General features: G+C 75.2%; 37 protein-coding genes. 12 read left to right on the top strand and 25 right to left on the bottom strand.

The genetic code is table 11. The annotated features are described in order from the left end of the window. The first annotated feature begins 44 nt into the window (after positions 1-44). Positions 45-161, top strand: coding sequence for a class III lanthipeptide (locus tag ACIQBJ_RS07345; RefSeq protein WP_400705024.1), 117 nt, complete (start codon positions 45-47; stop codon positions 159-161). Between the two features lie 134 nt (positions 162-295). Continuing rightward, positions 296-1,621, top strand: a complete 1,326-nt coding sequence (locus ACIQBJ_RS07340) for an MFS transporter (RefSeq protein ID WP_400705021.1) — start codon at positions 296-298, stop codon at positions 1,619-1,621. Between the two features lie 7 nt (positions 1,622-1,628). Here ACIQBJ_RS07340 and ACIQBJ_RS07335 read toward each other — a convergent pair whose 3' ends face one another. Continuing rightward, positions 1,629-2,987 (bottom strand): serine hydrolase domain-containing protein, encoded by a 1,359-nt coding sequence (locus ACIQBJ_RS07335; protein ID WP_400705018.1) that lies wholly within the window; start codon positions 2,985-2,987, stop codon positions 1,629-1,631. Between the two features lie 149 nt (positions 2,988-3,136). Here ACIQBJ_RS07335 and ACIQBJ_RS07330 point away from each other — a divergent pair, with 149 nt between their 5' ends. Continuing rightward, the gene (locus ACIQBJ_RS07330) at positions 3,137-3,703 is read left to right on the top strand and encodes a hypothetical protein (protein ID WP_400705015.1); all 567 of its coding nucleotides are present in this window, start codon (positions 3,137-3,139) and stop codon (positions 3,701-3,703) included. Positions 3,704-3,750: 47 nt separating this feature from the next. Here the strand turns inward: ACIQBJ_RS07330 and ACIQBJ_RS07325 are convergent, their stop codons facing one another. Then, positions 3,751-4,200 carry a group III truncated hemoglobin gene (locus ACIQBJ_RS07325; RefSeq protein ID WP_400705012.1) on the bottom strand — a complete coding sequence of 150 codons (450 nt, stop codon included), beginning with the start codon at positions 4,198-4,200 and terminating at the stop codon, positions 3,751-3,753. A 108-nt stretch (positions 4,201-4,308) separates the two neighbouring features. On the opposite strand from ACIQBJ_RS07325, the gene ACIQBJ_RS07320 reads away from it, so the two are divergent. Continuing rightward, a complete protein-coding gene (locus tag ACIQBJ_RS07320; RefSeq protein WP_400705009.1) occupies positions 4,309-5,298 on the top strand; it encodes an aldo/keto reductase in 990 nt (329 codons plus the stop codon). 49 nt (positions 5,299-5,347) lie between these two features. On the opposite strand, the gene ACIQBJ_RS07315 is transcribed toward ACIQBJ_RS07320, so the two are convergent. From ACIQBJ_RS07315 to ACIQBJ_RS07290, 6 genes are read right to left on the bottom strand one after another with little or no spacing between them, the layout of a single operon-like run. Further along, positions 5,348-6,418, bottom strand: coding sequence for an LLM class flavin-dependent oxidoreductase (locus ACIQBJ_RS07315; protein ID WP_400705006.1), 1,071 nt, complete (start codon positions 6,416-6,418; stop codon positions 5,348-5,350). A gap of 5 nt (positions 6,419-6,423) precedes the next feature. Further along, on the bottom strand, positions 6,424-7,338 hold the full coding sequence (locus tag ACIQBJ_RS07310; RefSeq protein WP_400705003.1) for an ABC transporter substrate-binding protein: 915 nt from the start codon (positions 7,336-7,338) through the stop codon (positions 6,424-6,426). 26 nt (positions 7,339-7,364) lie between these two features. Continuing rightward, positions 7,365-8,093 carry an ABC transporter ATP-binding protein gene (locus ACIQBJ_RS07305; RefSeq protein WP_400705000.1) on the bottom strand — a complete coding sequence of 243 codons (729 nt, stop codon included), beginning with the start codon at positions 8,091-8,093 and terminating at the stop codon, positions 7,365-7,367. Next, complete coding sequence (locus tag ACIQBJ_RS07300) at positions 8,090-8,956, bottom strand: ABC transporter permease (protein ID WP_400704997.1); 867 nt, start codon at positions 8,954-8,956, stop codon at positions 8,090-8,092. The genes ACIQBJ_RS07305 and ACIQBJ_RS07300 overlap by 4 nt, the downstream gene beginning before the upstream one ends. Further along, positions 8,953-9,981: an NrtA/SsuA/CpmA family ABC transporter substrate-binding protein gene (locus ACIQBJ_RS07295; protein ID WP_400704994.1), complete on the bottom strand. Its 1,029-nt coding sequence runs from the start codon at positions 9,979-9,981 to the stop codon at positions 8,953-8,955. The genes ACIQBJ_RS07300 and ACIQBJ_RS07295 overlap by 4 nt, the downstream gene beginning before the upstream one ends. A gap of 29 nt (positions 9,982-10,010) precedes the next feature. Further along, on the bottom strand, positions 10,011-11,021 hold the full coding sequence (locus ACIQBJ_RS07290; protein WP_400704991.1) for an ABC transporter substrate-binding protein: 1,011 nt from the start codon (positions 11,019-11,021) through the stop codon (positions 10,011-10,013). A gap of 367 nt (positions 11,022-11,388) precedes the next feature. Here ACIQBJ_RS07290 and ACIQBJ_RS07285 point away from each other — a divergent pair, with 367 nt between their 5' ends. Further along, positions 11,389-12,162, top strand: coding sequence for an IclR family transcriptional regulator (locus ACIQBJ_RS07285; protein WP_400704988.1), 774 nt, complete (start codon positions 11,389-11,391; stop codon positions 12,160-12,162). Positions 12,163-12,238: 76 nt separating this feature from the next. Here the strand turns inward: ACIQBJ_RS07285 and ACIQBJ_RS07280 are convergent, their stop codons facing one another. From ACIQBJ_RS07280 to ACIQBJ_RS07260, 5 genes are all read right to left on the bottom strand, one after another. Then, positions 12,239-12,898, bottom strand: a complete 660-nt coding sequence (locus ACIQBJ_RS07280) for a winged helix-turn-helix domain-containing protein (RefSeq protein WP_400704985.1) — start codon at positions 12,896-12,898, stop codon at positions 12,239-12,241. A 543-nt stretch (positions 12,899-13,441) separates the two neighbouring features. Continuing rightward, positions 13,442-14,086, bottom strand: a complete 645-nt coding sequence (locus ACIQBJ_RS07275) for a GTP-binding protein (protein WP_400704982.1) — start codon at positions 14,084-14,086, stop codon at positions 13,442-13,444. Next, complete coding sequence (locus tag ACIQBJ_RS07270) at positions 14,067-14,594, bottom strand: DUF742 domain-containing protein (RefSeq protein ID WP_400704979.1); 528 nt, start codon at positions 14,592-14,594, stop codon at positions 14,067-14,069. The genes ACIQBJ_RS07275 and ACIQBJ_RS07270 overlap by 20 nt, the downstream gene beginning before the upstream one ends. 7 nt (positions 14,595-14,601) lie before the next feature. Then, positions 14,602-15,018 carry a roadblock/LC7 domain-containing protein gene (locus ACIQBJ_RS07265; protein ID WP_400704976.1) on the bottom strand — a complete coding sequence of 139 codons (417 nt, stop codon included), beginning with the start codon at positions 15,016-15,018 and terminating at the stop codon, positions 14,602-14,604. Then, on the bottom strand, positions 15,015-17,837 hold the full coding sequence (locus tag ACIQBJ_RS07260; protein WP_400704973.1) for a nitrate- and nitrite sensing domain-containing protein: 2,823 nt from the start codon (positions 17,835-17,837) through the stop codon (positions 15,015-15,017). Before ACIQBJ_RS07260 ends, ACIQBJ_RS07265 begins: the two co-directional genes overlap by 4 nt. A 362-nt stretch (positions 17,838-18,199) precedes the next feature. Between ACIQBJ_RS07260 and ACIQBJ_RS07255 the strand changes: the two genes are divergently transcribed. Both ACIQBJ_RS07255 and ACIQBJ_RS07250 read left to right on the top strand, forming a co-directional pair. Then, positions 18,200-20,020 (top strand): AMP-dependent synthetase/ligase, encoded by a 1,821-nt coding sequence (locus ACIQBJ_RS07255; RefSeq protein ID WP_400704970.1) that lies wholly within the window; start codon positions 18,200-18,202, stop codon positions 20,018-20,020. Between the two features lie 140 nt (positions 20,021-20,160). Next, positions 20,161-21,312, top strand: coding sequence for a polysaccharide deacetylase family protein (locus tag ACIQBJ_RS07250; RefSeq protein WP_400704967.1), 1,152 nt, complete (start codon positions 20,161-20,163; stop codon positions 21,310-21,312). A gap of 81 nt (positions 21,313-21,393) precedes the next feature. Here the strand turns inward: ACIQBJ_RS07250 and ACIQBJ_RS07245 are convergent, their stop codons facing one another. The 3 genes from ACIQBJ_RS07245 to ACIQBJ_RS07235 form a co-directional block, all read right to left on the bottom strand. Beyond that, on the bottom strand, positions 21,394-22,191 hold the full coding sequence (locus tag ACIQBJ_RS07245) for an SGNH/GDSL hydrolase family protein (protein WP_400704964.1): 798 nt from the start codon (positions 22,189-22,191) through the stop codon (positions 21,394-21,396). Positions 22,192-22,502: 311 nt separating this feature from the next. Next, positions 22,503-23,015 carry an isochorismatase family protein gene (locus ACIQBJ_RS07240; RefSeq protein WP_400704961.1) on the bottom strand — a complete coding sequence of 171 codons (513 nt, stop codon included), beginning with the start codon at positions 23,013-23,015 and terminating at the stop codon, positions 22,503-22,505. A 107-nt stretch (positions 23,016-23,122) separates the two neighbouring features. Then, entirely contained in the window at positions 23,123-23,716 is a 594-nt protein-coding gene (locus ACIQBJ_RS07235; protein ID WP_400704958.1) for a hypothetical protein, read from the bottom strand. 508 nt (positions 23,717-24,224) lie between these two features. Between ACIQBJ_RS07235 and ACIQBJ_RS07230 the strand changes: the two genes are divergently transcribed. Both ACIQBJ_RS07230 and ACIQBJ_RS07225 read left to right on the top strand, forming a co-directional pair. Continuing rightward, positions 24,225-25,397: an exonuclease SbcCD subunit D gene (locus ACIQBJ_RS07230; RefSeq protein ID WP_400704955.1), complete on the top strand. Its 1,173-nt coding sequence runs from the start codon at positions 24,225-24,227 to the stop codon at positions 25,395-25,397. 52 nt (positions 25,398-25,449) lie between these two features. Next, entirely contained in the window at positions 25,450-28,527 is a 3,078-nt protein-coding gene (locus tag ACIQBJ_RS07225; RefSeq protein WP_400704952.1) for an AAA family ATPase, read from the top strand. A gap of 167 nt (positions 28,528-28,694) precedes the next feature. Here ACIQBJ_RS07225 and ACIQBJ_RS07220 read toward each other — a convergent pair whose 3' ends face one another. The 5 genes from ACIQBJ_RS07220 to ACIQBJ_RS07200 form a co-directional block, all read right to left on the bottom strand. Beyond that, entirely contained in the window at positions 28,695-29,483 is a 789-nt protein-coding gene (locus ACIQBJ_RS07220) for an alpha/beta fold hydrolase (protein WP_400704949.1), read from the bottom strand. A 16-nt stretch (positions 29,484-29,499) separates the two neighbouring features. Then, the gene (locus ACIQBJ_RS07215) at positions 29,500-29,748 is read right to left on the bottom strand and encodes a hypothetical protein (protein WP_400705834.1); all 249 of its coding nucleotides are present in this window, start codon (positions 29,746-29,748) and stop codon (positions 29,500-29,502) included. Positions 29,749-29,901: 153 nt separating this feature from the next. Further along, positions 29,902-30,324, bottom strand: a complete 423-nt coding sequence (locus ACIQBJ_RS07210) for a secondary thiamine-phosphate synthase enzyme YjbQ (RefSeq protein ID WP_400704946.1) — start codon at positions 30,322-30,324, stop codon at positions 29,902-29,904. A gap of 229 nt (positions 30,325-30,553) precedes the next feature. Then, positions 30,554-30,829 (bottom strand): hypothetical protein, encoded by a 276-nt coding sequence (locus ACIQBJ_RS07205; RefSeq protein ID WP_400704940.1) that lies wholly within the window; start codon positions 30,827-30,829, stop codon positions 30,554-30,556. Positions 30,830-31,100: 271 nt separating this feature from the next. After that, the gene (locus ACIQBJ_RS07200; protein WP_400704937.1) at positions 31,101-32,003 is read right to left on the bottom strand and encodes a hypothetical protein; all 903 of its coding nucleotides are present in this window, start codon (positions 32,001-32,003) and stop codon (positions 31,101-31,103) included. 544 nt (positions 32,004-32,547) lie between these two features. Here ACIQBJ_RS07200 and ACIQBJ_RS07195 point away from each other — a divergent pair. From ACIQBJ_RS07195 to ACIQBJ_RS07185, 3 genes are all read left to right on the top strand, one after another. Then, positions 32,548-33,588 carry a glycosyltransferase family 2 protein gene (locus ACIQBJ_RS07195; protein WP_400704934.1) on the top strand — a complete coding sequence of 347 codons (1,041 nt, stop codon included), beginning with the start codon at positions 32,548-32,550 and terminating at the stop codon, positions 33,586-33,588. A 264-nt stretch (positions 33,589-33,852) separates the two neighbouring features. Next, complete coding sequence (locus ACIQBJ_RS07190) at positions 33,853-34,524, top strand: lysophospholipid acyltransferase family protein (RefSeq protein ID WP_400704931.1); 672 nt, start codon at positions 33,853-33,855, stop codon at positions 34,522-34,524. A 92-nt stretch (positions 34,525-34,616) separates the two neighbouring features. Then, positions 34,617-35,327 carry an NADPH-dependent F420 reductase gene (locus ACIQBJ_RS07185; RefSeq protein WP_400704929.1) on the top strand — a complete coding sequence of 237 codons (711 nt, stop codon included), beginning with the start codon at positions 34,617-34,619 and terminating at the stop codon, positions 35,325-35,327. Positions 35,328-35,334: 7 nt separating this feature from the next. Here the strand turns inward: ACIQBJ_RS07185 and ACIQBJ_RS07180 are convergent, their stop codons facing one another. The 4 genes from ACIQBJ_RS07180 to ACIQBJ_RS07165 form a co-directional block, all read right to left on the bottom strand. Then, a complete protein-coding gene (locus ACIQBJ_RS07180) occupies positions 35,335-37,137 on the bottom strand; it encodes an ABC transporter ATP-binding protein (protein WP_400704926.1) in 1,803 nt (600 codons plus the stop codon). A 111-nt stretch (positions 37,138-37,248) separates the two neighbouring features. Next, on the bottom strand, positions 37,249-38,844 hold the full coding sequence (locus ACIQBJ_RS07175) for a glycerol-3-phosphate dehydrogenase/oxidase (protein WP_400704923.1): 1,596 nt from the start codon (positions 38,842-38,844) through the stop codon (positions 37,249-37,251). Positions 38,845-38,999: 155 nt separating this feature from the next. Beyond that, positions 39,000-40,517, bottom strand: coding sequence for a glycerol kinase GlpK (gene glpK, locus ACIQBJ_RS07170; protein WP_400704920.1), 1,518 nt, complete (start codon positions 40,515-40,517; stop codon positions 39,000-39,002). A 64-nt stretch (positions 40,518-40,581) separates the two neighbouring features. Then, the gene (locus tag ACIQBJ_RS07165; RefSeq protein ID WP_400704917.1) at positions 40,582-41,301 is read right to left on the bottom strand and encodes an MIP/aquaporin family protein; all 720 of its coding nucleotides are present in this window, start codon (positions 41,299-41,301) and stop codon (positions 40,582-40,584) included. Between the last annotated feature and the right edge of the window lie 362 nt (positions 41,302-41,663).

The following is a 41,663-nucleotide window of genomic DNA, read 5'->3' as shown; positions in this document are numbered from 1 at the left end:
CCCGCCCACCCCCGCAACTCCCCACCCACCGAAGGAGAACCGCCATGTCCGAGATCCTCAAGCTGCAGAACCTCTCCGTCGCCGACACCGACGAGGGCGAGCTCAACGACTGGAGCACCATCTCCAACTACTGCCACAGCGTGGACGAGGAGAACCTCTGAGCACGGCCCGCCCACGACCTGCCGCGCCCTGACCCCCGTAGGGCGCGACCGGGTCCACCCGAGGCGGCCGGCACCCACTCCGGTGCCGGCCGCCTCGGCCGTTCCGTCCCCAGTTCCGGCCCGGGAGGACCGCCGTGTCAGACACCCCGAACGCCCCGACCGTCCCGCTCCACCGCAACCCCGACTACCGGCGCCTGTGGCTCGCCCACGCGCTGTCCGCGTTCGGCTCGCAGGCGACCTACCTCGCGCTCCCGCTGGTCCTGCTGGCCTCGACGCACTCGATCACCGACTTCGGCGTGGTGACCTTCGCCGAGATCGTCTCCTCGCTCTTCGCCAGCTTCCCCGCCGGCGTGCTGGTCGACCGGCTGCGCCGCCGCACGGTGCTGCTGGTCTGCGACCTGGCCCGGGCCGCGACGGTCGGGCTGTTCGCGGTGGCGGTGCTCGCCGACCGGGTGAGCCTGCCGCTCGCGGTGGTCGTCGCGGTCGTCAACAGCGTGCTGAGCGCGCCGTTCGGGCCCGCCGCCTCGGCCGCGCTGCGGCACGTGGTGCCGCGCTCGCAGCTGACCACGGCCGTCTCGCTGGCGCAGGCCCGCTCGGCCGTCGCCACCCTGGGCGGCCCGCTGCTGGGGGCCGCGCTGTACGCCGTCACGCCGGTGCTGCCGTTCCTGGTCGACGCGGCCTCGTTCGCCGCCTCGGCGCTGTGTGTGCTCACGGTCCGGCTGCCGCCGGAGGCCCCGAAGGACCCGAAGGCCGCGGGCGGCGCCGGAAGGGCCGCGCGCAAGCCGTTCGTGAAGGACCTGACGACCGGTCTGGTGGAGGTGCGGCGCAGCCCGTTCCTGCGGTACACGCTGGTCAACGGGGCGCTGGTGAACTTCGTGTTCAGCGGCATCGTGGTGGTGCTGGTCGCGCAGGGCGCCGAGGCGGCGTCCGGCGGCAGCTACCACAACGGCCTGATCATCGCGATGTCCGGCGCGGGCAACCTGGTGGGCGCGCTGTTCTCGGCCCGGGCCGGCCGCACCCTGGCGCCCCGGACGCTGGTCCTCGCGGTGTGCTGGAGCACCGCCCTGCTGACGCCGTTCCTGGCGCTGGGCGGCGGCACCCTGCTGCCGGCGGTGCTGATCGGCCTGTGCAGCCTGGCCACCCCGGCCGCGAACGCGGTGATCTCCGCGGCCCGGCTGCACTCGGTGCCCGACCACCTGCTCGGCCGGGTGCAGACGGCGTGCGGCATCGCCCCGGCGCTGTTCGTGCCGTTCGGGCCGCTGGCCAGCGGCGTCCTGCTGGACCACTTCGCCGCGTCCACGGTGCTGCTGCTGAATGCGGGCGTCCTGCTGGTGCTGGCCGGGTACAGCACGCTCAGCGGCGGCCTGCGCCGCATCCCGGACCTGCGCGAGCCCGCCGGAGCGCCCGTGCCCGCCGCGCCGCGCCAGGCGCAGGCGCGGGCGAAGCCGGTCGGGGCCTGACGGGGCGTCAGGGGCGGCCGCGCCAGCCCTCCGGGTCGGTGCCGCCCGGGGTGGGGCCGGGTGCCGGGTAGGGCTCGCGGGTGAGGACGAGGGTGCCGACCTCCAGGTACGGGGCGGCGCCGTCCGGGGGCCGGACCACCCGGAGCGTCTCGCCGTGCCAGGAGCCGTCGTGCCCGGTCCACGTCCCGTCCGGCTGCGGGTGCAGCAGGTCGGGGCCGCCGCCGTGGGGCGCGAGTTCGAGCCGCCGCCCGGCGCGCAGGCCGAGCGTGAACGGGACCGGCCCCCAGTACCAGCGGCCGGTGAGGGCGAGCAGGTCGGGGTCGGCGTCCGGCATCGGCCGCCAGGGCTCCGGGAACCGGGGCTCGTGCCGTTCGACGGTGGCGAGCAGGTCGTGGACCAGGCTGTCGATGCCGCCGGGGAAGGAGCCGGAGTCGGCGAGCGCGACGGCCGCCAGCCCGGCGCCGGGGGCGACGAACAGCCCGGCCCGGAAGCCCGGCACCGACCCGGTGTGGCCGAACAGGTCGAGCCCGTGCGCGGAGCCGAGGTCCAGCCCGAGGCCGTAGCCCGCCGAGCCCGCGGTGGCGGGCTGCCGCATCTCCCGGACGGTGGCGGCGTCGAGCACGCCCGGCTCGCCCTCCGTCAGGAACCGGGCCCAGCGCAGCAGGTCCCCGGCCGTCGACCAGTACTGGCCGGCCGGGGCGAGCAGCCCGCTGTCCTCGGCCGGTTCGCGCTGCAGCACGTCGGCGTGCGGGTGGACGGCCCAGCCCTCGGCGGCGGGGGCCTGCGCCGTCCGGCCGGTCCGGTCCATGCCGAGCGGGTGCAGCAGTTCCGCCCGCAGCACCTCGTCCCAGGGGGCCCGGCGGATGCGGGCGGCCAGTGCGCCGAGCAGCGCGTAGCCGACGTTCGAGTAGTGGTGCACCGCGCCCGGCGGGTGCCGCAGCGGCGGCTCCTGGAACAGGTCGGCGAGCGCGGGCCGGAGCCGGCCGGGGGTGCGGGAGGCCCACGGGCCGGGCGGCTCGGACGTCAGGCCGGAGGTGTGCAGGAGCAGTTGGCGCGGCGTCACGGCCGCGACCTCGGGCGGGAGCCCGTCCAGGTGGGCGCCGATCGGCCCGTCCAGCGCGAGCGCGCCCTCGTCCCGCAGCCGGAGCACCAGTGCGGCGGTGAAGGTCTTGGTGATCGACCCGATCCGGAACTGCGTCCGCAGCGGGTCGAAGCGCCCGTCGGCCGCGCCGCGCACCCCCGACCAGACCTGCTCGCCGCCCCGGGCGAGGGCCGCGACCAGGGTCGGCACCCGGGCCTCGGCCTGGGCGGTGGCCAGCCGGTGGTCGAGGGTGCGACGCGTGGCGGGGAGCAGCTCGGAGTCCATGACGACCAGTCAACCACCGCGCCCGGCAAGGCATCCAACGCTTTTCCCGACCGGTTCGACCTGGGGTGATGCGCGACCGGGCCCCGGCTGGCACCCTGGGGCAGTCGTCGGGAACGTGCGGGCCCGCGGCCCGGGTGAGGGGGCGGTTGATGGCGACGGGTCGGACCTGGCTGTGGCGGACGGCGGCGGCGGTGTGCGCGCTGGCCGCGATCGGCCTGGTGGTGCTGATGCTGCTGGACCCGGACGGCGCGGACCGGACCGCGAGCGTCGTCGGGACGACCGTGCTGCTGATCGGCACCGCCTTCTCGCTGTGGCGGGCCGCCGCCACCCCCGCCACCTCCGCCCCGGAGCCGGGGCGGAGCGTGCGGGCCGACGGGGCGGGGTCGACCGCGGTGGGCGGCGACATGACGGGCAACGCGGTCGGGGACCGCAGCACGGTCGGCGGCTCCCCCTCCTCCGCGCCCGCGCCCGGTGCCACCACCGTCGGGGGCAGCCTGACCGTCCGGGCCGAGAACGGCGGCATCGCGGTGGGCGGCGACATGACGGGCAACGCCCTCGGTGCCGGCAGCCGGGTCGCCTCCGGCCCGCTCCCCGCCCCCGGCCCCGCCCCGGTCAGCATCGGCGGCGACCTCGACGTCCGGGCCGAGAACGGCGGGACGGCGGTCGGCGGCACCATGTCCGGCAACGCCCTCGGCGAGGACAGCGGGACCGGGTGACGGCACCCGGCCCGACCCGCCCGGCCGGGGTGTCGGTGGCCGGGCTGTCAGTGGCCGGAGGCGAGGCGGACGGCGGAGAGGGGGACGAAGCCGCCGGTGCCGCCGCCGGTGTCCCCGGCGTCGAGGCGGCGGAGCATCGCGGCGGCGATCCGCTGGGACCGGTCCTTGGCCCGTTCGGTGACGGGCCCGGCGTGGCGGCCGTCGAGGGTGGCGCGCCAGAGCTGGACCCAGCGGCCGAAGTGGGCGGCGGTGAGCGGGGCGACGGCGTGCAGGGCGGCGTGCGGGGCGAGCGCGTTGCCGCGGTAGGCGGCGGTGCGCAGCAGGGCGCTCTCCCAGAAGTCGGTGATCCGGGGGAGGTGGGCCTCCAGGTCGAGGCGGGCGACCTCGGTGAAGAACGGGCCGATCAGCGGGTCGGCGAAGGCGGCGCGGTAGAAGCGGCGCAGGGCGCGTTCCAGGTCGTCCCGGGTGGTGATGTCGGGCAGTGCCTCGGTGTCCACGGTGCCGGTCCTCCCTGCTGGTGGGCGCCCCGCCAGGGTACGTCCCGGTGGCTGGGACGGGGAGGGCCGTTGGTCCCGTTCGGGGCGCTCACCTGGCAGGATGCTGGCATGAGCTTCCTCGCCGCGGACGACCGCTACGCCTCGATGACCTTCCGCCGCGCCGGGCGCAGCGGTGTGCAGCTGCCCGCCGTCTCGCTCGGCCTGTGGCACAACTTCGGTGACACCCAGCCGCTGGAGGTGCAGCGGGCGGTGCTGCGCCGGGCCTTCGACCGGGGGGTGACGCACTTCGACCTGGCGAACAACTACGGTCCGCCGTACGGCAGCGCGGAGCGCAACTTCGGGTACCTGTTCGCGCAGGACTTCCGGCCGTACCGGGACGAGCTGTTCATCGCCTCGAAGGCGGGCTGGGACATGTGGCCGGGCCCGTACGGGGACGGCGGCAGCCGCAAGTACCTGCTGGCGAGCCTGGACCAGTCGCTGGAGCGGATGGGCCTGGACTACGTCGACGTCTTCTACTCGCACCGGTGGGACCCGACGACTCCGCTGGAGGAGACGATGGGCGCGCTGGACACGGCGGTGCGGTCGGGCCGGGCGCTGTACGCGGCGATCTCGAACTACCCGGCGGAGCAGCACCGGGAGGCGGTGGCGATCCTGCGCGAGCTGGGCACGCCGTGCCTGCTGAACCAGGCCAGCTACTCGATCCTGAACCGGGAGCCGGAGGACGGGCTGCTGGACGCGGTGGGCGAGACGCAGACCGCGCTGATCGCGTACTCGCCGCTGGCGCAGGGCCTGCTGACGGACCGCTACCTGTCGGGGGACGTGCCGGCGGGGTCGCGGATGTCGGTGGGCCACTTCCTGAAGGAGGAGGCGCTGACGGGGGCGAAGCTGGAGCAGCTGCGCGGGCTGGCGAAGGTCGCGGAGGGCCGCGGGCAGAGCCTGGCGCAGCTGGCGCTGTCCTGGGTGCTGCGGGACGAGCGGGTGGTGTCGGTGATCATCGGCGCGTCGAGCGTCAAGCAGCTGGACCAGAACCTGGACGCGCTGGCGGCCGGTCCGCTGACCGCCGGGGAGCTGGCGGAGATCGACCGGCTGAGCCGGTAGGACGCCGGGCGGGCGGGCGGCCGACGGGGGTACGGCCGCCCGCCCGGGCTCAGGGGTGCAGCTTCGGCAGGACGGTCTCGGCGACCCGGTACGCCTCCTCCAGCAGCGGGTTGCCGGACAGGATGAAGGTGTCGACGCCCAGTTCCTGGAACTCCCGGAGCCGTTCGACGACCTGGTCGGTGGAGCCGACCACGGCGGTGCCGGGTCCGGGGCGGAACAGGCTCATGCCGGGCCACAGGTTGGGGTGGCTCTCCAGTTCCCGGGCGTGTGCCGGGACGCGGCCGCCGTGCTGGCGGAACTGGCGCTGCCAGCCGATGCCGTCCTCGCCCCGGTGGCCGCCGAGCTGGCGGGCGTAGGTGGCCTCGCTGGTGACGTCGAGCAGGCGGTCGGCGGCGGCCCAGGCCTGTTCCTCGGTGTCGCGGACGATCAGGTGCAGGCGCAGGCCGAGCCGCAGGGTGCGGCCGTGCGCGGCGGCGCGTTCGCGGACGCGTTCCAGCTTCTCCTTGAGCAGGTGCGGGGGTTCGCCCCAGGTGAGGTAGACGTCGACGTGTTCGGCGGCGACCTCGATGCCGGCCGCGGAGGAGCCGCCGAACCAGAGCGGGATGTGGCCCTCGCGCAGCGGCGGGAGGTCGCGGAGCGAGGCCCCGGCGTTCTTCAGGTGGTAGAACTCGCCTTCGTGGTCGAAGACTTCGCCGCTGGTGAGGCGCTTGACCAGGTTCCAGTACTCGGCGGACAGCCGGTAGCGGTCGTCGTGCTCGACGTGCAGGCCGTACTCGCGCAGTTGCGGCGTCGACCCGTTGACCACGTTGAAGCGGAGCCGGCCGGGGCCGTGCAGGTGCTCGAAGGAGAGCGCCATCTTGGCGAGCAGGGTGGGCGCGACCAGGCCGGGGTGGACGGCGAGCAGGGGCTGGAAGCCGGGGCCGGTGGCGGCGGCGAGCGCGGAGCCGAGCGTCCACACGTCGTACTGGTCGGTGGCGAGCAGCGCGCCGGTGTAGCCGAGTCGTTCGACGGTGGCGGCGAGGTGCTGGAGGTAGCCGAGGTCGACGGGGCGGCGGCCTTCGGGCTCCCACGGGTAGTGGCCCTCGCGGGGGATCAGGTACCAGAGGACTTCGGTGGCCATCGTGCTCAGACCTCCCGGACGGCGGCGGCGCGGGAGACGGCGGCGGCGACGGGCTGCTCCAGCGCGGGCAGGTGGGCGTCGGCGACGGTGACGGCCCGGTCGATGAAGCCGACCCGGTGGAAGATGTCGGCGGCCTCCTGCTGTTCGGCGACGAACTCGGCGGTGGCGGGCTCCAGTCGCCAGGGCAGCGCGGTGAGCGCGGTGTGCCAGTCGGCGGCCTCGCCGCCCTGGTCCTCGGCGGCGAGGGCGGCGGCCTCGGCGGGGTGGGCGGCGGCCCAGTGGTCGGCGCGCTGCAGGGCGGTGACGATGGCGGCGACGATCTCGGGCCGCCGGACGGCGAGTTCGCGGCGGGCGAAGAACACCGAGCGGTCGGTGATGACGTCGCCGGTGCGGACCAGTTCGCGGAAGCCGCCTTCCCGGCGGGCGGCGGCGAGTTCGGCGCCCTGGGCGATCCAGCCGGCGATCCGGCCGTCCCGCAGCCGCTCGGCCTCGTCGCCGGCCGGGCGTTCGGCGGTGATGTCGTCGCGGTAGGAGAGTCCGTGCTGGTGCAGGGACTTGGCGAGCAGGTGGGTCTGCCAGGAGCCGATGCCGAGCACCACGGTGCCGCCCTTGAGGTCGGCGACCGACCGCACCGGTCCGTCGGCGGCGACCAGCAGCGCGCCGTGGTCGGGGCGGGGCGCGGAGACGGCGGTGTAGACGATGTCGTGCCCGGCGGCCTGCGCGGTGATCGGCGGGGTGGAGCCGGTGCCGCCGAAGTCGATGGTGCCGTCGGCCAGGTAGGGGCCGGTCCTGGTGCCGTCGGTGTAGTGGTGGAACTCGGCGCTCTCGCCGAGCGGCGCCAACTCCTGCTGGAGGTAGTCGAGTCGGGCCAGGTGGTAGAGGGACGGGTTGGAGCGGTGGACGCCGACGACGACGGTCATGGTGGGCTCTCTTTCCTGAGTGGGGGTCAGCTGGCGTGCTGGGGTGCGGAGTTCTGGTGCACGCCGAGGTCGGCGAGCAGGCGGCGGCGGAGTGCCGCGAAGTCGGGGTCGGCGGGGTCGCGGGGGCGTTCGACGGCGACGGTCTCGTCCCGGACGAGCGCGCCGTCGCGCAGCACGGCCACCCGGTCGGCGAGCCGGATCGCCTCGTCCACGTCGTGGGTGACCAGCAGGACGGCGGGCCGGTGCTTGCGGCACAGTTCGCCGACCAGGTCCTGCATGCGCAGCCGGGTGAGCGCGTCCAGGGCGGCGAACGGCTCGTCCAGCAGCAGGAGTTCGGGTTCCCGGACGAGGGCCCGGGCGAGTGCGGCGCGCTGTGCCTCGCCGCCGGAGAGGGTGCCGGGCCAGGCGTCGGCGTGGCCGGCCAGGCCGACCTCGGCGAGGGCCCGGCGGCCGGTCTCCCGGGTGGCGGCGCCGCGCGGCAGGCCGACGGTGACGTTGCCGAGGACGCGCTTGGACGGGATCAGCCGGGGTTCCTGGAACACCACGGTGCGGGACGGCGGGACGAGGACGGTGCCGCCGTCGGCCCGGTCGAGCGCGCCGAGGATGCGCAGCAGGGTGGTCTTGCCGGTGCCGGAGGCGCCGAGCAGGGCGAGGAACTCGCCGCGGGCGATGTCCAGGTCGATGCCGTCGAGGACGGCGCGGGTGCCGAACACCCGGCGCAGGCCGCGGAGGTGGACGGCGGGGGTGCTGCTCATCGTCCGGCCACCTGCCGTCCGGTGACGGGCCGCCAGGGCATCAGGACGCGTTCCAGGACGCGCACCGCGCCGTCGGCGGCCAGGCCGAGCAGGCCGTAGATCAGGATGCAGACGGCGAGCACGTCGGTGCGCGAGAAGTTCTGCGCCTGGGCCATCAGGTAGCCGATCCCCTCGGTGGAGTTGATCTCCTCGGCGGCGATCAGCGCGATCACGCTGAGCGTCATCGACAGCCGCAGGCCGGAGAGCAGCGCGGGCAGCGCGCCGGGCAGCACCACCTCGCGGACGACCGCCCACCGGGAGAGGCCGAAGCTGCGCATCGCCTCGACGAGTTTGCGGTCGGTGTTGCGGACGCCGCCGGACGCGGAGACGTACATCGGGAAGGAGGTGGCCACGCCGATCAGCGCGATCTTCGCCGTCTCGGTGATGCCGAACCAGACCATGAACAGCGGTACCAGGGCCAGGAACGGGACGGTCCGCAGGACCTGGACGGCGGAGTCGAGCAGTTCCTCGCCGAGCCGGAAGAAGCCGGTGACCACGCCGAGCACCAGTCCGGCGCCGGCCCCGAACAGCAGGCCGAGGGCGGCCCGGGTCAGCGAGGTGGAGAGCGCGTCGGCAAGCTGGCCGTTGCCCCACAACTCCCCCACCGCGTCCAGTACTTGGCCGGGCGAGGCGAGCACGTCGGGGGTGAGCGCCCCGGTGGCGGAGGAGAGCTGCCAGGCGGCGAGCAGCGCGAGCGGGCCGAGGGTGCGCAGCGCGAGCGAGACCCCGCGCGGCCGGACGGCGGCGGCCCGGGCCCGGGGGGCGACCAGCCCGGCGGCCCGGGCGGCCTCCGTGGCCGCCGCCTCCGCTGTCGCGGTCGTCACTTCGCCCCTCCCGCCAGGGAGTCGATGTCGATCAGGTAGGGCTTGACGTCGACCTGCGACTTGGTGACGCCCTGGTCGGCGTAGAACTTGGCGACCACGGCGAACCGGGCGGTGTCGGCGTCGGTGATCGGCGCGTCGACGGCGCGCTGCCGGCCGAAGTCGACGGCGATCTCCTTCTCGGCGGGGGTGACGGCGGTCGGGCCGGCGTCGGTGAAGACGTTGAGGTAGGCGGCGGGGTCGGCCTTCTCCTTGGCGCCGTTCTCGTGCAGGTAGCCGTAGAACGCCTTGACCACCTCGGGGTGCTGCTCGGCGAACTTCGAACGCACCGCCCACACGGCGTAGTTGTCGCTGCCGACGGCCTTGCCGTTGGCCAGGAAGCGGGCGTCGGCGTTGGCCAGGGCGGGGATCGAGAAGGTGCCCCAGGTGGCCCAGGCGTCGACCTGGCCGGAGTTGAAGACGCCGGAGGTCTGGTCGGCCCGCAGGTAGACCCGCTCCACCTTGTCGACGGGGATGCCGTTCTTCTCCAGGGCCTTGAGCAGCAGGTACTCGGAGGTGCCGCCCTGCGAGACGGCGACCTTCTTCCCGACCAGGTCCTTGACCTCCTTGATCGGCGAGCCGTTCTTCACCAGGATGCCTTCGCCGGCCTCGTCGGGCGCGGTCTGCGAGAACAGCTTGAAGCCGGGCTTCTGGGCCAGCGCGGCGACGGCCGAGGTGATCGAGCCCTGGGCGACGTCGAGCTGGTCGGCGTTCAGGGCCTGCGCGGCGGGGGCGAACGGCCCGGCGCTGCCGGTCCACACCACCTTGGCGTGCGCGGCGGCCAGCGCCCGGTCGAGCGAGCCGTCCTTCTTGCCCTTGGCGAGGAAGCCGGAGTTGCCGGGGTCGGGGACTCTGAGCACCACCTCGGCGCCGCCCTTGCCGTCGGCGGAGGCCGCGGTGTCCTTCGCGGACGAGCCGCAGGCGGTCAGGGCGAGGACGGACCCGGCGAGGGCGGCGGTGGTGGCGGCGATCCGGACGGCGGTGCGCATGGCGGTCTCCAGGGTGGTTCGGTGGAAGGTCAGTTGCGGCGGTCGAGCAGGGCGCGGGCGGCGGCCAGCGGGGCCGGGTCGGCCCAGTCGTGGACGTCCACCCGGTCGGCCAGGAAGCCCTGTCCGGCCAGGAAGCGCTCCTGCCGGGCGAGCAGGTCGAGGCGGTCCGCGGACAGGTCGGGGTGCAGGGTGCGGTGGCCGCCGGCGGCGTAGGCGCCGGCCACGCCCTCCGGTCCGGCGCCGGTCTCGGCGCCGAGGATCCGGGCCGTCTCGGCGGGCCGGTCGGCCGCCCAGTCCGCGGCGCGCAGCAGCACGGCCAGGAAGCGCACCACCAACTCGGGTTGTTCGTCGAGCAGTTGCTGGTGGACGGTGATCGGGCGCGGGGTGCCGTTGTTGACCCGGTGGCGGCGGTCCGGCAGCGTGTCCAGTTCCACGGCGGGGACCGCACCGTACCGGCGGGCGGCCTCCACCGCCAGGGCGCCCTTGACGTACACGGCGTCGACCGATCCGTCCCGCAGGGCGGCGAGTTCGGCCTCCCACTGGCCGCCGCCGGGGGCGGCCTCGACGTCCACCCAGGCGGCGTCGTCCGGGGCGAGTCCGGCGGAGGCCAGCGCGCCGCGGTGGCCGGCCAGGGCCATCGCCCGCCAGAAGTCGATCGCGATCGGGTGCCGGGGCAGTGCGAGCCGGGCGCCGCGCAGCTGCCCGGCGGAGCGGATGCCGCTGTCCGCCCGGACCAGGACGGTCTGCCGCTCCTCGATCCAGGTCAGGCCGAGCAGCCTGGTCCGCTCGCCGCGCGAACGCGCCCACAGCGCCGGGACGTTGCCGCCCTCGCGGAACAGTCCGGTCAGTGCGTGGGTGTAGTGGTGGTCGGCGGCGACCTCCGGCGGGACGTCCTGCAGCGAGCGCACCGCGATGCCCTCCGGCGCGAACTCCTCGGCCAGCCAGCCCCGGTCGGCGGCGATGCCGGTGGCGGTCGGCACGGGGCAGCGGGTGAACCACAGCGTGTCGGGGTACGGGGGCGCGGCGGGGGACGTGCTCATGGCGGGGCTCCGGGAATCGGCAGGAGGCGCACGGGCCCTGCCACATGGTGGGAGGGGCGCGCGGCGGGAAGGGGTGCGCGGAGGTGGTCAGCGACAACAGGAGGGGCGGCACCGGTGCGTCTTCACGGTGGACTCCCTCCTGCTCGAACCGGCTGATGCACCGAGCGTTCCACGCCACCGGGAGCGGAATCAAGCTTTGCCAGATGATGGGATCACCTGTTCACGGGCGGCCGGACAGCCGCAATACTGCCGTCACACCGCCGCAGCGATCACTCCCATATCCTGGTAACGAAGCGTCAACCGACCGCTACCGCGGCCGGATCCGGGCCACGAGCCCGGGCCCGGCCCCCGACCTGGAGAAGGTGCGATGCCCGCCAGCCCCGGTACCGTCCCCACCCCACCGGCCGGCGCGCAGGCGGTCCACCGGGCGCTCGGCCTGCTGCAGAGCTTCCACGACAACGGGCCCGACCTCAGCGCCTCCGAACTCGCCCGCCGCACCGGCCTGTCGGTCTCCACCGCGCACCGCCTGGCCCGCACCCTGGTCGCCACCGGATTCCTCGACCAGGACGAGCGCACCGCCCGCTACCGGCTCGGCCCGGCCGTCGCCGAACTCGGCCAACTCGCCTTCCACCGGCGCGGACTGCACCTCGCCGCCCCCGAACTCGACCGGCTGGCCCGGCGCACCGGCGCGGTCGCCGACCTGGCCATCCGCTCCGGCCCGCACGCGGTCGTCCTGGTCGGCGGCTCCGTCCGCCCCGCCGGCGGCCTCGGCCTGCGCCGGCCGCTGCACTCCACCGCGCTCGGCAAGGTGCTGCTGGCCTGGCCCGCTCCCACCGACCCCCCGCTGCGCGGGCCGCTGCCCGCCTGCACCGACCGCACCCTCACCGACCCGGCCGCCCTGGACGCCGAACTCGCCCTCACCCGCGACCGCGGCTACGCCCTCAACGACGGCGAGTCCGCCCCGGGCGTCCGCACCCTCGCCGTCCCCGTCCTCGACCGCGCCCCCGTCGCCCGCTTCGCCCTCGCCGTCCGCTCCACCCCGGACCACCTCACCCCCGAGACCCTCCCCCGCACCCTCGCCCAGGCCCGCACCTGCGCCGCCGCCCTGACCGTCCTGCTCCTCCCGCCCGAGGAACGCTGACGGGCCGCCGGGAACGGCAGGAGGCCGCGACGGGGGCGTCTCCCCCCGTCGCGGCCTCCTCGCGGCGGTGCGGTGCTCAGGCGGCCGGGGCGTACTTGTAGCCGACCCGGCGGACCGTGACGATCGAGTCGCGGTAGGCCGCGCCGAGCTTGCGGCGCAGGCGGGCGACGTGGACGTCCACGGTGCGGCCGTCGCCGACGTGGCCGTAGCCCCAGACGGTGTGGACGAGCTGGTCGCGGGTGTGCACCCGGTGCGGGTGCTCGGTGAGGTGGGCGAGGAGTTCGAACTCGAGGTAGGTGAGGTCGAGCAGCGAGCCGTCGACGTACGCGTTGCGGCGGTCCAGGTCGACCGAGATGCCGCTGTCCGCGGGGCGGGTGAACGGCCGCGGCTGCGCGGCGGCGGGGGCGGGCACCGGGGCCGGGGCGGGCGCGGCGCTCTCGGCGGGCACCAGCACCAGGTAGCCGACCAGCGGCGCGTCGGCGGCGCCGAGCTGCGCCAGGAGGCCCTGCGGGAGGACGGACCGGGGCAGCGCGGCGACCACGGCGCCGCCGTCCTGCAGTCCGGCGAGCAGGCTCTCCGGCGCGGCGGCGACCGGCGCGGCCGGGGCGGCGGTGCGCGGGAGGGTGGCGGCGCGGCGGTGCTCGGTGGCGGTGTGCGGGAGGTTCGGGAGGGCGCGGACCGCGCGCAGGTGCGGGGTGGAGGTCGCGGTGGCGGTGGCGGTGGCGGCGTACGACATGTCGAGGCTCTTTTCGCGCGTGACGGGTTGGGGTGTTCTCGTCTGCGCTTCCAGCGCCGGGGCTGACGGGTGGTCAGGCCGCGGGGCGGGAGGCGCGGGTCGCACGCCGACAGGTCTGGTCGAAGTGGTGGGCCTGGCGCGAGGGCCAGAAGGGGTCGAGGAGGGTGCGTGGGTGCACGGCGGCTCTCCGGAGCGCGGCGGGGGTCGACGGGGGCGCGCGGAACCGCCACCGACCGTCGGGGACGGCCGTGGTGGCGGTGTGTCAGCGACAGCAGGCGCTGAAGATCAGCCCGTGGTCGATGTACCGGCGGACGGTCAGGACCGTCAGCGCGGGGAGGGCGGCGACGCGGACGTCAGCGGTCATGATGCGGCCCCTCCCCGGTGTGTGCGATCGGGCCCGCGGCGAACGGCGGGCACGGGTACGAGACTTCCACGCCCGGTGCCCGGAAGGCAACCCACTGCAGTCAATTGTCCGCACAGCAGGACGGAAACCGTCCACCATCCGGACGGCACCGTCGTGACCTGCGGCGTTGCCGACCCGTCCTAGAGCCGGACGCCGGCCTTCTCGGCGGCGTGCTCGACCAGCCGGATCAGCAGTTCCTTGCCGTCCTCGCGCCGCCGCGCGTCGCACAGCAGCACGGGCACCCCGGCGGGCAGGTCGAGCGCGGCGCGGACGTCGTCGGGGGCGTAGACCTCGGTGCCCTCGAAGCAGTTGACGGCGACCACGAACGGGATGCCGCGCTGCTCGAAGTAGTCGACGGACGGGAAGGAGTCGGCCAGCCGGCGGGTGTCGGCGAGCACCACGGCGCCGAGGGTGCCGCGGGCCAACTCGTCCCAGACGAACCAGAACCGGTCCTGGCCGGGGGTGCCGAACAGGTAGAGGGCGAGGCCGGGGCGCAGGTCGATCCGGCCGAAGTCCATCGCCACGGTGGTGGTGCGCTTGGTCTCGACGCCCGCGGTGTCGTCCACCGGGCGGCCGCGCTCGCTGAGCACCTCCTCGGTGCGCAGCGGTCGGATCTCGCTGACCGCGCCGACCAGCGTGGTCTTGCCCGCGCCGAACCCGCCGGCGACCAGGATCTTGACCGCGCCGGTGCCCCACGGGGCCTTGCGCGCGAAAGCGGCGGAGGGGTCGGCGGCCGGAGCGGTGCCGGGGGCGGCCGAGGGGGCGTCAGAGTGCACGGAGTCCATTGATCACGTCTCGCAGCAGGCGCTCGTCCGGTTGCCGGGCGAGCTGGAACGGGCGGGTGACGCTGACCAGTTCGGCGTCGTGGAGGTCGCCGAGCAGGACCCGGACCACGCTGACCGGCAGGTCGGTGTAGGACCCGAGTTCGGCGACGCTGAGCGGTTCGTCGCGGCACAGGTCGAGGATCGCGTGGTGCTCGGGGTCGAGCGCGAGGTCGGCGGGGGCGCCGCCGGGGCCGGCGGCCGGCCCGGCGGCGGTGACCAGCGAGATCAGGTCGAACAGCCCGTCGTCGACCGGGCGGGCACGGCCCCTGGTCATCGAGAACAGCCGGACCATCGGTCCGGCCTCGTCGTCGAACCAGCGGTCGTCCACCGGGGTGCGGGGCACGAACAGGTCGACCGACGGTGCGTCGGCCGACGGGTCGTCACCGTCCGCGCCGGGGCGGCCGGCCGGGGCACCGGTGTCCCCGGACGGCACGGTCGGCTCGGGCTCGGTCGGCTCGGGCTCGCTCATCGGTCGGTCACCTCCCGGACGTGGTATCGGTCCTCGGCTCGGCGGCCAGGTGCTCGCCGACGCGCTTGACCAGCAGCGCCATCTCGTAGGCGATGTGGCCCACGTCGGACTCGGCGTCGCTGAGCACGGCGAGGCAGCTGCCGTCGCCCGCGGCGGTGATGAACAGGAAGGCTTCGTCCAGCTCGACCATGGTCTGCCGGACCCCGCCGACCCGGAAGTGCCGGCCGGCGCCCTTGGCGAGGCTGTGGAAGCCCGCGGCGACCGCGGCCAGGTGCTCGGCGTCCTCGCGGGCCAGCCCGCCGGAGACGCCGGTGGCCAGGCCGTCGCTGGACAGGATCACCGCATGCCGAAGGGTCGCCACCCGGCCGACCAGGTCGTTGAGGAGCCAGTCGAGGTCCCCGGACGGCGGTGTTGTTGCGGTCATGATTCGGTTCCTTCTGCTGAGGGCGGTGCGGGCGGTGCGTCCGGCGTCGAGTCTGCCGGGGGGACGGGCCGGTCGGGAAGCGACCGGTCGGAAGCGGAACGGCCGGGGACGGGTCCGGCGGGGCCGGGGACGGCCGGGCCGGGGACGGCGGTCCGGCGGGGCAGCGCACGGACCAGGCCGGGCCGGACGGGTGCGGCCGGCAGCGCGGGCGGCACCGGCGCGGACGGCAGCGCGACCCGCAGCCGGGGCGGGAACAGCCCTCCGGGGGGCGGGAGTTCGGGCCCGGCCGAGCGGTCGGGCCCGGCGGGCGCGCTGTCGTCGGGGTCGGAGCGGACCACGGTGAGCGAGGCGGGCTGCAGCCGGTCGCCGCGGCCGCGGGCGAAGCCGCGCTGGAAGGAGGCGAAGGCGGAGCGGGCCTCCTCGGGGTCGCGCTCGCGCGGCGCCTCGGGGGCCTCGGCGGCGGCCTCGGCCCGCAGTTGGGGCGCCAGGTTGGCCTGCCGGACCCGGCGCGGCAGCAGCCCGCCCGCCACCGGCCCGGCCGGGGCGACCGGCGTCAACGGCGGCCTGGGCGCGGCCGGTTCGGCCCCGGCCGGTCCGACCCCGACCGGTTCGGCCGGTCCGACCGCGGCCGGGGCGGCGGCCCGGTCGCGCCGGTGCCGGCCGGTGCCGGAGGCGGCCTCGGCCTCGGCGGTCGGGGCGGCGGCCTGCGCGGAGCGGCGGCGGGGCAGCCCGCCGGGGGTGCTGGCGGGGTCGGCGGGGGCCGGGCGGGGGCCGCCGAGCGCCTTGGCGGCGGGCGGCGCGGGCGCGGCGTGGGCCCCGCCGGTGCGGCCGCCCGCGGCGGCGGGCCGCGCGCCCCCGGTGTCCGGGCCGTCCGGGCGCCGGGTGTCGGGGCGCGGCCCGTCGGGGGCCATCTCGACGGCCTCGGCGAGGAGTTCGCGCGGGATCAGCACGACCGCGGAGGTGCCGCCGTACGGGGAGGGCCGCAGGTGGACCCGGATGCCGTGCCTGCGGGCCAGCCGGGAGACCACGAACAGGCCCAGCCGGTCGGTGTCGGCGAGGTCGAACTCCTGCTCCACGGCGAGGCGCTGGTTGATGTCGGCGAGGTGCTGCTCGCTCAGGCCGAGGCCGCGGTCGTCGACCTCCAGGCAGAAGCCGTGCGCGACCACCTCGCCCTGGACGGTGATCTGGGTCTGCGGCGGCGAGAACACCGTGGCGTTCTCGACCAGTTCGGCGATCAGGTGGGTGACGTCGGCGACGGCGCTGCCGAGCAGGCCGGTGCCGGGGAAGGGTCGGACGATGACCCGGGCGTAGTCCTCGACCTCGCCGACGGCGGCGCGCACCACGTCGACCATCCGGACCGGCTTGCGCCAGGCCCGGCCGGGCGAGCCGCCGGAGAGGATGATCAGGCCCTCGGCGTGGCGGCGCATGCGGGTGGTGAGGTGGTCGAGCCGGAACAGGTCCTCCAGCTCGCGCGGGTCCTCGGTGCGGCGCTCCATGGTGTCGAGCAGGGTGAGCTGGCGGTGCAGCAGCACCTGGGAGCGGCGGGCCAGGTTGACGAAGACCGCGGAGACGCCGCGGCGCAGTTCGGCCTGTTCGACGGCGGCCTCGACGGCGACCCGCTGGACTTCGTTGAAGGCCCGGCCGACCTGGCCGATCTCGCCGCTGCCGAGGTCGAGTTGGGGCACTTCGGCGACCACGTCGACGGCGTCGCCGCGGCGCAGCCGGAGCATCACGGAGGGCAGCCGGGTGGCGGAGAGGTCGGCGGCGGCGTTGCGCAGGCCGACGAGTTCGCGGACCAGCCGGCGGCCGGTGCGGTAGGAGATGATGATCGAGACGACCAGGGCGACGAGGCCGATCAGACCGGCGACGCCGCCGCGCAGCAGGGAGTTGACGGCGTAGGCGCGGGCCTGGTCGCCGATCTTGTCGGCGAGCCGGTCGTTGATCGAGTCGAGGTCGGTGAGCACCCGGTCGGCGGTGTCGGACCAGGGGTCGACGGGGCCGCCGCGGACTTCGGCGGACCGGTCGGATGCCTTGTCGAAGCCGGTCTCGGCGGTGCTGAGTTCGCTCCAGGTGGGGCCGGTGCGCAGGTCGTTGTAGTCGTTCTGGTCCTGCGGGTCGAGTTCGGCGATGTAGACCCGGAACAGCGCCTGCTGGGCGTGCATGGCGTCGAGGGCGACCTGCTGCTTGCGCGGGTCGGCGGCGGTGGCCTGCGGGCCGACCCGCAGGGCGCGCATCGCGGCGGTCTCCTGGGCGAGGTACTCGCCGGCCCGGGTGAGCTCGATCAGGATGGTGCCCTGGCGGGGCAGGTTGCCGGTCTGGTTGGCGACGAAGGAGGAGCGGAACGCGAAGACCGGGGTGATCAGGTCGCTGTAGTCCTTGAGCGCGCCGTCCCAGCTCTCCCGCTGCTGGCCGATCCGGTTGCGGACGGCGGTCAGCTCGTCGGCGGCGGCCACCACGTCGCGGAACCGGCCGCGCTGTTCGGCGTCGAGCTTGTGGGCGTCGCCGGAGGTGCCGAGGTAGCGCAGCAGCTGCAGGCGGCGGTCGGTGGCGGCCTGGGCCTTGGCGTAGTCGGCGACGTAGTTCTGGTCGGTGGGGGCGGCCAGGCGCAGGACGGCGGCGGTCCGCTCGATCTGCAGGTCGGACGCGTAGTCGTCGGCGGGGCTGCCGAAGGCCTTGTAGGTGGCGCTCAGGTCGAGCTGGTTCCAGACGTCGCCGGTGGTGACGAGGGTCGCGTACACCCACAGACCGCTGAGCGCCAGGATGGGCACCAGGAGCAGCGCGATGATCCTCGCGCGGATCGAGCTGCGGCGCAGGCGCATGGGGGTCCTTTGCGGTCCTCGGTCGGGCAGGTCGTCGGGCGGGACATCGGGACATCGGGCGGGACGGACGACGGACGTGCGGGCATGCGGGCGTGCCGGGGCACGGGCGGGTGCGAGAGCCGCGAGCCTACTACTTCCTGACCATCCGTTCGTAGGGTGGAAGAGCATCGTGATCTGCCGTTGTCCGGATCGTCCTCGATTTTCCCCGCGCTCTCCTGGCATGCCCCCGACCTGCGGCACTGTCCCCTGTGCGGGGTGTCGTCGGCCGGTGACTCTGGGCAGCGCCGCGCCGATCCGGTAGCTTCGCGTGGTGCCGCTCTCCGGCCGTGCGGGCCGGGGCGGGAGGCCGGATCGGGGGGACCGTGCGAGAGTTCAGCAGCCCCGCGCTCGGCACCGGGGCGGCCGGCGGACTGGCCGACTCGGTGTTCGACCGGGCGGAGCGGGAGCCGCGGCTGGTGCAGCTGTCCCGGCGGAGCGGCGGCGAGTGGCTGCCGGTGACGGCGCTCGGCTTCCGGGACGAGGTGCTGGCGCTGGCGAAGGGCCTGCTGACCCGCGGGGTGCGTTACGGCGACCGGGTCGCGGTGATGTCGGCGACCCGCTGGGAGTGGACGCTGTTCGACTACGCGCTCTGGTCGATCGGGGCGATCCCGGTGCCGGTGTACCCGACGGCGGCGCCCGAGCAGGTGCGCTGGATCCTGGCCGAGACCGGGGCGGTGGCCTGCCTGGTCGAGGACGAGGACCAGGCGATGACGGTGGGCGCGGTGTGCGACGCGCTGCCGGAGCTGACCGGCATCTGGCAGCTCGACCGGGGCTGCCTGGCCCAGTTGGTCGCGGCCGGCCGGGGCGTGCCGGACTCCCTGGTGCACCGTCAGCGGGTCGGCGTGACGGCGGATTCGCTGGCCAGCATCATCTACACCTCGGGCACCACCGGCCGCCCCAAGGGCTGCCTGCTGACGCACGGGAACCTGGCCTCGGTCGCGGACGGGCTGCTGGCGGGCTGGGGCGAGGTGTTCCGGGACACCGGCGGCGGGCAGCCCGCCACCCTGCTGTTCCTGCCGCTGGCGCACGTGTACGGGCGGATCACCCAGGTCGCGGCGGTGCGCGGCGGCTTCCGGATCGGGCACCACCCGCAGGTGTCGGCGGACAGCCTGCTGCCGGCCCTGGCGGCGTTCCGGCCGACCTTCCTGCACGCGGTGCCGTACGTCTTCGAGAAGATCCACCGCCGGGCCCGGGAGGCCGCCGAGACGGCCGGGCGGCTGGAGGTGTTCGAGCAGGCGGAGCAGGTGGCGGTGGAGTGGGCGGCGGCCTGCGAGCGCCGGGCGCACCGCGAGGGCCCGGGGCCGTCCCCGGCGCTGCGGCTGCGGCACGCGGCGTACGAGCGGCTGGTGTACCAGCGGGTGCGGGCGGTGCTGGGCGGCCGGGTGCGGGCGGTGATGTCCGGCGGGTCGATGCTGGGGCGGGAGCTGGGGCTGTTCTTCGCGGGCGCCGGGATGACGGTGTACGAGGGGTACGGGCTGACCGAGACGGCGGCGGCGGTCACCGCGAACCCGCCGCGCCGGCCCCGGTTCGGCACGGTGGGGCGGCCGGTGCCGGGCTCCTCGGTGGCGATCGCCGAGGACGGCGAGGTGTGGGTGCGCGGCGCGGGCGTGTTCGCCGGGTACCTGAACCACCCGCGCTGCTCGGAGGAGGCGCTGTACCGGGGCTGGCTGGCCACCGGCGACCTCGGCACGCTGGACGGGGACGGCTACCTGACGCTGACCGGCCGGAAGAAGGAGCTGATCGTCACCTCCTCGGGCAAGAACCTGGCCCCGGCGGTGCTGGAGGAGCGGGTCCGCGCGCACCCGCTGATCGCCCAGTGCCTGGTGGTGGGCGACGACCGGCCGTACGTGGCGGCGCTGATCACGCTGGACGCGACGGCGCTGGCGCACTGGCTGCGGGCCCGCGGCCGGGCCCCGCTGGACCCCTGGCAGGCGCTCGCCGACCGGGAGTTGCACCAGGAGGTGCAGCGGGCGGTGGCGGCGGCGAACACCACCGTCTCGCGGGCCGAGTCGATCCGGGCGTTCCGGCTGCTGCCGCGCGAGTTCTCGCTGGAGGACGGCCTGCTGACGCCCTCGCTGAAGATCCGCCGGTCCGCGGTGGCGGAGCGCTACGCGGCCGACATCGAGGAGCTCTACGCCGGTTGACCGATCTCCGACGATTCCGCTTGACCACCGGGATTGGTCCAGTCCATTGTGTGCACCGGCCTGGTGCGGCAGGGCCGCGACCGACCCCCGCCCCCTCCGGGAGTCACGTCTCCTCTCCACCCCCACAACGGAGTTGACCCGTGCTCAGTTCTCCCCGCCGTTCCGCCGGCCGCCCCGCCGGCCGCTCCCTGCGCCGGCTCGCCGCGGCCTCGGCCGCCGTCCTGCTGGCCGCGCTCGGCACCGCCCCGGCCGCGCACGCGGACGCCACCGCCCCGGCGCCGCCGAACCTGGCGACCAACCCGGGCTTCGAGATCCCGACCCTCCCGCTGGCCGACTGGGGCTCGGTCCCGGGCTGGCGCTGCGCCCCCGGCGAGGGCGCCGTCACCGCCGCCGCCCGGACCGGCTCGGCCGCGCTGACCGTCACCCCTGCCTCGGCGGACTCGAACGCCCAGTGCGTGCAGACCCTCGCGGTGCGCCCGAACACCACCTACACCTACCGGGCCTGGGTGCGCGGCTCGTACGCCTTCCTCGGCGCCACCGGCACCGGCCACGACGTCCCCCCGGCCTGGACGGCGTCCACCGGCGGCGGCTGGCAGCAGCTCTCCACCACCTTCACCACCGGCGCGAACGCCTCCTCGGTGCAGCTGTACGTCCACGGCTGGTACGGGCAGGGCCCGGTCTCGGTCGACGACGTCTCGGTGACCGGCGACTCCCCCGCCCCCGCGGCCGCCACCTGGAACGCCTGGACCACCGACAAGGTGGTCTTCCTGACCGTCGACGACGGCTGGTTCCGCACCCCCGCGGCGGCGCAGCTGGTCGCCGACCGCAAGCTGCCGGTCACCGCCTTCCCGCTGCCGATGCCGGAGGGCTTCGAGCCGGACTACTTCGCCCGGTTCACCGCCAACCCCGGCTCCTCGATCCAGGACCACAGCGTCTCGCACCGCGACCTGACCACGCTCTCCCCCGCCGAGCAGCAGGCCGAGATCTGCGACGCCCGGGACGCGGTCACCGCCCGGTACGGCACCGTCCCGACGATCTTCCGGCCGCCGTACTTCGCCTGGAACGCGGACGTCCAGCAGGCGGCCGCGAACTGCGGCATGAAGTACGTGCTGACGGCCACCGCCGACTTCACCTCGGGCGCCTCGAACGTCTACCACGGCGGCCCGCTGCAGCCCGGCGACGTGATCATCATGCACTTCACCGACACCCTGGCGGACGACCTGCAGCGCGCCCTGGACGCGGCCGCCGCAGCCGGCCTGACGCCCGCCGCGCTCACCGACTACCTTCACTGACGGCACGTCACCCCCGGACACCGGTGGCCGGGCTCCTTCCACGAGCCCGGCCACCGGCCGTTCCGGGGGACCCGCGTCAGGTCACGCGGCCGCGCCGAAGCTCGGCAGGTAGCCGTACGCCTGGCCGCTGGAGTTGGGGTGGTAGCTGTCGCTGATCGGCAGCGTGGTGCTGTTCAGCCACTGGCTGGAGGAGCCGCAGATCTCGTGCTCGGCGAAGACCGGCCGGACGTCCTTGAAGGTGAACCCGGCGTTCGCCACCTGCTTGGCGATCACCGTGTCCAGGGTGTCCGCGGCGCTGTTGATCGCGGTCCGCTTGGTGTCCGAGATGCCGAAGATGCAGGAGCCCGGCACCTTGTACAGGTGCGGGTAGCCCAGCACCACCACGTGCGCGTTCGGCGCCTTCGACTTGATCTGCCCGTACACGTTGGCGAGCTTGCCCGGCAGCGTGTTGGTGGCGTAGGACTTCGCCGAGTCCACCGCGCTCAGGCAGGCGCTGTCGCTGCTCAGCACGCAGGTCTGCATGGTCGAGGCGAAGCCCGCGTCGTTGCCGCCGATGGTGATCGACACCAGCGTGGTCGAGGTGTTCAGCACCCCGAGCTGGTTGGCGATCACGTCGTCGGTCTTCGCGCCGGAACAGGCCACGAAGGAGAACGCGGTGGGGGCGTGCGCGGCGCTCCACAGGTACGGGTACGCCTTGGTGCTGCGGCTGCAACTGCCGCTGTCGCTGGTGTAGCTGCCGGAGCCGACCCCGGCCGAGTACGAGTCGCCGAGCGCGGCGTAGCGCACGCCGGCGGCGTTCGCCTCGGTGGCGGCGGCGAGGGTGGTGACGGACAGGACGGTCGCCACGAGGGCGACCGATGCAGCACGGACGCGGGACATCGATCCTCCAGTGCGGGGAAACGGCCACGGAGTGACGCAGGCCACACATTGGATACCAGCCAGTAGCCTCGGGCGGAAGCGGTCATGCCAAAGAAATTGACGAACGTTCACCGAACGCGCCCCGAACGCCCGCTACGCGCGCAGACCCACCCCTGACCTGGTCAGCAGAAACGCCCCGACACCCGCTCGAACACCCCCGGCGGACAATCACCCGCCCGGGCGACGCCCCCGGCCCGCCCTCCACCGGACCTCCACCGAGGAGACCCCGCCCCGGCGGGGCCGGGCCGCCCGCCGTTCACCCCGGCCGCCCCTCACCCCAGCCGCAGCTCCCCCGCCGCGACGACCGCCCCGAACCGCGGCAGGTCCAGCTCCACCGCGGCCCGGTGCTCCTCGGGCGTGAGCGCCGCCATCGCGTCCTCGACGAACACCAGCCGGTACCCGAGGTCCGCCGCCGCCCGGGCCGTCGACTCCACTCCGAGGTTGGTCGCGATCCCGCCGAACACCAGCGTGTCGACCCCCCGCGCCCGCAGCAGCGCGTCCAACCCCGTGCCGTGGAAGCCCCCGATGGTCCGCTTCACCACCACCTCGTCCGCCAACTCCGCGACCCCGGCCGCCAACCCGCTGCCGGCCGGCTGCTCGGCGACCCCCGGCCGCTCCACCCGCACCGCGACCACCACCGCCCCGGCCGCCCGGAACCCCCGGGCCAGCTCCACCGAGGCGGCCAGCACCTCCGCACCGGGCCGGGGCGCGAGGTCGTTGGCGATGATCCGGTCCATCAGGTCGATCAGGACGAGCGCCGTGCGGCGGGGTTCCAGAGCAGTCATGCCCAGGATGCTAGGGCCTGCCCCCGGCCCCCTCCTGCGGGCGGCGACCGGTCCGTGCTCCCGGCCTGCCGGGCGTCGCGGGGCGGACCGGGGTCCGACGGCAGGCCCTAGCGCAGCGCGCAGCCGCCGCGCGGGAGTTCCTCGATCGTCTCCAGCGCCAGGGCCGGGACGCCCCACCGGGCCACCGCCGTCCCCACCGCCGCCCGGGCCTGTCGCAGCCCCGTCGGCCCCCAGCCGAGCAGCTCCACCGCGAGGCCCGGCGCGACCAGCAGCCGCCGGTAGTGCCGCCCCGAGGCCGGATCGGGCACCGACGGCCCCACCCCGTGCAGCGCCGCCGCCATCCGCACCCGCGCGCACTCGTGCCCGCCGTTCGCGGACCCGACCCGGTCGTACAGGTACCCCAGGTACACGGCGGGACCGATCACCGCCTGCGCCTCCTCGCCCGCCTCCCGGGCCAGCGCCGACCCCGGGTCCCCGGCGTCCTCCGGCTCCAGCGAGCCCCCCGGCAGGCTGACCACCCCGTCCCGCGGATTGACCAGCGTCAGCACCCGCCCGTCCGGCGCGAACAGCCACCCCCACGACTGCTTCACCGTCAGCCCCGCGGGCACCGCCTCCCCCGGCCGCCACGGCCACCCCGCGTTCGGCCGCCGCCGCACCCGCCCGAGCAGGTCGGAGATCTCCGGGCTGAACTCGATGCCCATCGCACTCCCTCCGCTCCGCCGGGCGTCCGGCCCCGTCATCCGATGATCTTCCCCGAACACCCGACCGATGAACAGCCCCGACCGCCACCCGGGTCACCACCCCTGCCCCGCTTCTCCCCCGCTCCCGCACCGCCTCTCCCCTCCTCCCCCTCCCGCCCCGCCGACCCCCTGCCGCCCCGATCCGCCCACCCCCGCCCCACCCTGCTTCCCCTCTCTCCTCCTCTCCTCCTCTCCCCCTCCCTCCCCTCCCTCTCCGTCGGTCTCTGTCGTTCCGACCCGCCCACCCTTCGTACCGCCCTGCTTCGGCCTCTCCCCCTCCTTCCCCTCCCGTCCCGTCGGTCCCTGTCGTTCCGACCCGCCCACCCTTCGTACCGCCCTGCTTCGGCCTCTCCCCCTCCTTCCCCTCCCGTCCCGTCGGTCCCTGTCGTTCCGACCTGTGATACTCGATGGCGGTGGGACCGGCGTGGAATCGACGAGGGGTGACGGGCATGCGGCGGGGAGTGTCGGCGTGAGGCTGCTGCACACCTCGGACTGGCACCTGGGCCGGTCCTTCCACCGCGAGAACCTGCACGAGGCCCAACGGGTCTTCCTCGACCACCTGGTGGCCACCGCCGTCGCCGAGCGGGTCGACGCGGTGCTGGTCGCGGGCGACGTCTACGACCGGGCGCTCCCGGGGCTGGAGGCCGTCGCGCTCTTCGACGACGTGCTGTGGCGGCTGTCCGAGCACGGCGTCCCGACGGTCTTCATCAGCGGCAACCACGACTCGGCCCGCCGCCTCGGCGTCGCCTCCCGGCTGATCGAGCGCTCGGGCATCCACCTGCGCACCGACCCGGGCGCCCTCGCCGAGCCGGTCCTGCTGGCGGACGCGCACGGCCCGGTCGCGGTCTACGGCCTGCCGTACCTGGAGCCCGCGCTGGTGCGCGAGCGTCTCGGCCTGTCCCGGGGCGGCCACGAGCAGGTGCTGTCGGCGGCGATGGACGCCGTCCGCGCCGACCTGGCCGCCCGCCCGGCGGGCACCCGCGCCGTCGTGCTGGCGCACGCCTTCGTGACCGGCGGCGCGCCGAGCGACAGCGAGCGGGACATCGCGGTCGGCGGCGTGGAGTCCGTCCCGGCCGCGGTCTTCGACGGCGTGCACTACGCGGCCCTGGGCCACCTGCACGGCTGCCAGACGCTGGCGCCGCACCTGCGCTACTCGGGCTCCCCGCTGGCGTACTCCTTCTCCGAGACCTCCCACGAGAAGTCGATGTGGCTGGTCGACCTGGGCGCCGACGGCGTCGTGGACGCCCGGCGCGTCCCGTGCCCGGTGCCGCGGCGCCTCGCGCAGTTGAAGGGCCCGCTCGACGAGTTGCTCTCCGCCGACCGGCACGAGTGGGCGCGCGAGTGCTGGGTGCAGGCGACGCTCACCGACCCGGTCCGCCCGGCCGATCCGATGGAGCGGCTGCGCGGCCGCTTCCCGCACACCCTGCAGCTGCTGTTCGAGCCGGAGGGCGGGGAGCAGGGCGCGGTGCTGTCGTACGCGCAGCGGGTCCGCGGCCGCTCCGACGAGGAGGTGGTGGAGGGCTTCGTCTCCCACGTCCGACCGGGCCGGGAGTTGGACGGCCGGGAGCACGCCTGGCTGCTGGAGGGCCTGGAGTCGGTGCGCCGGGAGGCCGCCGGGCGGGCCGAGGAGAACGGCCGGTGACCGTGCCCGGCCGACCCCGTCGATGCTCGAAGTCCCTTGAGGGGGTGGCCCGTTGAGGCTGCATCAGCTGACCGTCACGGCGTTCGGCCCGTTCGCCGGAACCGAGCGGGTCGACTTCGACCGGCTGTCCGCGTCCGGCCTGTTCCTGCTGCGCGGCGCGACCGGCGCGGGCAAGAGCAGCGTGCTGGACGCGGTCTGCTACGCCCTGTACGGCGAGCTGCCCGGCACCCGGCGCAACAACGGCGTCCGCAGCGACCACGCCGAGCCGGGCGTGCGCACCGAGGTGGTGCTGGAGGCGACGCTCGGCGGGCGGCGGCTGGAGATCACCCGCAGCCCGGAGCAGTCCCGGCCGAAGAAGCGCGGCTCCGGGTACACCGTGGACAAGGCGCAGACCCTGCTGCGCGAGTGGGCCGCCGACGCCGGGGCGGGCGCGCCGGGCTGGGTCGGGGTCAGCCGCTCGCACCAGGAGGCCGGGGAGGAGCTGACCCGGCTGATCGGGATGAGCCGCGAGCAGTTCTGCCAGGTGGTGCTGCTGCCGCAGGGCGACTTCGCGCGCTTCCTGCGGGCCGACTCCAAGCAGCGCGCCGACCTGCTCGGCCGGCTCTTCGACACCTCCCGCTTCGAGCAGTTGGAGCGCTGGACGGCCGAGCGCCGGCTCCGCCAGGAGCACCGGGTGCAGGCCGGGCGGCAGCAGCTGCGCGACCTGGCGGCCCGGGCCGAGGAGGCCGCGGGCCCGCTCGCCGCGGACCCGGCCGCGCACCGCCCGGACGAGGACGCCGAGGTCGGCGCCGTCCTGGGCTGGGCGGCGATGCTGCGCAGCGCCGCCGCCGAACGCGCCACCGCGACGGGGCTGGCGCTCGCCACCGCCGAGGACGCGCACGCGGCGGCCCGGCAACGGGCCGACGCCGAGGGCGCGTTGGCGGACCGTCAGCAGCGCCACCGCACCGCCCGGGAGGACGAGCGGCGCCTCGCCGGCGTCGCCGGACAGGCCGCCGCCGACCGCGACCGGCTCACCTCCGCCCTCGCCGCCGAGGCCCTGGCCCCGTTGCGCTCCCTGCACCGCGACGCCACCGCCGCCCACACCGCGGCCGCCGCCGAGGAGTCCGCCCGCCGTACCGCCCTCGCCACCCGCCTCGCCCACGCCCCGTGGGCCCCCGCCCTGCTCGCCGACGCCCTCGCCCGCGCCGACGCACCCCGCCTCACCCCGTCCTCGCCGCCCGCCGTGCTGGCCGCCGCCGAGGACGGGCTGCGCGCGGAGCTGGCCGGGCTGGAGGCGGCCCGGGCCGACGAGGAGCGGCACCGCCGGCTCACCGTCGAACGGGCCGACCTGGTCGCGGAGCAGCGCCGCGCCGACGACCTGGCCGAGGAGTCGCAGGACTGGCTGTCGGGCTTCGAGGAGCAGTTGAAGCAGGTGCACGCCGAACTGGACGCGGCCCGGGACGCCCGTGCCCTGCTCGACCGGCTCGACGGGCAGCACCGTGAACTGACGACCCGCCAGGAGGCGGCGCACCGCCGGGAGCGGCTGCTCGTCGAACTGGCGGCGGCCGAGGACGAGTGCCGGGTCCGGACGGACGCCGCGCTGTCCGCGCGGGCCCGCACGCTCGACCTCCAGGAGCGCCGACTCGCGGGCATGGCGGCCGAGTTGGCGTCCCAGCTGGCGGACGGCGCGCCCTGCCGGGTGTGCGGTTCGGCCGAGCACCCGGCCCCGGCCCGGCCGGACGCCGAGCCGGTGACGGCCGCGGACGAGCAGCGGGCCCGGGCCGCCCAGCAGCAGGCCGAGACCGAACTCGACACCGCCAAGGGGCGGTCGGGCCGGCTGCGGGCCGACCTGGCGGCCGCCGAGACCGCCACCGGCGGCCGCAGCGTCGCCGAACTCGCTTCCGCTGCCGCCGAGTTGGCGGAGCAGCGGCGGGAGGCGCTGCACACCGCGGAGCGGCTGGTGCCGCTGGGCCAGCAGGTCGAGCGGCTGGAGTGCGAGCGGGAGGCCCGCCGGGAGCGGCTGCGCCGGGCGGGCGAGCGCGGCGCGGTGCTGGCCGACCGGCTGGGCACGCTCGCCGTCGAACTCGACACCCTGGCGGGGCGGGTCGCCGCCGCCCGGGGCGACGCCCCGTCGGTGGCGGTGCGCGGCGCGGCGGTCGCCGAACTGGCGGGCGCCGTCACGGCGGTGCTGGCCGCGGCCCGTACCGGCGCCGGGGCGGCCGACCAACTGGCCCGGGCCACCGAGGCGTTGGCCCGGTCCGCGCGGGACGCCGGTTTCGCCGACCCGGCGGCGCTCGCGGCGGCCGTGCTGCCCCCGTACGAACGCGAGGCGCTGCGGCGGCGGTTCGAGGACCTGGACGCCGCGCTGGAGCGGAACCGGGCCCGGCTGGCCGATCCCGAACTGCTCGCGGCGGCCGGACTCCCGCCCGCCGACGCCGGTTCGGCGCGCGCGGCGGAGCAGCGGGCCACCGCCGTCCTGCGGGCGGCGGACGCGACGCACCGCACCGCCGTGGACCGGGTCGACGCCCTGGCCCGGATCGGCCGCGAACTGGCGGCGCTCGCCACCGCCCTCGCCCCGGTGCTGGACGCCTACGCCCGGGTCAGCCGGCTGGCCGCCCTGCTGGCGGGGGCCCCGGCGGAGAACGCGCTGCGGATGCGCCTGGAGTCGTACGTCCTGGCGGCCCGGCTGGAACAGGTCGCGGCGGCGGCCAGCCGCCGCCTGCTGAAGATGTCCGGCGGCCGCTACACCCTGGTCCACAGCGACGGCCTGGTCGCCGGCACCCGCCGCTCCGGCCTCTCCCTCCACGTGGTCGACGCCTGGACGGGCCGCGAACGCGACACCGCCACCCTCTCCGGCGGCGAGTCCTTCTTCGCCTCCCTCGCCCTCGCCCTCGGCCTCGCCGACGTGGTCACCGACGAGGCCGGCGGCATGCCCCTGGACACCCTCTTCATCGACGAGGGCTTCGGCACCCTCGACGAGAACGCCCTCGAAGAGGTGATGGACGTCCTCGACTCCCTCCGCGAACACGACCGCGCCGTCGGCATCGTCAGCCACGTCCCCGACCTCCGCACCCGCGTCCCCACCCAGCTCCTGGTCCGCAAGCACCGCAACGGCTCCACCCTCCACCACACCACCCGCGAGGCCACCTGACGGGAGATCGGTCGCGCTTCGGGTGCCGGTCCTCCAGCGTCCGGCCGTTGAGGTGTGCTCGTACTCGACGCGGAGGTGGTGGACGTACGCCTCCGGGCCGAGGCCCGGGGCGGTGAGCAGGGTGTCGAGGTGGTGGTCGGGGACGGTGACCGGTTCCGCGGTGCGGTTCACTCCTCCGTCAGGAAGTCGGCCGCGCGTCGGCCCCAGGTGCGGATGTCGGTCAGGGTGCGGGAGACGTGCAGGCGGGCGGCGGGGAGGTGGGTGGCGAGGGTGCGGGCGGTGGCGAGGGGGTGGACGGGGTCGGTGTCCCAGGCGAGGAGCAGGACGGGGTGCGGGAGGGTGCGCAGCAGGTCGGGGGTGGGGAGGTCGGCTTCGGCGGCGGCTCGCATCGCGGCCGGGACCAGTTCCGGGGCGAGGTCGAACTCGGTGGTGTACTGGGGGACTTCGGCGAGCACGGCGGGCGGTCCGGCGACCCGGGCGACGGCGTCCAGCGCGCCCCGGCCGCGCCGTTCCACCAGGGTGGCGACGGCCCGCAGGCCGTTGCGCCGGGGGGTGCGGGCCTCCCAGGCGACGGCGGGGATGGCGAGGACCAGGCGGTCGAAGCGCTCGGGGCGGGCCAGCGCGGCCCACAGCACGGTGGCGGTGCCCATGGACGCGCCGAGGCCGGTGACGGGGGCGTCGGGCGAGAGGTGGTCGCAGAGCGCCAGCAGGTCGGCGGCGAGCGCGGGGTAGGTGTAGTCGGCGGGTTCGGCCCGGCCGGTGGAGTCGCCGTGTCCGCGCGCGTCGTAGCGGGCCAAGCGGTGGCGGGCGGTCAGCGGCGTCCAGTCGAAGAGTCCGGCCCGGTCCTCGTGCGCCCGGCTGGAGAGCGCCCCGTGCGCGTGCACGGCCAGCGGTCCGCTCCCGGCGACACTGTAGGAGAGCACGGCGTGCGGCCGCTCCAGCAGCCCGTTCGGCACGGTTCCTGATCCTCCGTCAGCCGGAGCAGGCGGCACGCTGGGCCTGCTGCCAGGTGCAGACGGGGCAGAGCGTGCTCCCGGGCGTTCCGGCCGGGTGCTCGGTCTCCGCGCCGCACAGCACGCACGACGCCCGTTCCCCCGCCCCGCCGGGCGTCAGCCCGCGCAGTGCCTGTTCGGGGTCGGCGGACACCTCGCACACCTGCTCGGCGGCGGCGTCCGCGGCGGTCTCCGCGGCGGCGTCCCGGGTCTTCGGCGGCTCTCCCATGCCGGACAGGGTACGCCGCGCCGCTCCCGGACGCGTCGCCCGCCCGAGGGGCGGACCGGCCCGGGTCCGCCCTGCTGGGCCCGACCCGCCGGAGGGTGCCCTTCCGCCCCGGCCCCGTCCCGTGGGCGCGGCGGCGGCCGGGCCGACGGGGCGTCAGCCGAGGAAGGAGAGCCGGAGCTTGCGGTGCGGGTTGTCGCCGTTGGTGTCGATCAGTACGACGGACTGCCAGGTGCCGAGCGCGATCCGGCCGTTGACGACGGGGAGGGTGGCGTGCGGGGCGACCAGGCCGGGCAGGACGTGGTCGCGGCCGTGGCCGGGGCTGCCGTGCCGGTGGCGCCAGCGGCCGTCGGCGGGGAGCAGGTCGCGCAGGGCGGCGAGCAGGTCCTCGTCGCTGCCGGCGCCGGTCTCGATGACGGCGATGCCCGCGGTGGCGTGCGGGACGAAGACGTTGAGCAGGCCGTCGCGGCCGTCGGCGACCTCGCGGAGGAAGGCGTGGCACCGGTCGGTGACGTCGAGGGCGACTTCCTCGCGGCCGGTGGCCAGGTCGAGGGTCTGGGTGTGGAAGGTGTCGGACATGGGGCCATCCTGGCCGATCTTGGCCGTCCGCCCGTAGGGGCGCAGGCCGAACGCCAGTGCACCGCCAGGAGACCCGCCAGGCCGCGCCAGCACCCGCCACGGCGCGCCACCGCCCGGCCCGGGGCGTCGAACCCGCGCCGGACCGGTCGCGGGGACGCCGAAGGCCCGACGGACTCCCGGTCCGTCGGGTGGGCGCGCGGGCGGCGGACCGCCCGGTACGCCGGTACCGCTAGCGGCGGTTGCCGAACAGGCTCCGCTTGAGGCGGCGCAGCGGGGCCATCAGGGAGAGCCGCACCATCCGGCGCGGTGCGACCGCGGCGGCGGGCACACCGGGGCCGCGCGGTGTCAGTTCCCTTATCAGGCCGAGCGCTTCCGCCGTGTCGACCGTCGACAGCGCGGGCGCGCCGAGGACGGCGAGGTGCCGGTCGATCCGGCGGCCGGTGGTGCCGACGCCGCACTGGATCGCGGGCACCCGGGGCCGCGTCCGCACTTGCATGTGTTCCATCTGATTCCCACCCCTACGAGGCGCCAGGGCCGTGTGGCGAAGACTATCCGCCCGGGACCGCCTTCACACAACCGTCCTGGTGTTCTGCCACCGTATCGTGCGAACCCGGGCGGTGGTCCAGCGGGCAGCCCGGGAATCGGTCACGACTGCGCATCGGTTGATGGTGCACCATCGACGCGCTGACCTGCCGTCAGGTGCCGCGGCGGTCCGGGGTGTTCGCGGGGCGCGCCGGGCGTGTCCGGTGCGCGGGGCGCACGGACGGACGGGGCGTTCACCCCAGTTCGACCTCCTCGACCTCGCCGAACTCCGCCGCGCCGCGCGGGTGCCACGGGTCGCGGGGCGGGTCGAGCAGGGCGGAGACGCCGTAGCCGCACAGGCCGAGGCCGAGCAGCCCGGTGAGCACCAGAACGGCGATCCAGGCGGCGGGCAGCTCCCAGGAGATCCGGTCGCCGTAGCGGACCAGGCCGGCCAGGCCGAGCAGGCCGGTGAGCACCAGGGCGGCCATTCCGCTGCGGACCCGGCGCAGTTCGGCCTCCCGGCTGGCGAGCAGCAGGGCGGTGCCGAAGGTGAGGGTCCAGGCACCGAGGGCGCGGACGTCGAGCGGGCGGGCCGCCCACGGCCAGTGCGGGGCGAGCGCGTCGGGGCGCAGTGCCAGGACCAGGCCGAGCAGGGCGAGCAGGGCGCCGCCGCCGACCATGGGGGCGGCGACCCACCAGGGCAGCCGGGGGGTGCGGACGGGAGCGGGGCCGCGGGTGAGGAGCTGGGCGCCGAGGGCGACCAGGCCGATCGGGAGGGCGGCGAGGTGGACGGCGAGCCAGCCCCAGGCGGCGAGGAAGCCGAGCAGGGCGCCGCCGGTGAGGTGCAGGGTGTCCCGGTCGGCCAGGGTGCTGGCGGCCATCAGTACCATCAGCAGGGCGCTGGCGGCGGTGGCGACCCGGACGTCGGCCCAGCTGCGGGCCCGGACGGCGAGGGCCAGCATGACGGCGGCGCCGCCGTAGGCGGAGCCGAGCAGGGCCGCGGTGACGGGGGACATCCGCCAGGCGAAGAGGGCGTCGGTGGAGCCGGCGGCGGGCCACAGGGTGAGGAAGGTCCAGCAGGCGGCGGCCGCGAGCGGGCCGAGCATGAGCGCTTTCAGGACCGGGCTGACCGGCCGGACGGGCAGTGTGGTGTCCATGGCGACTCGCTCCCCCTGTGAGACGTTGCGTCAATATAGGAGCGGCTCGCGGAGCGGGCAATGCCTTGCGCGCGGCCGCCGGCCGGGCACGTCACCCAGTGTTCAGAAATTGAACACATACGAGGGATTGACGTGGCTGAAACCTCCAAGCAATATCTGTATCGACACGGGAAAGCGGAGAACATCCGCTCATCCACGGTCGGGTGATTTCGAGTCTGAACGAACATGAACGAATCACCCGGCCGTCCCGTGCGGGACTTCCGACCCCGCGGTGAGTCACTTTCCGGCCGTCTCGACGCTGCGGCGGCCCGACTCCTCCGCGGTGGACGGACCGGCGGTCGATCGTTGAGGGTCGGTCGGACCGCCGAACCGGGCTGCCGGTGCCGCCGCTGGTACGGCGCGGCACCGGCGGTCGCGTTCCGCGCCGCCCGCGGCATCCCGGCCACCCCGACCACCTGCGCCCGGGGTGCCGCGGTCCGGCCGTAGAGTGGGGCCCACCGGGCGACCCCGCCGGAACCCCCGTCCCTTCGCGGAGTGAACGCACGTGCCACCGCTGCTCAGCATCGTCCTGCCCGTTCACGGCGTGGAGCGCTTCCTCCCGCAGTGCCTGGAGTCGCTCCGGGCCGACGGCGCCGCCCCCGGCGAGGTCGAGCTGATCGCCGTCGACGACCTCTCCCCCGACGGCTGCGGCGCCCTGCTGGACGCGCACGCCGCCGCCGACCCGCGGACGCGGGTGCTGCACCTGACCGAGAACCAGGGCCTGGGCGGGGCCCGGATCGCCGGCCTGGCCGAGGCCACCGGCACCTACGTCTGGTTCGTCGACAGCGACGACTGGCTGCCCGCGGGCACCGTGGACGCGGTCCTCGCCGAACTGCGCACCGAGACCGCCCGGGCGGTGCCCGCCGACGTGCTGCTCACCGACTTCACGCACGTCTACCACGACGGCGGCACCGGGCCGAACCCGTGGCGCCGGGTGCTGGCCGACTCCCCGCTGGTCGAGGGCTGCACCGCCGCCGAGCACCCCGCGCTGTTCAACGCGGTGCTCGCGGTGTGGAACAAAGTGATGCGCCGCCAGTACCTGCTCGACCTGGACGTGCACTTCGGCCGCGGCTACTACGAGGACATCTCGGTCACCTACCCGCTGCTGCTCGCCGCCGACCGGCTGCGCTACCTCGACCGGGTCTGCTACCACTACCGGCGCGGCCGCCCCGGCGCGATCACCGCCACCTCCTCGCCCAAGCACGCCGACGCCTTCGCCCAGTACGACGCGATCTTCGCCTTCCTGGACCGCGACGGGCGGGCGGACCGGCTGCGCGGGCTGGTCTTCGACCGCACCGCCAAGCAGGCGCTGACCGTCTACGACACCCCCGGGCTGGTCCCGGACGCGCTCCGCCCGGAGTTCTTCGCCCGGATCACCGAGCACTTCGCCCGCCACCGCCCGGCCGGCCACGGCTTCCCCCCCGGCCTGCGCGGCCTCCAGTACCGCCTGGCCGCCCGCGGCTCCCGCCGCGCCCACGACCTGCTCCGCCGGGCCGCCCGGCTGCCCGCCGCGACGGCCCGACGCCTCCGCCCGGGCCGCTCCTGACGCCCCGTCGGCCCGCCGCCGGCACCGGCCCGCCCCTTCTTCCGTCCCACCTGTCGGGACGCCGGCGTTCCGACAGGCGGACGTGACGAGGATCGCAGCCGTCCGGTCGCGGTGGGTGGTGGACGGGCCACGGGGTGGGTGTCGTAGTCTGCCGTTTCGAAACCAAAGGTCCGACCTACCGCCGAGTAGTGCGCTCCGCCCCGCCCGGGCGGACGGCTGCCCGGCGCCTGCCGGTCGGCGCCGACGTCCGGCCGGGGAGGGCCAGTGATCGACCTCGTCACCAAGCTCGTGCTCAAGCCCCTGGCGAAGGCGCTGTACCGCCCGACCATCGAGGGCCTGGAGAACGTGCCGCGCAAGGGCGGGGTGGTCCTGGCGAGCAACCACCTGTCGTTCGTGGACAGCGTGGTGATCCCGCTGGCCGCGCCGCGCCAGGTGTTCTTCCTGGCGAAGGCCGAGTACTTCACCGGCAAGGGCCTCAAGGGCGCCGTCTCCCGGGTGTTCTTCACCCGGGTGATCAACGCGGTGCCGGTGGAGCGCGGCAGCGTCCGGGCCGCCACCGCCTCGCTGGACGAGGGCCTGCGCATCCTGGACTCCGGCCGGGCCTTCGGCATCTACCCCGAGGGCACCCGCTCGCTGGACGGCCGGCTGTACCGCGGCAAGACCGGGGTGGCCTGGCTGGCGCTGACCGCGGGCGTCCCGGTGGTGCCGGTGGCGCTGGAGGGCCCGCAGCACATCCTGCCGGTCGGCAAGCGGATCCCCCGGCTGCGGAAGATCACGGTGCGCTTCGGCGAGCCGCTGCACTTCGACGAACTGCACGGCCAGGCCCGCTCGGCGAAGGTCCGACGCCAGGTCACCGACGAGGTGATGGCCGCCATCCACGCGCTCTCCGGCCAGGAGCTGGCCGAGCAGTACAACGAGTCCCCGAAGGCCGCCTGACGCTCCGTCACCCCGCCCGAACCGCCCGTCCGGGAAGGCCGGGAACAATCGGGCGGGCGGCCCGGTTCGGCATCCCACGGGGAGCGCACCGCGTGCGCGTCCCGGAGGATTCACCGGACCGAGCAGCACGGAGTGCACCCATGAGGATCGGCATCATCGGCGCGGGCAACATCGGCGGCAACCTGACCCGGCGGCTGACCGCCCTCGGGCACCGGGTCGCGGTGGCCAACTCGCGCGGCCCGCACACCCTGACCGAACTGGCGGCGGAGACCGGCGCCACCCCCGTGACGGTCGCCGAGGCGGCCGAGGGCGCGGAACTGGTCGTGGTGACCGTCCCGCTGAAGAACGTCCCCGACCTGCCGGAGGGCGTGCTGGCGGGCGCGGCCGAGGGCTTCGTCCTGCTGGACACCAACAACTACTACCCGCAGCAGCGGGACGGCCGGATCGCCGGCATCGAGGACGAGGGCCTGACCGAGAGCCGCTGGGTCGAACGCCAGCTCGGCCACCCGGTGGTGAAGGCGTTCAACGGCACCTACGCGCAGGACATCCTGGACGCGCCCCGCCCGGTCGGCGACCCGGAGCGGATCGCCCTCCCGGTCGCGGGCGACGACCCGGCCGCCAAGCGGCTGGTGCGCGAGCTGATCGACGCCCTGGGCTTCGACACCGTCGACGCGGGCGGCATCGACGACTCCTGGCGCCAGCAGCCGGACACCCCGGTCTACGGCCTGCGGGCGGGCGTCGAGGGCGTCACCGAGGCGCTCGCCGCGGCCTCCCCGGAGCGCCCGGCCGCCTTCCGGGGCTGACGGGGCGTCAGCCCGCCGCCTCCACCGGGTCCGGGGCCTCCCGGCGCAGCAGCGCCGCGTAGCGGCCGTCCAGGTCGAGCAGTTCCTGGTGGGTGCCGAGTTCGGCGACGGTGCCGCCGTCCAGGACGGCGATCCGGTCGGCGTCCCGGACGGTGGAGAGGCGGTGCGCGATGGTGAGGGTGGTGCGGCCGGCGGCGAGGGCGTCCAGGGCCTGCTGGACGGCGAGTTCGGTGCGGTTGTCGAGGGCGCTGGTGGCCTCGTCGAGGATCAGCACGGGCGGGTTGCGCAGCACGGTGCGGGCGATGGCGAGGCGCTGCTTCTCGCCGCCGGAGAAGCGGTAGCCGCGTTCGCCGACCATGGTGTCGTAGCCCTCGGGGAGGGCGGCGATCATGTCGTGGACCTGGGCGGCCCGGGCGGCCTCGACGAGTTCCTCGTCGGTGGCGTCGGGCTTGGCGAAGCGCAGGTTGTCGGCGACCGAGGCGTGGAACAGGTAGGTCTCCTGGGAGACCACGCCGACGGCGCGGGTCAGGGTCTCGAAGGACAGGTCGCGGACGTCGACGCCGTCGATCAGCACCCGGCCGCCGGTGACGTCGTAGAGCCGGGGCACCAGGTAGGAGAGGGTGGACTTGCCGGCGCCGGTGCCGCCGACCACGGCGAGCGAGCCGCCGGCCGGGACGGTCAGGTCGATGCCGGTGAGGGTGGGGCGCTCCTGGTCGGGGCGGTAGCGGAACTCGACGTGTTCGAAGCGGACGTCGCCGCGGACGCGGTCGAGGTGGACGGGGTGCTCGGGTTCGTCGATCTCGACCGGGAGGTCGAGGTACTCGAAGATCCGCTGGAACAGGGCGAGCGAGGTCTGCACCTCGACGCCGGTGGAGAGCAGGCCGACGGTGGGGCGGAACAGGCCCTGCTGGAGCGAGACGAAGGCGACCAGGGTGCCGAGCGAGACGATCGGGGCGCCGGTGGCGGTGGCCAGGCCGGCCGCCCAGTAGATCAGCGCGGGCATCGCGGCCATCACGATCCCGATGGTGGACATCCGCCACCGCCCGGCCATGCTGGCGCGGACCTCCAGTCCGGCCAACTCGTCGGACTGGTGGGCGAATTCGCGGGTGAGCGAGTCGGAGCGGCCCATCGTGCGGCCGAGCAGGACGCCGCTGACGGACAGCGACTCCTGGACGGCGGAGGAGAGCACGGCGAGCTGGCGCTGCCGCTCGCCGGTGATCTTCTTGCGTTCGCGGCCGACCCGGCGGCTGATCCAGACGAACAGCGGGAGCAGCAGCAGCGAGACGACGGTCAGCCGCCAGTCGAGGGCGACCATCGCGACGACGCTGGCGACCACGGCGGTGAGGTTGGAGACCAGCGAGGTGGCGGTGCCGGTGACGGTGGCCTGCATGCCGCCGATGTCGTTGGCGATCCGGGACTGCACCTCGCCGGTGCGGGTGCGGGTGAAGAAGGCCAGCGACATCCGCTGCAGGTGCGCGTAGACGGAGGTGCGCAGGTCGTGCATGACGCGCTGGCCGACGGTGGTGGAGATCAGCGTCTGGAGCACGTTGAGGACGCTGGTGACGACGGCGGCGGCGATCATGCCGAGCACCAGCAGGCTGAGCAGTCCGGTGCGCCGCTCGGGTATCGCGGTGTCCAGGACGGCCCGCAGCAGGAACGGCGTCACCACGGACACCAGGGCGGAGAGCGCGACCAGCAGGCCGACCGCGCCGAGCCGCCCGGTGTACGGCCGGAACAGCCGGAGGATGCGGCGCACCTGGGCGGGTTGCCGTTCCTCCGGCGGGGTCCAGTCGATCCGGTGGAGTTGCACGGGGGCCTCCCGGGGGTCTGCGGACAGGAGCGGGCCCGAGCTTAACGAGCCTTGCTCACCATTAGCAAACCTAAACTTCTCGGCATTCCCGGGAGGCCCTCGGCGCCGCCGCTACTTCTGCCCGCGCTTCGCCAGGAAGGCCGCCACCTGCTCGCGCACCTCGGGGGTGTCCAGGCCGCGCACCGTCATGGTGGTGCGGCGGCGCAGCACGTCGTCCACGGTGTACGCCCACTCGTTGTCGGCCGCGTAGGCGACCTGCGCCCACACGTCGGGGCCGTCGGGGTGGACCGGCTCGCCGAGCGCCGGGTCCTCGGCGATCGCCCGGGCCAGGTCGAAGGAGAGCGTGCCGTAGTGCGAGGCGAGGTGGCGGGCGATCAGCGGGTCCATCCGGGAGCCCGGCTCGCGGTCGATCAGCAGCCGGTGCGCGACGGCGTTCGGCGCGCCGATGCCGGGCAGCGGGACGGTGGCGGGGATCGGCGAGACGTCCTCGGCCAGGCCGACGCCGGGGGCGTTCTTCAGCTTCTCCAGGACGACCCGGCCGATGTGCCGGTAGGTGGTCCACTTGCCGCCCGCGACCGACAGCATGCCGCCGCGGCCCTCGGTGACCACGGTCTCGCGCTTGGCGGCGGCGGTGTCGCCGGGGCCGCCGGGCAGCACCCGCAGGCCGGCGAAGGAGTAGGTGATCAGCGAGCGGTCGAGGTGCTCGTCGCGGATCGCGTGCCCGGCCTCGTCGAGGATCTGGTCGACGTCGGCCTCGGTGGCGCGGACGTCCAGCGGGTCGCCGGTGTACTCCTCGTCGGTGGTGCCGAGCAGGACGTGGTCCTCCCACGGGATGGCGAAGGACACCCGGTACTTGTCGATCGGGATGGTCAGCGCGGCCCGCCACGGGGTGCGGCGCTTGACCACCACGTGCGCGCCCTTGGAGAGCCGGATCGACGGGGCGGAGCCGGCGTCCTCCAGCTTGCGCAGGTGGTCGACCCACGGGCCGGTGGCGTTCAGCACCAGCCGGGCGTCGACGCCGAACTCGGCGCCGTCCAGGCGGTCCTTGAGCTCGGCGCCGGTGACCCGGCCGCGGGTGAAGCGCAGGCCGGTGACCTCGGCGTGGTTGAGCACCACCGCGCCGGCCTCGACGGCGGCCCGGACCGTCATCACGGCGACCCGGGAGTCGTTCATCTGGTGGTCGCCGTAGACCGCGACCGAGCGCAGCCCCTCGGTGCGCAGCGCCGGGACCTGCTGGGCGGCGTGCGCGGCGGTGGAGACCCGGCCCATGCCGTCGCGGAACGCGGACAGCGCCGAGTACAGGAAGACGCCCGCGCCGAGCTTGGGCGCGGAGTGCGGGCCGCCCTTGTAGACGGGGACGAAGAAGGTCAGCGGGTTGACCAGGTGCGGGGCCACGTCGGTGGCCAGCGCCCGGCGCTCCTTGTGGTTCTCGGCGACCAGCTTCACCGCACCCGTCTGCAGGTAGCGCAGCCCGCCGTGCACCAGCTTGGACGAGGCGGAGGAGGTGGCGCCGGCGAAGTCGCCGGCGTCGACCATGGCGACCTTGAGGCCGGCCTGGGCGGCGGTCCAGGCGGTCGCGGTGCCGAGGATGCCGCCGCCGATCACCAGCAGGTCGTAGGTGGCCCGGCCGAGCAGTTCGCGAGTGGCGGCACGGGAGGCGGTGTGTCCGGGGGTGCGCTCGGCGCCGAGCGTCGGGATGGTGGCCATGGTGTGTGTACGGCGCCCTGGTCGGCTGCGCCGTGTCTCCTTCCGGTGTGCGGTGCGGCCCCTGCTGGAGGGCCGGTCGGGCCCGGTGCGGCGGGCCCTGGGGTGGAACGGGACCGGCCGGCCGGGCCTCGGGGGCCCGACCGGCTGGTGGTGCGTCAGCTGTTGTCCTCGTCCTCCTCGACCCAGCCCATGGTGCGCTCCACGGCCTTGAGCCACTTCTTGTACTCGGCGTCGCGGGTGGCGGCGTCCATCCGGGGCGTCCACTCGGCGGCCCGGTGCCAGTTGGCGCGCAGGGTGTCGAGGTCGTTCCAGAAGCCGACGGCCAGGCCGGCCGCGTAGGCGGCGCCGAGCGCGGTGGTCTCGGCGACGTAGGGGCGCTCGACGGGGGCGTCCAGCACGTCCGCGATGTTCTGCATCAGCAGGTTGTTGCTGGTCATGCCGCCGTCGACCTTCAGCGCGGTGAGCGTGACCCCGGAGTCCTTCTGCATGGCGTCGACGACCTCGCGGGTCTGCCAGGCGGTGGCCTCCAGCACGGCGCGGGCCAGGTGGCCCTTGGTGACGTACCGGGTCAGGCCGGCGATCACGCCGCGGGCGTCGGAGCGCCAGTAGGGGGCGAACAGGCCGGAGAAGGCGGGCACGAAGTAGGCGCCGCCGTTGTCCGCGACGGTGTTGGCGAGGGTCTCGATCTCGGCGGCGGTGGAGATGATGCCGAGCTGGTCGCGCAGCCACTGCACCAGCGACCCGGTGACGGCGATGGAGCCTTCCAGCGCGTAGACCGGGGCCTGGTCGCCGATCCGGTAGCCCACCGTGGTCAGCAGCCCGTGGTACGAGTTGACGATCTTCTCGCCGGTGTTCAGCAGCAGGAACGTTCCCGTCCCGTACGTCGACTTGGCCTCGCCCTCGTCGAAGCAGGTCTGCCCGAACAGCGCGGCCTGCTGGTCGCCGAGCGCGGAGGCGACGGGGACGCCCGCCAGGTCGCCGACGGCCTCGCCGTAGACCTCGGCGGAGGACCGGATCTCCGGCAGGACCGCGAGCGGCACCTGCATGGACTCGGCGATCTTCTCGTCCCACTGGAGGGTGTGCAGGTTCATCAGCATGGTGCGGGAGGCGTTGGTGACGTCGGTGACGTGCTTGCCGCCGTTCACACCACCCGTCAGGTTCCAGATCACCCAGGTGTCCATGGTGCCGAACAGGATGTCGCCGGCCTCGGCGCGCTCGCGCAGGCCCTCGACGTTGTCCAGCAGCCAGCGGATCTTCGGCCCGGCGAAGTACGAGGCCAGCGGCAGGCCGGTCTCCCGCCGGAACCGGTCCTGGCCCACGTTGCGGCCCAGCTCCCGGCAGAGCGCCTCGGTCCGGGTGTCCTGCCACACCAGCGCGTTGTGCACCGGCTCACCGGTGTGCCTGTCCCACAACACCGTGGTCTCGCGCTGGTTGGTGATGCCGACGGCGCGGATGTCGTCCTTGGTCAGACCGGCCTTCTCCAGGGCGCCGCGAACCACGGACTGCACGCGGGTCCAGATCTCGGCGGCGTCGTGCTCGACCCAGCCGGGCTGCGGGAAGATCTGCGAGTGCTCCTGCTGGTCGACGGAGACGATCCGGCCGTCCGCGCCGAACACGATGCAGCGGCTGGAGGTGGTGCCCTGGTCGATCGCGGCGATGTAGTTGGCAGTCATGCGGGGGTCCTCGGCTCTGGGTGAGGGAAGCGGGTGGGAACGCGCGGGGTCGGGACGCGCCGGGTCAGAACGCGACGTGGTACAGGAAGCCGGCCAGCAGGCCGCCGACGGCCGGGCCGACCACCGGGATCCAGGCGTAGGACCAGTCGGAGCCGCCCTTGTTCGGGATCGGCAGCAGCGCGTGCACGATGCGCGGGCCGAGGTCGCGGACCGGGTTGATGGCGTAGCCGGTCGGGCCGCCGAGCGAGAGGCCGATGCCGACCACGGTGAAGGCGACGATCAGGATGCCGGTGCCGGACAGGCCGAGGCCCTTGGTCAGGCCCTGGGTGAGGATCGCCAGGCAGAGCACCGTGGTGCCGATGATCTCGGTCAGCAGGTTCTGGATCGGGTTCCGGATCTCCGGACCGGTGGAGAAGATGCCGAGGGTGGGCTCCTCGTTGGCCTGGAACTGGCCGAGGTAGGTGACCCAGACCAGCACCGCGCCGATCATCGCGCCGAGCAGCTGGGAGCCGAGGTAGACCGGGACCTTGCTCCAGTCGCCGCTGTCCGCGGCGATCGCCAGGGTGACCGCGGGGTTGAGGTGCGCCCCGGACTTCGGCGCCGACATGTAGGCGGCGATCATCACGGCGAAACCCCAGCCGAAGGTGATCGCCAGCCAGCCGGCGTTGATCGCCTTGGACTTCTTGAGGGTGACGGCGGCGCAGACGCCGCCGCCGAGCAGTACCAGTGCGGCGGTGCCGAGTGTTTCGCCGACGAAGATGTCGCCGTTGGAGAACGCGGACACAGAGACTCCCTTGTCCTGAGGGCCCGGAGGAGCGGGGTGGGGGCAGGTGATCGGTCGATCACTGTGCGGACGAAAGCTGGGTGGGATCAGTTGGAACGTCCGCCGTTCGACAATGCCGACCGACATGCGGAAGCTTCTCCCCCTGGCGTCACCCGCGTCAAGGCGGGGTTACGCAGCTGTGACTCATCGGACGGCGCACCGGACCGCACCGGACGGCGCCGGGCGGGCCCGGGAACGCGAAGTGGCGGGGGGGGGGGGGGGGGGGGGGGGGGCGCCGCGCCCCCCCCCCCCCCCCGGGGGGGGGGGGGCGGGGGGCGCGGGCCGGGCCCCCCGCCGGGCCCGGCCCCCCCGCGCGCGGCGCG

It is taken from the genome of Kitasatospora sp. NPDC088391 (assembly GCF_044753345.1).
Lineage (GTDB): Bacteria > Actinomycetota > Actinomycetes > Streptomycetales > Streptomycetaceae > Kitasatospora.
This window is presented reverse-complemented; position numbering and strand designations above follow the sequence as displayed.

Excerpts from the sequence above, each read along its gene's own strand:
- ACIQBJ_RS07290 (WP_400704991.1), bottom strand. The coding sequence starts at position 11,021 with ATGAGCACGTCCCCCGCCGCGCCCCCGTACCCCGACACGCTGTGGTTC.
- ACIQBJ_RS07205 (WP_400704940.1), bottom strand. The coding sequence starts at position 30,829 with ATGGAACACATGCAAGTGCGGACGCGGCCCCGGGTGCCCGCGATCCAG.
- ACIQBJ_RS07240 (WP_400704961.1), bottom strand. The coding sequence starts at position 23,015 with ATGACTGCTCTGGAACCCCGCCGCACGGCGCTCGTCCTGATCGACCTG.
- ACIQBJ_RS07260 (WP_400704973.1), bottom strand. The coding sequence starts at position 17,837 with ATGCGCCTGCGCCGCAGCTCGATCCGCGCGAGGATCATCGCGCTGCTC.
- ACIQBJ_RS07215 (WP_400705834.1), bottom strand. The coding sequence starts at position 29,748 with ATGGGAGAGCCGCCGAAGACCCGGGACGCCGCCGCGGAGACCGCCGCG.
- ACIQBJ_RS07270 (WP_400704979.1), bottom strand. The coding sequence starts at position 14,594 with ATGAGCGAGCCCGAGCCGACCGAGCCCGAGCCGACCGTGCCGTCCGGG.
- ACIQBJ_RS07245 (WP_400704964.1), bottom strand. The coding sequence starts at position 22,191 with ATGTCCCGCGTCCGTGCTGCATCGGTCGCCCTCGTGGCGACCGTCCTG.
- ACIQBJ_RS07310 (WP_400705003.1), bottom strand. The coding sequence starts at position 7,338 with ATGACCGTCGTCGTCGGCGTCCACCGCTCCAACCCGTCCCTCTACCAC.
- ACIQBJ_RS07335 (WP_400705018.1), bottom strand. The coding sequence starts at position 2,987 with ATGGACTCCGAGCTGCTCCCCGCCACGCGTCGCACCCTCGACCACCGG.
- ACIQBJ_RS07175 (WP_400704923.1), bottom strand. The coding sequence starts at position 38,844 with ATGGCCACCATCCCGACGCTCGGCGCCGAGCGCACCCCCGGACACACC.
- ACIQBJ_RS07315 (WP_400705006.1), bottom strand. The coding sequence starts at position 6,418 with ATGGCCACCGAAGTCCTCTGGTACCTGATCCCCCGCGAGGGCCACTAC.
- ACIQBJ_RS07320 (WP_400705009.1), top strand. The coding sequence starts at position 4,309 with ATGAGCTTCCTCGCCGCGGACGACCGCTACGCCTCGATGACCTTCCGC.
- ACIQBJ_RS07275 (WP_400704982.1), bottom strand. The coding sequence starts at position 14,086 with ATGGACTCCGTGCACTCTGACGCCCCCTCGGCCGCCCCCGGCACCGCT.
- ACIQBJ_RS07210 (WP_400704946.1), bottom strand. The coding sequence starts at position 30,324 with ATGTCCGACACCTTCCACACCCAGACCCTCGACCTGGCCACCGGCCGC.
- ACIQBJ_RS07330 (WP_400705015.1), top strand. The coding sequence starts at position 3,137 with ATGGCGACGGGTCGGACCTGGCTGTGGCGGACGGCGGCGGCGGTGTGC.
- ACIQBJ_RS07305 (WP_400705000.1), bottom strand. The coding sequence starts at position 8,093 with ATGAGCAGCACCCCCGCCGTCCACCTCCGCGGCCTGCGCCGGGTGTTC.
- ACIQBJ_RS07285 (WP_400704988.1), top strand. The coding sequence starts at position 11,389 with ATGCCCGCCAGCCCCGGTACCGTCCCCACCCCACCGGCCGGCGCGCAG.
- ACIQBJ_RS07280 (WP_400704985.1), bottom strand. The coding sequence starts at position 12,898 with ATGTCGTACGCCGCCACCGCCACCGCCACCGCGACCTCCACCCCGCAC.
- ACIQBJ_RS07345 (WP_400705024.1), top strand. The coding sequence starts at position 45 with ATGTCCGAGATCCTCAAGCTGCAGAACCTCTCCGTCGCCGACACCGAC.
- ACIQBJ_RS07235 (WP_400704958.1), bottom strand. The coding sequence starts at position 23,716 with ATGGGCATCGAGTTCAGCCCGGAGATCTCCGACCTGCTCGGGCGGGTG.
- ACIQBJ_RS07265 (WP_400704976.1), bottom strand. The coding sequence starts at position 15,018 with ATGACCGCAACAACACCGCCGTCCGGGGACCTCGACTGGCTCCTCAAC.
- ACIQBJ_RS07295 (WP_400704994.1), bottom strand. The coding sequence starts at position 9,981 with ATGCGCACCGCCGTCCGGATCGCCGCCACCACCGCCGCCCTCGCCGGG.
- glpK (WP_400704920.1), bottom strand. The coding sequence starts at position 40,517 with ATGACTGCCAACTACATCGCCGCGATCGACCAGGGCACCACCTCCAGC.
- ACIQBJ_RS07200 (WP_400704937.1), bottom strand. The coding sequence starts at position 32,003 with ATGGACACCACACTGCCCGTCCGGCCGGTCAGCCCGGTCCTGAAAGCG.